The organism is Bradyrhizobium sp. LTSP857, from assembly GCF_000938285.1.
GTDB lineage: Bacteria > Pseudomonadota > Alphaproteobacteria > Rhizobiales > Xanthobacteraceae > Bradyrhizobium.
The window spans coordinates 1-57,671 of record NZ_JYMS01000040.1 but is presented as its reverse complement, the minus strand read 5'-3'; the positions used below and the strand labels follow the sequence as shown (position 1 = coordinate 57,671).

52 protein-coding genes (1 of these 52 running past the window's edge) are annotated in these 57,671 nt (G+C 60.0%); 39 read left to right on the top strand and 13 right to left on the bottom strand.

Features of this window, described 5'->3' with window-relative positions; translation table 11 throughout:
- Positions 1–381, bottom strand: partial view of a GTP 3',8-cyclase MoaA gene (gene moaA, locus UP06_RS26510; RefSeq protein WP_197087388.1) — the 5' end (the start) only. It extends 663 nt beyond the left edge of the window; only the first 381 of its 1,044 coding nucleotides appear in the window; the start codon lies at positions 379–381; its stop codon lies off the left edge, out of view.
- 217 nt (positions 382–598) lie between these two features.
- Here moaA and UP06_RS26505 point away from each other — a divergent pair, with 217 nt between their 5' ends.
- The 4 genes from UP06_RS26505 to UP06_RS26490 all read left to right on the top strand — a co-directional run bounded on the left by UP06_RS26505 (position 599) and on the right by UP06_RS26490 (position 5,387).
- Complete coding sequence (locus UP06_RS26505; protein ID WP_045006635.1) at positions 599–2,800, top strand: molybdopterin-containing oxidoreductase family protein; 2,202 nt, start codon at positions 599–601, stop codon at positions 2,798–2,800.
- 309 nt (positions 2,801–3,109) lie between these two features.
- The gene (locus tag UP06_RS40205) at positions 3,110–3,532 is read left to right on the top strand and encodes a VOC family protein (RefSeq protein WP_082078494.1); all 423 of its coding nucleotides are present in this window, start codon (positions 3,110–3,112) and stop codon (positions 3,530–3,532) included.
- 104 nt (positions 3,533–3,636) lie between these two features.
- The gene (locus UP06_RS26495; RefSeq protein WP_045006615.1) at positions 3,637–4,605 is read left to right on the top strand and encodes a 2-dehydropantoate 2-reductase; all 969 of its coding nucleotides are present in this window, start codon (positions 3,637–3,639) and stop codon (positions 4,603–4,605) included.
- Between the two features lie 326 nt (positions 4,606–4,931).
- Positions 4,932–5,387, top strand: a complete 456-nt coding sequence (locus UP06_RS26490; protein WP_045006614.1) for an SRPBCC family protein — start codon at positions 4,932–4,934, stop codon at positions 5,385–5,387.
- Between the two features lie 65 nt (positions 5,388–5,452).
- Here the strand turns inward: UP06_RS26490 and UP06_RS26485 are convergent, their stop codons facing one another.
- Positions 5,453–6,103 carry a DsbA family oxidoreductase gene (locus UP06_RS26485; protein WP_045006613.1) on the bottom strand — a complete coding sequence of 217 codons (651 nt, stop codon included), beginning with the start codon at positions 6,101–6,103 and terminating at the stop codon, positions 5,453–5,455.
- Between the two features lie 497 nt (positions 6,104–6,600).
- Here UP06_RS26485 and UP06_RS26480 point away from each other — a divergent pair, with 497 nt between their 5' ends.
- Positions 6,601–7,164, top strand: coding sequence for an enolase C-terminal domain-like protein (locus UP06_RS26480; RefSeq protein ID WP_050032063.1), 564 nt, complete (start codon positions 6,601–6,603; stop codon positions 7,162–7,164).
- 19 nt (positions 7,165–7,183) lie between these two features.
- On the opposite strand, the gene UP06_RS26475 is transcribed toward UP06_RS26480, so the two are convergent.
- Positions 7,184–8,509 carry an adenylate/guanylate cyclase domain-containing protein gene (locus UP06_RS26475; protein WP_045006612.1) on the bottom strand — a complete coding sequence of 442 codons (1,326 nt, stop codon included), beginning with the start codon at positions 8,507–8,509 and terminating at the stop codon, positions 7,184–7,186.
- A gap of 451 nt (positions 8,510–8,960) precedes the next feature.
- Between UP06_RS26475 and UP06_RS26470 the strand changes: the two genes are divergently transcribed.
- Positions 8,961–9,638, top strand: a complete 678-nt coding sequence (locus tag UP06_RS26470) for a glutathione S-transferase family protein (RefSeq protein WP_045006611.1) — start codon at positions 8,961–8,963, stop codon at positions 9,636–9,638.
- Positions 9,639–10,065: 427 nt separating this feature from the next.
- Here UP06_RS26470 and yghU read toward each other — a convergent pair whose 3' ends face one another.
- Entirely contained in the window at positions 10,066–10,941 is an 876-nt protein-coding gene (gene yghU, locus UP06_RS26460) for a glutathione-dependent disulfide-bond oxidoreductase (RefSeq protein WP_045006609.1), read from the bottom strand.
- A 307-nt stretch (positions 10,942–11,248) separates the two neighbouring features.
- Here yghU and UP06_RS42730 point away from each other — a divergent pair, with 307 nt between their 5' ends.
- The 13 genes from UP06_RS42730 (at position 11,249) to UP06_RS26400 (ending at position 25,783) form a co-directional block, all read left to right on the top strand.
- Positions 11,249–11,578: a ketopantoate reductase C-terminal domain-containing protein gene (locus UP06_RS42730; protein WP_156163241.1), complete on the top strand. Its 330-nt coding sequence runs from the start codon at positions 11,249–11,251 to the stop codon at positions 11,576–11,578.
- A gap of 8 nt (positions 11,579–11,586) precedes the next feature.
- The gene (locus tag UP06_RS26455) at positions 11,587–12,681 is read left to right on the top strand and encodes a mandelate racemase/muconate lactonizing enzyme family protein (RefSeq protein WP_197087386.1); all 1,095 of its coding nucleotides are present in this window, start codon (positions 11,587–11,589) and stop codon (positions 12,679–12,681) included.
- 29 nt (positions 12,682–12,710) lie between these two features.
- Positions 12,711–13,610, top strand: a complete 900-nt coding sequence (locus tag UP06_RS26450; RefSeq protein ID WP_050032061.1) for an N-acyl homoserine lactonase family protein — start codon at positions 12,711–12,713, stop codon at positions 13,608–13,610.
- A gap of 343 nt (positions 13,611–13,953) precedes the next feature.
- Entirely contained in the window at positions 13,954–15,663 is a 1,710-nt protein-coding gene (locus UP06_RS26445; RefSeq protein WP_082078770.1) for a PQQ-dependent dehydrogenase, methanol/ethanol family, read from the top strand.
- A gap of 75 nt (positions 15,664–15,738) precedes the next feature.
- Positions 15,739–16,950 (top strand): c-type cytochrome, encoded by a 1,212-nt coding sequence (locus UP06_RS26440; RefSeq protein WP_050032068.1) that lies wholly within the window; start codon positions 15,739–15,741, stop codon positions 16,948–16,950.
- A gap of 123 nt (positions 16,951–17,073) precedes the next feature.
- Complete coding sequence (locus UP06_RS26435) at positions 17,074–17,478, top strand: VOC family protein (RefSeq protein WP_245305548.1); 405 nt, start codon at positions 17,074–17,076, stop codon at positions 17,476–17,478.
- A gap of 274 nt (positions 17,479–17,752) precedes the next feature.
- Positions 17,753–18,595: an oxidoreductase gene (locus tag UP06_RS26430; RefSeq protein WP_045006606.1), complete on the top strand. Its 843-nt coding sequence runs from the start codon at positions 17,753–17,755 to the stop codon at positions 18,593–18,595.
- A gap of 422 nt (positions 18,596–19,017) precedes the next feature.
- Entirely contained in the window at positions 19,018–19,503 is a 486-nt protein-coding gene (locus UP06_RS26425) for a (2Fe-2S)-binding protein (RefSeq protein WP_045006605.1), read from the top strand.
- A gap of 86 nt (positions 19,504–19,589) precedes the next feature.
- Positions 19,590–21,938 (top strand): xanthine dehydrogenase family protein molybdopterin-binding subunit, encoded by a 2,349-nt coding sequence (locus tag UP06_RS26420; RefSeq protein WP_045006604.1) that lies wholly within the window; start codon positions 19,590–19,592, stop codon positions 21,936–21,938.
- 11 nt (positions 21,939–21,949) lie between these two features.
- Positions 21,950–22,744, top strand: a complete 795-nt coding sequence (locus tag UP06_RS26415; protein WP_045006603.1) for an FAD binding domain-containing protein — start codon at positions 21,950–21,952, stop codon at positions 22,742–22,744.
- Between the two features lie 151 nt (positions 22,745–22,895).
- Positions 22,896–23,267: a hypothetical protein gene (locus UP06_RS26410; protein ID WP_045006602.1), complete on the top strand. Its 372-nt coding sequence runs from the start codon at positions 22,896–22,898 to the stop codon at positions 23,265–23,267.
- Positions 23,268–23,921: 654 nt separating this feature from the next.
- The gene (locus UP06_RS26405) at positions 23,922–24,845 is read left to right on the top strand and encodes a LysR family transcriptional regulator (protein ID WP_045006601.1); all 924 of its coding nucleotides are present in this window, start codon (positions 23,922–23,924) and stop codon (positions 24,843–24,845) included.
- Complete coding sequence (locus tag UP06_RS26400; RefSeq protein WP_156163240.1) at positions 24,842–25,783, top strand: LysR substrate-binding domain-containing protein; 942 nt, start codon at positions 24,842–24,844, stop codon at positions 25,781–25,783. The genes UP06_RS26405 and UP06_RS26400 overlap by 4 nt, the downstream gene beginning before the upstream one ends.
- 35 nt (positions 25,784–25,818) lie before the next feature.
- On the opposite strand, the gene UP06_RS26395 is transcribed toward UP06_RS26400, so the two are convergent.
- Entirely contained in the window at positions 25,819–26,346 is a 528-nt protein-coding gene (locus UP06_RS26395) for an HXXEE domain-containing protein (protein WP_045006600.1), read from the bottom strand.
- An 88-nt stretch (positions 26,347–26,434) separates the two neighbouring features.
- The gene (locus UP06_RS26390; protein ID WP_050032058.1) at positions 26,435–26,710 is read right to left on the bottom strand and encodes a hypothetical protein; all 276 of its coding nucleotides are present in this window, start codon (positions 26,708–26,710) and stop codon (positions 26,435–26,437) included.
- A gap of 538 nt (positions 26,711–27,248) precedes the next feature.
- On the opposite strand from UP06_RS26390, the gene UP06_RS39300 reads away from it, so the two are divergent.
- The 11 genes from UP06_RS39300 to UP06_RS26340 all read left to right on the top strand — a co-directional run bounded on the left by UP06_RS39300 (position 27,249) and on the right by UP06_RS26340 (position 39,017).
- Positions 27,249–29,330 carry a DUF4387 family protein gene (locus UP06_RS39300; RefSeq protein ID WP_050032056.1) on the top strand — a complete coding sequence of 694 codons (2,082 nt, stop codon included), beginning with the start codon at positions 27,249–27,251 and terminating at the stop codon, positions 29,328–29,330.
- Between the two features lie 152 nt (positions 29,331–29,482).
- Complete coding sequence (locus UP06_RS42725; protein WP_082078772.1) at positions 29,483–29,734, top strand: hypothetical protein; 252 nt, start codon at positions 29,483–29,485, stop codon at positions 29,732–29,734.
- 92 nt (positions 29,735–29,826) lie between these two features.
- Complete coding sequence (locus tag UP06_RS26380; RefSeq protein ID WP_045006599.1) at positions 29,827–30,156, top strand: hypothetical protein; 330 nt, start codon at positions 29,827–29,829, stop codon at positions 30,154–30,156.
- A gap of 101 nt (positions 30,157–30,257) precedes the next feature.
- The gene (locus tag UP06_RS26375) at positions 30,258–30,539 is read left to right on the top strand and encodes a hypothetical protein (RefSeq protein ID WP_045006598.1); all 282 of its coding nucleotides are present in this window, start codon (positions 30,258–30,260) and stop codon (positions 30,537–30,539) included.
- A gap of 91 nt (positions 30,540–30,630) precedes the next feature.
- Positions 30,631–31,863 (top strand): alpha/beta fold hydrolase, encoded by a 1,233-nt coding sequence (locus tag UP06_RS26370; RefSeq protein ID WP_045006627.1) that lies wholly within the window; start codon positions 30,631–30,633, stop codon positions 31,861–31,863.
- Between the two features lie 12 nt (positions 31,864–31,875).
- Positions 31,876–33,669, top strand: coding sequence for an ABC transporter ATP-binding protein (locus UP06_RS26365; protein ID WP_045006597.1), 1,794 nt, complete (start codon positions 31,876–31,878; stop codon positions 33,667–33,669).
- 24 nt (positions 33,670–33,693) lie between these two features.
- Positions 33,694–34,704, top strand: a complete 1,011-nt coding sequence (locus tag UP06_RS26360) for a phospholipase D-like domain-containing protein (RefSeq protein WP_045006596.1) — start codon at positions 33,694–33,696, stop codon at positions 34,702–34,704.
- Positions 34,705–34,881: 177 nt separating this feature from the next.
- On the top strand, positions 34,882–35,187 hold the full coding sequence (locus UP06_RS26355) for a hypothetical protein (RefSeq protein WP_156163239.1): 306 nt from the start codon (positions 34,882–34,884) through the stop codon (positions 35,185–35,187).
- A 41-nt stretch (positions 35,188–35,228) separates the two neighbouring features.
- On the top strand, positions 35,229–36,485 hold the full coding sequence (locus tag UP06_RS26350; protein ID WP_050032054.1) for a DUF3300 domain-containing protein: 1,257 nt from the start codon (positions 35,229–35,231) through the stop codon (positions 36,483–36,485).
- Positions 36,486–36,538: 53 nt separating this feature from the next.
- Positions 36,539–37,966: a DUF4403 family protein gene (locus UP06_RS26345; protein WP_082078774.1), complete on the top strand. Its 1,428-nt coding sequence runs from the start codon at positions 36,539–36,541 to the stop codon at positions 37,964–37,966.
- Between the two features lie 10 nt (positions 37,967–37,976).
- Complete coding sequence (locus UP06_RS26340; RefSeq protein ID WP_050032051.1) at positions 37,977–39,017, top strand: FUSC family protein; 1,041 nt, start codon at positions 37,977–37,979, stop codon at positions 39,015–39,017.
- A 797-nt stretch (positions 39,018–39,814) separates the two neighbouring features.
- On the opposite strand, the gene UP06_RS26335 is transcribed toward UP06_RS26340, so the two are convergent.
- From UP06_RS26335 to UP06_RS26325, 3 genes are all read right to left on the bottom strand, one after another.
- Positions 39,815–40,309: an Lrp/AsnC family transcriptional regulator gene (locus UP06_RS26335; RefSeq protein WP_045006594.1), complete on the bottom strand. Its 495-nt coding sequence runs from the start codon at positions 40,307–40,309 to the stop codon at positions 39,815–39,817.
- Between the two features lie 242 nt (positions 40,310–40,551).
- The gene (gabT, locus tag UP06_RS26330; protein WP_045006593.1) at positions 40,552–41,853 is read right to left on the bottom strand and encodes a 4-aminobutyrate--2-oxoglutarate transaminase; all 1,302 of its coding nucleotides are present in this window, start codon (positions 41,851–41,853) and stop codon (positions 40,552–40,554) included.
- 185 nt (positions 41,854–42,038) lie between these two features.
- Positions 42,039–42,383 (bottom strand): tRNA-binding protein, encoded by a 345-nt coding sequence (locus UP06_RS26325; RefSeq protein ID WP_045006592.1) that lies wholly within the window; start codon positions 42,381–42,383, stop codon positions 42,039–42,041.
- A 179-nt stretch (positions 42,384–42,562) separates the two neighbouring features.
- Here UP06_RS26325 and UP06_RS26320 point away from each other — a divergent pair, with 179 nt between their 5' ends.
- Entirely contained in the window at positions 42,563–44,029 is a 1,467-nt protein-coding gene (locus UP06_RS26320) for an NAD-dependent succinate-semialdehyde dehydrogenase (RefSeq protein ID WP_045006623.1), read from the top strand.
- Between the two features lie 327 nt (positions 44,030–44,356).
- On the opposite strand, the gene UP06_RS26315 is transcribed toward UP06_RS26320, so the two are convergent.
- Positions 44,357–44,929, bottom strand: a complete 573-nt coding sequence (locus UP06_RS26315) for a PAS and helix-turn-helix domain-containing protein (RefSeq protein ID WP_045006591.1) — start codon at positions 44,927–44,929, stop codon at positions 44,357–44,359.
- A gap of 197 nt (positions 44,930–45,126) precedes the next feature.
- Between UP06_RS26315 and UP06_RS26310 the strand changes: the two genes are divergently transcribed.
- The 7 genes from UP06_RS26310 to UP06_RS26280 are packed head-to-tail and all read left to right on the top strand — an operon-like array spanning position 45,127 to position 52,324.
- On the top strand, positions 45,127–45,903 hold the full coding sequence (locus UP06_RS26310) for an ABC transporter ATP-binding protein (protein ID WP_045006590.1): 777 nt from the start codon (positions 45,127–45,129) through the stop codon (positions 45,901–45,903).
- Positions 45,900–46,634 carry an ABC transporter ATP-binding protein gene (locus UP06_RS26305; protein WP_045006589.1) on the top strand — a complete coding sequence of 245 codons (735 nt, stop codon included), beginning with the start codon at positions 45,900–45,902 and terminating at the stop codon, positions 46,632–46,634. The genes UP06_RS26310 and UP06_RS26305 overlap by 4 nt, the downstream gene beginning before the upstream one ends.
- Positions 46,635–46,668: 34 nt before the next feature.
- Positions 46,669–47,880, top strand: a complete 1,212-nt coding sequence (locus UP06_RS26300; protein WP_050032066.1) for an ABC transporter substrate-binding protein — start codon at positions 46,669–46,671, stop codon at positions 47,878–47,880.
- A gap of 23 nt (positions 47,881–47,903) precedes the next feature.
- The gene (locus UP06_RS26295; protein WP_045006587.1) at positions 47,904–48,791 is read left to right on the top strand and encodes a branched-chain amino acid ABC transporter permease; all 888 of its coding nucleotides are present in this window, start codon (positions 47,904–47,906) and stop codon (positions 48,789–48,791) included.
- Positions 48,792–48,802: 11 nt separating this feature from the next.
- Positions 48,803–49,744, top strand: a complete 942-nt coding sequence (locus UP06_RS26290) for a branched-chain amino acid ABC transporter permease (protein ID WP_245305547.1) — start codon at positions 48,803–48,805, stop codon at positions 49,742–49,744.
- Entirely contained in the window at positions 49,731–51,311 is a 1,581-nt protein-coding gene (locus UP06_RS26285; RefSeq protein WP_045006586.1) for an amidohydrolase family protein, read from the top strand. Before UP06_RS26290 ends, UP06_RS26285 begins: the two co-directional genes overlap by 14 nt.
- Positions 51,203–52,324 carry a CobW family GTP-binding protein gene (locus UP06_RS26280; RefSeq protein ID WP_082078776.1) on the top strand — a complete coding sequence of 374 codons (1,122 nt, stop codon included), beginning with the start codon at positions 51,203–51,205 and terminating at the stop codon, positions 52,322–52,324. Before UP06_RS26285 ends, UP06_RS26280 begins: the two co-directional genes overlap by 109 nt.
- 53 nt (positions 52,325–52,377) lie before the next feature.
- Here UP06_RS26280 and UP06_RS26275 read toward each other — a convergent pair whose 3' ends face one another.
- Positions 52,378–53,862, bottom strand: a complete 1,485-nt coding sequence (locus UP06_RS26275) for an FAD-binding oxidoreductase (protein WP_245305546.1) — start codon at positions 53,860–53,862, stop codon at positions 52,378–52,380.
- 297 nt (positions 53,863–54,159) lie between these two features.
- On the opposite strand from UP06_RS26275, the gene UP06_RS26270 reads away from it, so the two are divergent.
- Positions 54,160–54,885: a haloacid dehalogenase type II gene (locus tag UP06_RS26270; RefSeq protein ID WP_045006585.1), complete on the top strand. Its 726-nt coding sequence runs from the start codon at positions 54,160–54,162 to the stop codon at positions 54,883–54,885.
- Positions 54,886–55,551: 666 nt separating this feature from the next.
- On the opposite strand, the gene UP06_RS26265 is transcribed toward UP06_RS26270, so the two are convergent.
- Together UP06_RS26265 and UP06_RS26260 are read right to left on the bottom strand one after the other, a co-directional pair.
- Positions 55,552–56,142 carry a tetratricopeptide repeat protein gene (locus UP06_RS26265; protein ID WP_156163238.1) on the bottom strand — a complete coding sequence of 197 codons (591 nt, stop codon included), beginning with the start codon at positions 56,140–56,142 and terminating at the stop codon, positions 55,552–55,554.
- Positions 56,143–56,402: 260 nt separating this feature from the next.
- Positions 56,403–57,656 carry a hypothetical protein gene (locus UP06_RS26260; protein ID WP_045006583.1) on the bottom strand — a complete coding sequence of 418 codons (1,254 nt, stop codon included), beginning with the start codon at positions 57,654–57,656 and terminating at the stop codon, positions 56,403–56,405.
- Between the last annotated feature and the right edge of the window lie 15 nt (positions 57,657–57,671).

Sequence of the window (57,671 nt, the reverse complement as noted above, 5' to 3'; positions counted from 1 at the left end):
AACCTGCAAGCGGGTCGCATTGGTGCTCAAAGATAGGTCGTCGATGCCCGGTATTGCCGCAAGTCTTGCCGCCAGATTCGGCAGGTCCCGCCGAACGAGCGGCTCTCCACCCGTGAGGCGGATACGCTTCAGTCCACGAGGAGCCATGATCGAGATCAGGCGCTCGATCTCATCGAACCGTAACCAGGACGCTGGTTCCTGAAATCCGCGGAATCCGCTTGGGATGCAGTAGGTGCAGCGCAAGTCGCATCGGTCGGTGACCGAAAGCCGCAAATACTCAATTCGGCGCCCGAATGTGTCTACCAGGAGTGGGGCTTGCGATTTCATATGATGCCGCCGCGATTTCATGTCGACACGCAATGCGCACAACCAGGGATTCACCGATGATCGGTCCCTGGGCCTGGCCTGGTGAAGTACCGGTGCAAATGAAAGGTCTGAGTCCGGAGCGAATGGCAAAGGCGAGCCGGCACCAAGAGATTCGGGGCAACCGGTACTCAATTCGATTGAGTCGTTGGATTTAACTACAAAAGGCCGCTCTTGGTGACCGTAAGTCCCAAGCGCAGATTTCCCTTAACCGGACGGTAGAAGGAATATGCCGATGTCTGCCAGCATCCAAACCAAAGAGGCGAGCACGAAGGAATTCTTTGGCGGTTGCCCCCACGACTGTCCTGACACCTGCGCAATGATTTATACGGTGGAAGGTAACAAACTGGTCAACGTCCGCGGTAATCCCAAGCACCCGATCACGCGCGGCGGCTTGTGCGTCAAGCTCAACGACTACGCGGATCGCCATTACAATGCCGATCGCGTGCTGTATCCCCTGAAGCGCAACGGGCCGAAGGGCAGCCGGGCCTTCGTGCGGATCAGCTGGGAACAAGCGCTCGCGGAAATTAAAGATCGCTGGACGAAGATCATTTCAAGCAATGGTGCAGAGGCCATCCTCCCAGTCAGCTATCTCGGCAATGAGGGCCTCGTGCAGGGGCTGACGGTCGGCGATGCCTTCTTCAACAGACTCGGCGCTACCGTTTGCGAGAAGACCTATTGTGCATCGGGTTCTTCCACCGCTTGGCTCCTCACGGTCGGGCCCACGAATGCGTTGGATCCGGAAAGCTTCGCCTATTCGAAATACATCATTATCTGGGGCTGCAATTCCCTTAGCACCAACCTGCATCATTGGCCCTTCGTCACCGAGGCGCGTCAAAAGGGTGCAAAGGTCGTTGTTATCGATCCGTACCGGTCGCGCACAGCCAAGCAGGCCGATTGGCATATCGCGCCGAAGCCCGGCACCGACGGCGCTCTCGCTATGGCGATGATCCAAACGTTGATCGCCGAAGACCTGGTCGATCACGATTATGTCGACAAGTATGTTCTTGGTTATCCGGAGCTCAAGGGGCACGCGGCAACCTGCACGCCGGAGTGGGCTGAGAAGATCACCGGCATCCGTGCCGATGACATACGCAAACTGACGCGCGAATACGCGAAGTCGCGCAACGCCTCGATCCGCATCGGTGTGGCGCTTGAGCGTACCGCAGGCGGCACCCAGGCCATCCGTGCTGTCATCGCGATTCCCGCCTTGACCGGTGCCTGGAAGGACGTCGCCGGCGGCATCTATCAAGCACCGCTATGGGAATTCCCCGTAAACTTCGGAGCGATTTGTCGCCCCGATTGGATCAAACCCGGCACGCGGGTGGTAAATCTGCTCAAGCTAGGCGAAGCGCTGCTTGGCGAGACCAAGCTTGATCCGCCGATCAATTCGATCATGGTCTACAATACAAATCCCGTGACCCAGGCGATGGACGTCGACAAGATCGTCCGAGGGCTTCAGCGCGACGATCTATTCACTGTCGTCGCCGATCATTTCATAAGCGACACCGCGGCTTACGCAGATATCATCTTGCCGGCGACGATGGCCGCCGAACACGATGACATGATGTTCTCCTGGGGACACTACTACCTCACGCTCAATCAGAAGGCCATTGAGCCGCCCGGTGAGGCCTGCTCGAATGCAGAAATCTTCCGCAGGCTTGCGAAGACGATGGGATTGACCGACCCCGAGTTCCTGAAATCGGATCTCGAGTTGGCCGAAAGCACGATCGACTGGACCGCGCCGCAGGTAGCGGGTGTCGATATGGATCTTCTGCGGAAGCAAGGCTTTGCCAAGTTGAACTTGGGTCCGGCCGATACGCGAACGCCTCACGCAGAGGGAAATTTCAAGACGCCGTCGGGCAAGTGTGAGATCCTGCTGACCGGTGCCACAAATTTCGTGGCACCGCCGTTTCGCCAGCTTTACAACGAAATGCAAAGCGGCGAGCCGATCGAACCGCTTCCCGGCTATACCAGGCCCTATGAGAGTGCGGCTGACGAACCTGAACTTGCCAAGCTTTATCCTCTGAGCATCATAGCCCCGAAAAGCCACGCATTTCTCAATACCAACTACGCCAATGAACCCAAGAAGCGGAGACTGCAGGGAGATCAGTTCGTTCTCCTTAGCCCGCAGGACGCCGCTGAGCGTATGATCGAGCACGGCGACAAGGTGAAGGTGTACAACAAGACGGGCGGCTTCCACGGCGTCGCCCATATCACCGATGACGTTCAGGCCGGACTGGTTGTCGCTACTGTCGGCTATTGGCGGACGCATAACGAAGAAGGTACCGTCAATAGCGTATCCGCAGCTCGGTTCGGTGGGATGGGCAACTGTCCTACGTTCTCGGACAATCTCGTTCAGGTGGAGCGGATCGTGGGCAGGAATGCCGCACGGAGCATGTATGAGCCTGAGCCGGTCGCGTTGGTGAGAGCCTAGCCGTCTGACAACATGCGCTTGTGGGTCCGCAGCTTGATAGTTGCGGGCCTGCTGGCGGGAATAATCAGCATGACGCCGCACCTAACACGGCGTTAGAGGAAATACCGATTGCCCAAGGCTCGCAAAATTGTCCGATCTCCGACCGCTTGGCTTGGGATCGACGAACCAGCCAATGTTCCGTTAGAAGCAACAGTGTCTTTCCAGTAACGGCTCTTCAAGTCAGTGACGACTCGCATTAGCCTGACGGCTTAGATCTGCGTATCGTGGCTGCTCGCGCCGCAGGTTCGTGTGAGCGTCTGGAGAGCTGCAATGCAGGAGAATGTGCCGCTAACGATCGGTGTCGATCACGTAGGCCTTACCGTAAAGGATCTTGCACTGACGCGGAAGTTCTTTTGCGATTGCCTTGGTTGGCGGGTTGTTGGAGAGGATCCAAGCTATCCAGCAGCCTTCGTATCGGACGGAAATGCCATTGTGACACTCTGGCAAGTCGAGGATCCGGAGACCTGCGTGCCGTTCGAGCGCCGCCGTAATCTCGGTCTGCATCACCTTGCGTTGAAGGTTGTGGATCACAAGGCGCTTGACGCATTGCACGCGTGTGTCGCGGCGTGGCCTGGTAATGAGATTGAGTTTGCGCCGGAAAGGTCGGGCAAGGGTCCGAAATTCCATTTTATGATACGAGAGCCAGGCGGCATCCGGATTGAGTTTGCCTGCGTGTCTCCCGCCACCGGTTAGCCGAGCTCCGGTTGGTGAACGCCGCTCCGGCGATCGATCAAGTTCCTCTCTAGTGATGCCCCGTTCCGTCGTGCCAAGCCCGGCGTGTCAAAAGGAAGACCTTCGTGAGAAGTCCTAAGATTCTGGTTCTTGGTGCCGGGGGCATTGGCGGCTACTTTGGCGGCCGTCTGGCCGAAAGTGGTGCCGATGTCACGTTCCTCGTCCGGGAAGGACGGCGCAAAATCCTCTCCGAGCAAGGGTTACGGCTCGAGAGCCCATTCGGGGATGCGCAGTTGGCTGTGAAGACAGTGGTCGCGTCCGAAGTGGCACCGATTTTCGACGGAGTAATTCTGACCTGCAAGGCATACGACCTCGATGCGGCCATAGCGACGATCGCGCCGGCCGTGGCACCGAGCGGCTACGTCTTGCCATTCCTGAATGGTATTGCCCATATCGACCTCCTGAACCAAAGATTCGGTCAGCGCCGCGTGCTCGGTGGTACTGCCAAGATTCAAGCAACCCTCACGCCGAGCGGCGCGATCCGCCAATTCAACGATTGGCGGACGCTCACTTTTGGCGAGCAATCTGGCCAGATGACGGAACGCGTGACAACGCTGGCGGCTCTATTTGCTGCTGCGAAAGGCGTCGAAGCCTTCGCGGTAACCGACATCGTGCAACGGATGTGGGAGAAGATCGTCCACCTCTCGACGGCTGCTGCGATGACCTGCCTGATGCGCGCGAATGTCGGCGAGATTGTTCGCACTCCCTATGGCCGTGAGCTTTTCCTTGAACAGCTTCGGTGCGGTGCCGCGGTGGCAGCCGCCAACGGCCACGCGCCTAGCGATAGCTTTATGAAACTGTGGGAAGAGACGTTCTCGCAGCGGGAGTCGCAATACGCGACGTCGATGCTGCGCGACGTCGAACGCGGTGGGTCGACAGAGGTCGATCACATCCTGGGCTTCATGCTCAACAAGGCGATCGACGCCGACATTGAGCATCGCACATTGATGCTTGCCTATACGCACATCAAGGCCCTCGAGCAGAGACACGCGGCAGCCCGTCTGCCCCGATCGCACGCTATCACGCTACAATAGCGCACGTGAACTGCACTGCGAGTGCCGCAGATGGTACACGTCAGACCCTCGCATTGATTGAATTGATCCGTGAAGCGACAAAAGACCAATCGCTTTCGGCGATAAGAGGATCGTGTTTATTCGTTTGACCTTCGCGAACACGGGTGATGAAGTTTATAAAGAGGGTGTCTGTCACTACCGACATCAGTTGAGCAGCATTTTGAACCTAACGCCGGTTATCACATGCAGATTTACTTGGATAACACGCCGTTGGGTCTGTATTGCGGCTGGCTCGCTCGCATGTTGCCAGAGGTGCCCGACGGCGGCTTCATTGGAGGTTACGTCTTATGCCCATGACGATGGCCGGAGAGGTCCAACTTGCCGCGAACCGGGAAACTGTGTGGGAGAAACTGAATGATCCGGATGTTCTAAAGGTGTGCATTCCGGGCTGCGAAGAGCTCGTGAGGTCGGCGGACAATCAGTTTAGTGCAATTGCAAAGATGAAGGTCGGCCCAGTCTCGGCGAGATTCAAGGGGCGAGTCACTCTGAGCGATCTCGTTCCCCCGAGGAGCTACCGGATTTCGGGCGAAGGTGAGGGTGGGATCGCAGGATTCGCTAAGGGCGTCGCCACGGTCGCGTTAGTCGCGAACGAGGAAGGTACGTTGCTATCCTATGGCGTAGAGGCGCAGATAGGTGGCAAGCTGGCGCAGTTGGGTCAGCGCTTGATCAGCGGGTCGGCGAAGAAGATCGCCGACGAGTTCTTTTCGCGCTTCGCAGATGTAGTCAAAGGTCAAACCCGCTAACTCTTTAGTGTATCTGCGCTCCGTCGTTCCTGGTGGGCCTGCGGCGATCGTAGGGGCCGCGCCGGTCAGACGACCTCGGACACGGCCTTGCGGATGGCTTTCTCGAACGCCTCCGGCGGCTGGGCTCCGGTGATTAGGTAGCGATCGTTGACCACCACGGCGGGAACGCTGCTTATCCCTGCTCGATGCCATTTTTCTTCCGCGTCGCGCACCTCGTCAGTGTAGCGCCCTGAGGTGAGCACATCGCGCGCAGCCGCGCCTTCAAGGCCAACAGATTCAGCAGCGGCGACGAGCACGCTGTGGTCACCGGGATTTTGCATGTTGGTATGGTAGGCGGCGAGCAGCGCGCGCTTCAGCTCTTCCTGCCGCCCTTCGATCCGAGCCCAGTGCAGCAGGCGGTGCGCGTCAAATGTGTTGTAGAAGCGGCTTTCGTCGGTAGTCACCATGTCGAAGCCAACTTGCGCGGCGAGAGCGTGCTGGCGCTCACGGTTCGCGATCGCCTGCTCGCGCCCGACGTTGTATTTGCGTGCCACGTTGTCGAAACGGCTCTCACCCTCCGGCGGGATCCCTGGATTGAGTTCGAAGGGCTGGAAACGGATGTCAGCCGTCAATTGCCCTTCAAATCGCCTCAGGGCAACATCCAGGTTTCCTAGCCCAATTACGCACCAGGGGCATGACACATCAGATATGAAGTCGATCTTGACCGTCTTAGTCATGGAAATGTCGCTCGCTATTCGCTTGGTCACGTTTCGGGGATGCCACGCGCCCCCGAGCTCATTAGCTAGATAGGGTGACTTAACCATCGGATGAACCGTTGCGGACAGAAACACACTCTTCCGTAGATCGTTACACTCATGTGCTTTTCGGCCGGACACATAAGCGGGTTCGGACACCGGCCGGAAGCAACGGCCACCCAAAGCCAGACGTACTAAATTACGCTGAGGGACATAACCATTCATTCTGGGGGCGGCAAACGCGGTTCGATCAAAGAACAAGCAGTTCTCCAGGATCGCTTGTCGATCACGTCGATAATAGGTAGGGCACGGCACTGCTGCTGCGTCCTCCCCGTCCGTAAGCGAGCAGTCGGCAAGGAGATTACGGTTGGTTGACGCCTGGGTATGATGGCCTCTCGTATCGTCGCCTATGATCTTGCCAAAAAGCGAGATAAAGGGGCTCGCTGCAGAACGGAGATCCAGGCGCCGCGTAGATTGACATGGTCTCATTGGCTGACGAGCGAAACACTCGAAGAAGCGGGAAAGGCCCCGATGTCATTCTACTGGTTGATGCCGCGCAACTGATTGCGTCGCCTGAGGCGTCTATCAAATTGGCGCGCCGTATCGAGGAGTTCGAAATCGGTTGGTACGAAGAGCCCGTCATGGGCAGCAATCCGCATTCAGAAGCCAAGGTTGCCGCGGCTATCAATATCCCCGTCGCCACTGGCGAGTACACGTATAACCACCAGGGCATCTTTGAACTGCTGCAGCTCAAGGCTGCAGATATTCTGATGCCTGATCTGCAAAGGATGGGCGGGCCGACGGAGTTCCTAAAAGCCGCGGCCATTTGCGAGGCATTCGATATCCCTGTGTCTTCCCATGTCTTTCCGCAAATGAGCCTCGCGCTCATGGCGTGCGTGCCCAACGCGAGCTATCATGAATATATTAATTGGTTCGACGCGCTCTACCAGGAGCCGCTGGTGAGGGACGAAAGAGGCGCAAGCATCGTGCCTAACAGGCCGGGTTGGGGCTTCGCCATCGACCCGTCCGTATTGGCGGACTGATGCTCCCGGCGCTGATCTTTCACGCGCTGGCTGCAAACAAATCCCATCGACCGGGGAGGCCTTTGAGTTCATATGCTCCCCGCTCGTCAAATTTCAGTGCGGCTCCCGCTACGAGATCCGAGACGACGCGGGATACGAGGACCTCCTCGGGCTCCGAATTTGCCATGACACGGGCCGCCGCGTGAACTGCGATACCACCGATATCGCGGCCCCTGACCTCGATTTCTCCCGTATGCAGACCCGAACGCAGGGGCAAGCCAATCTGCTTGGCTGCGGCCGAGAATGCCAGCGCGCAACGTACAGCACGACCTGGTCCGTCGAAGGTTGCGAGAATGCCGTCACCGGTGCTCTTGATCAGGCTGCCACGGTGTCTTTCAACCATCTGGCGTGCCAGCTGATCGTGACTGTCCAGCAATCTACGCCAATTCTGGTCGCCCATTTCGGCAGCGCGACGAGTTGAATCGACGATGTCGGTGAACAGCACGGTCGCCAGGATGCGCTCCAGATCGGCCGATGCGGTCTCGCGATGCCCGGTGATGAACTCTTCAATATCACCGAGCAACGCCTCTACGTCGCCTGTCCAGAATGCATGATCCCCGCCGGGATATTCGATATATTTGGCGTCGGGAATTCGCGCAGCGAAGTCGTGTCCCAAACGGACGGGGACCAGTGCGTCGGCTGTCCGGTGCAGCACTAATGTCGGGACCCGCACAGCCGGAAGGATATGACCGACGTCGATCTGGAAGTTTAACAATTGGGTGGCCTTCATTGCGCCGGGGCTCGCCGACAGGCGCTCAAACTTGGCAAACTTCGCGACAGCGTCAGGGTCGGACGCCCTGCTGGATATCACACCTTTCATCAGGGCACCGGTCCCCCAATTCTTCATCTGCTCCTGAGCGATCACCTCTGGATCAGCGTCCGTAAAAAGATCCCGGTAGCGGACAAACGCTCCGAACAAAGCGAGGTGCGAAACGCGCTCGGGGTAGGACGCAGCGAACATTGCGCTCATTGCGCAACCCTCGGAAAATCCGAGCAGAGCCGCGCGCTGTGCGCCGACGGAGTCCAGAACAGCTCGCACGTCGTCCATGCGCTCTTCGAGCGTAGGGGCGCCTGAGATCCTGTCCGACAGTCCTTGGCCGCGCTTATCAAAGGTGATGACGCGCGCGAATTTTGAAAGACGTTGCAAGAACGCCGTATACCCGGACATCTCGTGCAAGAACTCGACATGCGAAATGGCACCGGGGATGGCGATGATATTGATGGGGCCATCCCCCATGGTTTGATAAGCGACACTTATGTCGCCGCTCATCGCGTACCGTGTCAACGGTAGTTCTGAATAGCTCATTTGATGGCCATCCCCAGTGGTCGTAGCTCTGTCGGCTGCATGATAACACCGCCCAAATTGCTGCGCGAGGCTTGTTCGGGTCATTCGCGTCGTTGTGAGGACGTCGAGTGTCGGCGCGAAGTAGACATTCGGTGTAACACGGTGCCCGAAAGCGCTATTGGACCAAACCGTTCGCGCGACCTCGAGAATGCCGAGTAATCTGAATGAGAGATATGGCTATCTCGGAAAAGCGTTTGATAGCGATACCGGTCGGTGCCTAGCGTGAATTCGCTCGAGCGCAAACCTACGACGCAGATAAGCTAGTGCAGTGGAACGAGGGCGTACAAAATCGCCGAAGCTGTTCCGTTGTTGGGACCGTCAGAGGGACGGCGTGCGCGTCATCTTAACTGACGAGCTGGCGACATGCCCAAATGCAAAAAGCTGGAGCGATGTCCAAGCAAGAGGGAACAGAATGACTGGAATCGTCCTCTATGGTTTCGACGGCAGTACGTATGTCCGGACAGTCCGGATGCTGCTCGCCGAGAAAGGTGCGCGATACGAACAGGTGCCAGTGAATGTACTCAAGGGTGAACCGCGCCAGTCCGAGCACATGGCGCGCCATCCTTTCGGTAAAGTGCCGGTGCTGGACCACGATGGCTTCCGCATCATCGAAACCGGCGCTATCGCGCCATATCTGGACGAGGTGCTGCCGGGCCCGTCGTTCACGCCGGATAGTTCGAAGGACCGAGCGCGAATGCGCATGGCGATGGGCATCATTGATTCCTATGGTTATGGCGCGCTGATCGCTGCTGCTGGATATCACTTGTTTCCCGACCTGATCGGCGGGCGGAATGAAGAAGCGAGAAAGCAAGCGATTGTTAGCAGCCGTCGGGTACTGCAGGAGCTTATGAAAATTCGTGGCGGTAGTGCCTTTATCGCGGGCGAGCGTCCCTCACTCGGTGATTTCTACGTCGCTCCGATCTGTTGCCTCGTTTCACTGACCCCGGATGCTAACGAAGTCTTCGCGGTAGACGGTTTCGCCCGATGGTGGGAGCAGATACAAACAACGCCGAGCTATCAGGCGACAGCGCCCCGGTTCGGCTGGGATTTGTTGTTTGCTGCCGCAGCGGCGGGTAGGGGTGCGAGCTGAGGCGGGCAAGCCGACCTCAGAGGTTGCGGCGGATTTCACGGACGCCGCAACCGAGCCTCCGGCGCAGCAGCGGGCGCAGAGTCACGCCTTCAGCTTAGCCAACTTCAGCGGCGATCTGGTCGACGCTGGCGTGGCTGGTCTTGAGCAGATGCACGGGGCGTTGATGCGACAAAATCTATGACCATTTCCTATCATTAGTCGCTGCCGGACGATTTCGATATCTCTCTCTGAACACAAAATCCTGGAGCATATCGCAAGGCACGCTCGGCGTGCAGCCCGCCGCGCTGCGAAGATGATTGATCTTCGTTCGCGCTCAAGCGGCGAAAATCGACCTGCGACTGCGCTTGACTTGCTAAAGCGCGGTGCCACTAGTTGTGCCTTCAAGAGTTGCAGAATGGTGCCGCCGGCGCGTGCCCGCTTCAAGCGGCTACCTTCCGGCCGTCAATTTGTCCTGCGTTTTCGTCTCAAAATCGCTGGCGTCATGTCGCTCATGCAGTTGACTTGAGGCGTCGCCAGTGACGCGGTTGACCATTCGCCCGCGTTGGACGGCCGGCCGCTCGGCGATCGCGTCTACCCAGCGCGCAATATTCCTGTACTCCTGTGCTTGAAGGAACTCAGCCGCTCCGTAAAGCCAACCCCTCGTCAGGCCAGCGTACCAGGGCCAGGCGGCGATATCGGCGATTGTGTAGTGGCTGCCAGCGACAAATTCGTTCGTTTCGAGCCGCCGGTCGAGCACGTCGAGTTGGCGTTTCGTTTCCATGGAGAATCGATCTATGGCATATTCGATCTTGGTCGGCGCGTACGCGTAAAAGTGGCCGAAGCCTCCGCCCACGTATGGCGCGCTTCCGGCCTGCCAGAACAGCCATGATATGCATTCGGCTCGTGCACCGGGTTCGGTCGGCAGGAAGGCGTCGAATTTCTCGGCCAAGTATATCAAGATGGCTCCGGAGTCGAAGACCCGGATCGGCGATGGTCCGCTTTGGTCCACCATGGCCGGGATCTTGGAGTTCGGGTTCAGCGCAACGAAGCCGCTTCCGAATTGATCGCCGCGGTCGATTCTGATGAGCCAGGCGTCGTATTCTGCGCCGCTGTTGCCGAGCGCCAACAGCTCCTCAAGCAGGATGGCGACCTTCACGCCGTTTGGCGTTCCCTGGGAATAGAGTTGGATGGGGTGGCGGCCGAGTGGGAGTTCCTTGTCGTGCGTCGGGCCGGCGACCGGTCGGTTGATGTTTGCGAACCGTCCGCCGTTCGGCTTGTCCCAACTCCAAACCTTCGGCGGCGCATATTCGAACGAGGAAGTCATTCTCAAAACTCCAGGTCTTTCCTCACCGCAAGTCTAATCGCCAGTGCGAGACAAATCGCATCGATCACTTTAGCTTATGTCTCCTTCGTACGAACGTGAATGTCCGTTGTCCGGTGCACACTGTTTCGTTGAGCGATCGAGTGAGATCGACGTTGTATGTTTGGAAGCGATGGATCCGTCCTATCGTCGACTTACTTAGTTAGATCAGTCCGTTTCAGCCCGCTGACACGGCGGGATGCGCGTTCGCGGGCAGTTTTGACTTATGGGCACAGCCCGCCGGCCTGTTCACAATCTGCAGCCGAGATAAGTGCAATCTGAATTATTCGTTTTTCGGATCGGCGTTGTGCCCTTACCAAGGAAACACGGCCTCAAAGAGGACTGGATCGTCGCAAGGACGGAAACCACTACCGCTATACGAAGTGCGATCGGTCCGATCCGGGAGAATCGGCAGACACGGGCGTTCCTGCACGACGTCATGCGGGAGGTTGTTGCGGTTGGGAACGCCCATGGTGCGGAGCTTTCGGGCCATTGCCGATGTCCTCGCATTACGCGAGGCCGGCGCGCCTGCCGCATACGAGACGAGGTCAATGGAGAGCTACGGTGCCACTTGACCAGGAAACTGCAGACCGAGATGTGAAGATTGCAATGATCGAGGTCATTGTAGTCAGTATCCCGTTCGCAGGAGGCAGTAAGTCAGCCGAATCGGCCTGGGGAAGAAAGAATGCCGGGAGCGCCGACTCATTGCTGGTCAAGGTAACGACCGAGGGCGGAATTATCGGCTGGGGCGAGGCGTTCGGCTTCACTGCAATTCCCGCCGTCAAAGCTGCGATAGAACAGGTTATCGCTCCCTTGTGTATCGGCCTCAGCGCGCTGAACATCGGATCGTTGATGCTCGACGTTCAGAAGCGCCTTCACATATTCGGGCGAAGCGGCGCCATCATGTTCGGGATTTCCGCGATCGATATTGCGTTATGGGATATCCTGGGAAAGGCAACCGGCCAACCCCTCCACCGGCTTTTGGGTGGCTCAGCAGCATCCGAGCTGACCTGTTACGCAAGTCTTGTTCGCTATACTGACCCGCAGCTTCTCGTCGCGAACGTCGATCGAGCTCTGGCCGATGGCTTCTCCCATTTGAAGCTCCATGAGATCACCGTGGATGCAGTTCGGGAGGCACGAAAAGCTGCTGGCGATAACGTGGAAATCACGCTGGACGTCAACTGCCCATGGACCGTGCGTCAGGCCCTCGATATGAGCGCTAAGCTGCGACCTTTCAATCTGCGCTGGCTGGAAGAACCCATTTGGCCTCCAGAGAACTTTGGCGGTTTGGCTCGATTGCGTCGTGAGGGTGGAATACCCATTGCGGCAGGGGAAAATGTTTCAACGTTGGTGGAGTTCCAACAAATGCTTTCGGCTGGCGCGGTCGACTTCGTTCAGCCCAGCCCGGCCAAGATGGGAGGCATCTCGGAACTTCAGAAAGTGTTCTCGCTTGCGGCGGCAAGCGCGACCGAGGTGATGGTCCACTCGTTCTATGATGGCCCCGGGTTGCTCGCGAGTGTACACGCAAGCGCCGCACTAGGCTCGAAAGACTCGCTGGTGGAGTGGCGGTACTTCGACCTTGAGGCACAGCTATATGGCGATGCAATGCGGCCGAGGAACGGAACGATTGTCGTTCCCCAAGGGCCTGGTCTGGGATTCGACCCTGATGCCGACGTAGTTCGGAGCTTCCGAGTCCGAAGTTGAGTTCTTTTCAGCGATCGACGGATAGAAACATGCTTCTCAGGCGCTATCTTGTTTACGCAGGTGTGTTGTTGCTCCTGGTACTATCTGTCTCCGTGGGTACCAAGAATGTTTCTTCGCGAGAGTTGCCGGACACGAGTAGCGCCGGTTTCGTGGAGAAGCTCTACAGGCTGGATTGCGGGCACTCGCTTGCCAACGATCAATCGGTTTGGACTCCGGGCGAAAACCAAGGGCGCAGCATCGAGTTTTCATCAACCTGCTGGCTGATTAAACGCGGAAACCAATGGTTGCTCTGGGATACTGGAGTGCCGGAGGCGACGGTTAACGATCCGAACGGTTGGTCGACACTGCCTAAGCTGATCGTCTATCGCTTGGACAAGACTCTAACGAGTCAGCTTGCGGAGATCGGTCTCAAGCCATCCGACGTCGCCTATGTCGCCATTTCCCACACCCACGGGGACCACATCGGTAATGTCGGCCTGTTTCCTGATGCGAGGATCCTAATGCAGCGCGCGGAGTATGAGTGGATCCATGGAAGCAATGGGCCAAACGAAAACGTGAATCAGCTGATGGCGCTGGCGCGCCGCCTGCTTGGAAATCCCAGGGGTATGCGACTGCTTGACGGAGATCTCGACGTATTCGATGACGGAAGTGTTACGCTCATATCCACCCCGGGACATACACCCGGTAGCCAGTCGCTGCTCGTCCACCTCAGAAATTCCGGCTTCATCATACTGTCGGGCGATGTCGTCCATCTCGAAGAGAATTTCGCCAAGAGCAGGGTTCCTTCGCTCAATACGGATAAACAGGCATCCGTCGAATCGATGGACAAGATCAGGCAGATCATCAAGACCTACGATGCCACAATGTTCATCGATCACGACAAGAAGCAAACCGACGGCCTTAAGTTGCTGCCGGCATTTTATGACTGACTTGTTGTGAACCGCCAGCTCTTCAAATTCGCCGACAGTTCCGCGATCGTTGATCGAAAGGTCAAAGCGTCGTTCCGCCGTCCAGGTAACGTTGACACGCACAACATGGCCGGCAGCATGCAAACATATCGCGGATGTGTGCGGACCGTTCGTCCAGGTTTTTCGGCTGCGAATGGTCGGCCGGTCCTGCCGTTGTTTCGCTTGAAGGGACAGTGTCTTTCTAGCGGGAGATCTTCGAACCCGCAGCAATCGTCGTACACTAGCGTCCAGAATCGACGGCTGCGCGTCGGTACGCGCGTCGCCACTTGTCGAGCAGGCGATAACAATGTCCAGGAGGAAACGAATGACGGGCAGAAAGTTCATTGCGGCCATTTCGATCGCCATCGGTGCGGCTGCCGCAGCGTCCGTTGCCGGTGCCAACGACTCGGTCGTCAAGGCCGTCGCGAATACCGATCAGTGGGCGATCGCCGGCCACGACTACGGCAATACGCGCTTCAGTCCTCTCAGTCAGATCAATTCTGACAACGCCAGCAAACTGTCCCTGGCCTATTCGTTTTCGCTCGGTTCGCTGCGGTCGAACGAGTCGTCGCCGATCGTGATCGGAAACACGCTGTATGTCTCGACCTCATGGGGTCCGAAATATGTTTACGCGCTCGACGCCGCGACCGGCGCACGCAAGTGGACCTATGAGCCGGAGATTCCGGACGATGTGTTGCAGTACGCCTGCTGCGACGTGGACAACCGCGGCGTCACCTTTGCGGATGGAAAGATTTTCGTTGGCCGGCTCGACGGCAAGTTGACGGCGCTCAACGCAGAAACAGGTGTGGAACTCTGGACGACTGAGGTCGTCGACTACAAGCAAGGGTCAGTCATCACTTCTCCTCCGCTGGTCGTGCGCGACAAGGTGATTACTGGCTTCGGTGGCGGCGAATATGGTGTTCGCGGTGCGCTTCAGGCGTTCGATTTGAATACGGGTAGGCAGGTCTGGAAAACATTTACCGTCCCGGCGCCGGGGGAGCCCGCGAGCGAAACCTGGAAAGGTGACACAGGATTGAGGGGCGGCGGAGTTCCGTGGCTGGTCGGCTCGTACGATGCTAAGACCGATACCGTCTATTGGGGTACCAGCAACGCGGGCCCGTGGAATACTAGCGTCCGTTCTACCGGCGACGGAAATTTCGGAAAACTGACAAACTTGTACACATCCTCGACGCTTGCGCTTGATCCGAATACCGGCAAGATCAAGTGGCATATTCAGAGTACCCCGGCCGACGCGTGGGACTACGACGGCGTTAATGAGAATGTTCTGGCCGACCTGAGCATCGGCGGCAGCACGGTTCCCGCTTTGATGAAAGCTGACCGCAACGGCTTCTTCTTCGTCGCCAATCGCGAAACCGGTAAGCTTCTGTCGGCCGAGAAGTTCGTCTTCGCCAATTGGGCGGAAAAGTGGGACGTCGCGACGTTGCGCGCTGTCGAGAATCCCGACAAACGTCCGGGACCTGGCCATCCAGTCAAGGACATCTGCCCGAACGTGATCGGCGGCAAGAACTGGCAGCCGATGTCATTCAATCCGCAGTCCGGGCTGGTCTATATTCCGTCCAACAATTTCTGCATGGACTTTTCAAACACCGATGTCTCGTATAAGCGCGGCCTGTTCTATCTGGGCGCCGATTTCCCAGCCAAAGAAGGTCCGGGGGGGTTCCTTGGTGAGTTGATTGCGTGGGACCCGGTCAATAACAAGAAGGTGTGGTCAATCAAGCAGGACCTACCGTTCAACGGCGGCACGTTGACCACCGGTGGAAATCTGGTCTTCTACGGCAACCTGCACGGTGACTTCCACGCAATTGATGCCGCCAACGGCAAAATCCTTTGGAAGAAGAACCTTGGTTCCGGCATCGGAGCCGGCCCCGTGACCTACGCTGTCGATGGCAAGCAATATGTCGCCGTCGTCGTTGGTCGTACGGCTTCCATTCCCGCATTCCTGGGAGAGATCGGAAAGAAGATGACGGCAGCTGCACCTGAAGGTGGCTCGCTCTTCGTATTTGCCGTTCAATAGCCGACCAATCGGGCATCGTCCGTCGCACCAGCGCGCTGTGTGACGGACGTCGTGCACAACAGAGGGGAACCGTGGATGTCAGTGAACGTCACGGGCAACTTCAAGGTATCATGCGGAAAAGTCTACGTACTCTTGCGAGCGAGTCCTCTTGCGTTGATAGCTATTCTTGCGCCGGTTGGTGCGAGCTTCAGCGTCGATGCGGACGACGTCAAGCCGCTGCGCTTATGCGCAGATCCGACTAATCTACCGTACTCCAGCGATGATGCTTCCGAGCCAGGATTCTACCTCGAGGTCGGTCAGGCGATCGGAAAGGCGCTGGGCCGTCCTGTGACTTACAATTGGTACAAGACCTATTTTGGCAAGCGCAGCGTGCGCGTCACCTTGCTGGGAAAGAAATGCGACGCAATGATGGGCTTGCCACTCTCCGACGACTTCATGGGGCCTTCGGTTATCTTCTCTCGAAAGATTTCGGAGCAGGCCTACGCCCTCGTCACGGGGAAAGAGCTAGTCGTCGGCAGCATTGACGATCTGAGGGGGAAGCGGGTGGCGGTCCAGTACCAAACGACACCACAAAACCTGCTCGCTCTTCGGGATGATATCGAAAAAGTCACCGTAATGAGCCCGGACGAAGGCATGAAGGCGCTGGATCTCGGTACGGCGGAGGTCGCCTTTGTCTGGGGGCCAACTGCCGGCTGGCTTAACAAGACGCAATACCAAAACCGCTACAAGATCCGCACCGTCGAAGGGAAGGGTTTATCTTGGGACGCCGCGATCGGATTTGCAAAAACCTCGGTAGAACTCCGCGATCAGGTCGATGCGGTCTTGCCGGACCTCGATCAGACAATCGGTGATCTGGCCACAAAATATGGTTTGCCAAGCGACACGTCGACTAGGCTCCTGGTATCCGAAAACTCGCCGAGTCTCCTCGTCCCTCCGACCGCCGCGACAGAGGTTCCTTCTGCTGCGCACTCCCCCTCGGTTACATCGAAGGACTCGAAAGCACATGCAGGTGACTCCGCCAGTACCGAGGCGGGCAGGGAAATCTTCAATTCAACGTGCGCCCATTGCCACGGGACCGACGCAGTGCAGGGCGAGCGTCGGATCGATCTCCGAAGATTGCAGCTTCGTTACGGCGAGAATGCGCGCTCGACGTTCTGGACAACTGTCCACGAGGGGCGTCCTTCGAAAGGCATGCCGGCCTGGAAAGACGTCTTTACCGACGAGGATTTCGACAACATGTATGCCTATCTGACCACCGTGCAGGCCTCGGCCGGTTCCGCGAATTGAAGGGGCCCGCCAGAATCTCGGACCTAATTCGATCGACCGGTGTGTTCGGCTACCGCTTGAATGAGAAATGCTTCACCAACGCGCGCGAGTGCCAGGAGATGAACTATGCAGGATAGTGTCCCGTTGACGGCCGGCGTCGATCACGTCGGACTTGCCGTGAAGGATCTGGCGCTTGCGCGTGGCTTCTTTTGTGATTGCCTTGGCTGGAGAGTCGTTGGCGAAAACCAGAATTATCCTGCGGCGTTCGTGTCCGACGGAAATGGAATCGTAACGCTCTGGCAAGTCGAGGATCCCGAGACATGCGTCCCGTTCGACCGCCGTCGCAACATTGGCTTGCATCATCTTGCTCTGAAGGTTGTGGACCGCAGCGCGCTTGACGCATTGCACGCCCGTGTCGCAGCATGGCCCGGCATCGTGGTTGAGTTTGCGCCGGAACGATCTGGCAAGGGCCCGAAGGTGCACTTTATGGTGCGAGAGCCGGGCGGTACCCGGGTCGAGTTCGCCTGCGTTTCCCCTGCCGTCGGATAGCGAGATCGAATCCTGCAACGCAACGGGCCCATGCGGTTGGCATATCGCTGCAACGACGATCAGGACCGGCGTCTTCTGAAGATGGTGAGCTTGATTGCCATTTTCGTGCTGTCACTGGGCGCTTCTCGGTGTCGCGTAGGAGATCGCGAGGGTTGATGGTCCGGATGGGCGTTGGCGGTCATGGTGAGGATCTCAGCGAGTGCGAGGTTTCTCGCTCGCAACAATACATACCCGCTGCCGGCAATCCGCGCCGCGCGCGACCACGGAGAAGTTTATGACGACGCATGCTAGGCGCAGCATCCTGATTACCGGCGCTGGCTCCGGGTTGGGGAGAGCATTTGCAACTGAGGCGCTTTCATCCGGACACTCGGTCGTAGGGACGGTGCGGAGCGAGGAGGCCAGGTTGGCCTTCGAGGCAATGCATCCGTCGCGAGCCCGGGCCTTGCTACTCGACGTCACCGACTTCGCGGCAATCGGTTCTGCGGTGGCGAAGGTTGAAAGCGAAATTGCTCCGATCGATGTTCTCGTGAATAATGCCGGATATGGGCACGAAGGTATTCTCGAAGAGTCTCCGCTGGAGGAGATTAAGCGTCAATTCGACGTAAACGTGTTCGGCGCAGTTGCGATGATGAAGGCTGTGCTGCCAAGCATGCGCGGGAGGCGCCGTGGACATGTCATCAACATCACTTCGATGGCCGGATACGTGGGTTTGGCGGGCATCGCCTACTACGCGGGGAGTAAGTTCGCTCTCGAGGGTATCTCCGAGGTGCTGGCGAAGGAGGTTCGTCACCTCGGCATCCGGGTAACGGCGATCGCGCCAGGCTCCTTCCGAACCGACTGGGCAGGGCGGTCGATGGTTCGGAGTCCGCGGAGCATAACCGATTACGACTCACTCTTTGATCCTGTCCGGCAAGCCCGCGCGGAAAAGAGTGGAAACCAATCTGGAGATCCCGTCCAGGCCGCGCGAGCGCTGCTGAGGGTCGTGGAAGCCGAGGACCCGCCGGTGCATCTTCTCCTTGGTACCGATGCCCTGAAGCTGGTTCGCCAAAAACTGGAATCGCTTCGACACGAGATCGATGCTTGGGAATCGATGACGCGATCGACTGAATATGCATAGGATGCCGAAGGTGACATGCTCAAGCGGCGGGCCTCGCGACATTTTTGTCGGCCGGGCTTCCAGTCTCACGGTTGGAGAATGCTTCCAACGAGTGGTTGAAGTGGTACATCGCCGTTATTGAGCAGTCTGGTACCACTGATTTCATATCGACCGGAGCTATGGCCGCTTTATGCGTTCAAATAAAACTGACGAACAGCTGCGGCTGTTGCGGTGTGGAGCCGAACCGACGCTCGCAAGGTTTTGGATGATGCGTAGACCCAGACCGTATGTGCGAGGTGTCGTGGTCTATCTCGCACCTCGCGTATTCGCGTTACGATAGTGACGCAGCGATACTGACAGTTTGTATCCGCAAACCAATGTGCGGACTTCCGTGTGCCATCTCGCGAGAGGTGCTCGGAAGTGAAAGGGCGGGAGGTTCAGGCGTGCCGACAGTCGATTTGACGATCAACGGGAAGGCTGTATCTGTAGACGTTGAGGATAGAACCCTCCTTGTTCACGTCTTGCGCGAAAACCTCAATCTGACCGGCACCCATGTCGGCTGTGATACCAGCCAGTGCGGCGCCTGCGTCGTCCATGTCGACGGGCGAGCGGTAAAATCCTGCACCATGCTGGCGGGACAGGCCGCAGGCTGCGACGTCACCACCATTGAAGGCATTGCCAACGGCGACGAGCTGCACCCGATGCAGGCTGCGTTCCGCGACAACCACGGCCTGCAGTGCGGCTACTGCACCCCGGGCATGATCATGTCGTCAATCGACATCGTGAACCGCTATGGCGGCAAACTAGACGAGACGACCGTCCGGCACGAGCTCGAAGGCAACATCTGCCGCTGCACCGGATACCACAATATCGTCAAATCGGTGCTGGACGCGGCCGGCCGCATGAAGGTCTCGCAGGCGGCGGAATAGCTGCCGCAGACCATCGGCTTGAATTGATGACCGCTGCGTTTCGATGGAAACCGCAGAAACAATAACTCCGGTCGGGAGGACAGGACATGGGCGTTGAGGGCATTGGCGCAAGCGTCAAACGTAAGGAAGACCGCCGCTTTATTACCGGCAAGGGCCGCTACGTTGACGACATCAAGTTGGTGGGCCTGATACACGCGCATTTCATCCGTAGTCCACACGCGCATGCCAAGGTCAAGGGCATCGATTCATCCGAAGCGATGAAGATGCCCGGCGTGGTCGCGGTGCTCACCGGCCAGCAAATCGTCGATGACAAGGTCGGCAATTTGATCTGCGGCTGGGCCATCACGTCGAAAGACGGCTCGCCGATGAAGATGGGGGCGTGGCCGGCGATGGCGCCGGAGACTGTGCGCTTCGTGGGGCAGGCGGTCGCTGTCGTAATCGCCGAAACCAAGAATCAGGCTAAGGACGCCGCGGAGGCCGTCGTCGTCGATTATGAAGAGCTTGAGGCCGTGCCCGATATCCGCGCCGCCATCAAGCGGGGCGCGCCGCAGTTGCATCCGGAAGCGCCGGGCAATGTGGTCTACGACTGGCATATCGGCGACGAGGCCGCGGTAAAAGGCGCCTTTGCCAAGGCCGCGAACGTGGTGGAAATGGACCTCACCAACAACCGCCTTGCGCCGAACCCGATGGAACCGCGCTCGGCGATCGCCGACTACGACACGGCCGAAGAGCACTACACGCTCTACACGACTTCGCAGAATCCGCATGTCGCCCGTCTCGTTCTGTCGGCCTTCTACAACATCGCGCCCGAGCACAAGCTGCGGGTTATTGCGCCTGACGTCGGCGGGGGCTTCGGCTCCAAGATCTACATCTATCCGGAAGAGATGGTGGCGCTGTGGGCGTCGAAGAAGGTCGGCCGCCCGGTGAAGTGGACCAGTGATCGGACCGAAGCCTTCCTCACCGATCACCATGGCCGCGACCATATCTCGAAGGCGGAGATGGCGTTCGACAAGGACAACAAGATCCTGGGGCTTCGGGTCAAGACCCACGCCAATTTCGGCGCCTACATGTCGCTGTTCTCGTCAGCGGTACCGACCTATCTCTATGCAACGCTGTTGTCCGGCCAGTACATGATCCCGGCCATCTATGCCGAGGTGATGGGTGTCTACACCAACACCACGCCGGTCGATGCCTACAGAGGTGCGGGGAGGCCCGAGGCGAGCTATCTGCTGGAGCGCATGATGGAAACCGCGGCGCGTCAGTTGAAGGTCGATCCGACTGAACTGCGTCGTAAGAACTTCATTACGACGTTTCCGTATCAGACGCCTGTGATCATGGCCTATGACATCGGCGATTTCGGCGCTTCGCTCGATGCCGCGATGAAAGCGATCGATTACGCTGGCTTCGCGGGCCGCAAGGCCAAAGCCAAGTCGGAAGGCAAGCTGCGCGGCATTGGCGTCTCCTGCTACATCGAGGCCTGCGGCATCGCACCGTCAAAGGCAGTAGGCAGCCTGGGCGCCGGTGTCGGCTTGTGGGAATCGGCGGAAGTCCGCGTCAATCCGGTCGGGACCATCGAGATCCTCACAGGATCGCACAGCCACGGCCAGGGTCATGAGACGACGTTCGCGCAGTTGATTTCCGAGCGCTTGGGCGTCCCGATCAGCCAGGTACAGATCATCCACGGCGACACCGACAAGGTGCAGTTCGGTATGGGCACCTACGGTTCGCGCTCGCTCGCGGTCGGTGGGACGGCCATCATCAAGGCGATGGAGAAGGTCGAGGCCAAGGCCAAGAAGATCGCAGCCCACGCGCTGGAGGCTTCCGAGGGCGACATCGTGATCGAGAACGGTGAGTTCAAGGTTGCCGGCACCGACAAGTCGATCGCGCTACCGATGGTGGCGCTTGCCGCTTATACCGCGCACAACCTGCCTGACGGCATGGAGCCTGGTCTGAAAGAAACCGCCTTCTACGACCCGACCAACTTCACCTTCCCGGCGGGCACCTATATCTGCGAGCTCGAGGTCGATGCCGGCACTGGAAAGACTTCGTTTGTCAATTTTGTTGCGGCCGATGATTTCGGCCGGTTGATCAACCCGATGATCGTCGAGGGCCAGGTCCATGGTGGGCTTGCGCAAGGTATCGGCCAAGCGCTGCTCGAGCACGCCGTCTATGATACCAACGGGCAGCCCGTGACGGCGTCATTTATGGACTACGCTATGCCGCGCGCCGACGACTTGCCGTCGTTCCAGTTGAGCCACACCACCACGCTGTGTCCGGGCAATCCGCTCGGCGTCAAGGGCTGCGGCGAGGCCGGCGCGATCGGCGCATCTGCCGCCGTGATCAACGCGATCACGGATGCCATCGACAACAACAAACTCGAAATGCCGGCGACGCCCAATCGAGTCTGGCACGCCATTCACGGCAAAGCGCGATAGGGAGCATTGCCATGTACGACACAACTTACCACCGCGCCTCCAGCGTTGACGAAGCCGCTACGATGTTCACTAAAGGCTCGGAATCGAAATACCTTGCTGGCGGCCATACGCTGATTCCCGTCATGAAGCAGCGTCTAGCGTCGCCCTCCGACATTATCGATCTCGGAAGGATCAAGGAACTCATCGGCATCGAAGCGTCAGGTGACGCGGTGACGGTCAAGGCAGCGACGACTCACTGCGATGTGGCTACCAGCAAGACTGTGCAAACGGCTATTCCGGCGCTGGCGTACCTCGCTTCGCTGATCGGTGATCCGGCCGTGCGACATCGTGGCACCATCGGCGGCTCGCTCGCCAACAACGATCCCGCCGCAGATTATCCGGCCGCGATTCTGGCGATGGGCGCCACCATCAAGACCAACAAGCGCTCAATTGCGGCAGATGATTTCTTCGAGGGCTTGTTCGCAACCGCGCTGGAGGAGGGCGAGATCATCACCGCCGTGTCTTTCCCGGTCCCGGCGAAGGCCGGCTATGCCAAATTTCCTCATCCGGCCTCGCGTTTTGCATTGGTCGGTGTGTTCGTGGCTAAGACCAAATCGGGCGAGGTTCGTGTTGCCGTGACGGGAGCTTCGCAAAGCGGCGTCCTGCGAGTAACGGCCGTAGAGTCGGCCTTGCAGGCGGACTGGTCGGCGGCCGCACTCGACGATGTCGCGATCTCAGACGACGGCTTGTTCAACGATCTTCATGGCTCCTCGGACTATCGCGCCCACCTGATCAAGGTGATGGCGCAGCGAGCGCTGGCGGGTTGAACCGTTTGGACTAGCATTTCGCACTGATGCGCCGGCACCCGAACAAACGAATGATCCAGAAATGGAAATGCGGGTTGGTTGATTCGCTTCTCGAAGCTCACGGCGCCATCGCGCCATAGCGCAAGATCCGCTGGTCGCTCGCGCCAGCGTATTGTTCGCGGCGGCAACGGGTGACGCCTTCGCCGGACTTGGCATCGACTATGGGGATGACGATCAGCCGATGTTAGTTGCCCGGCGCCTCAACAGAGAGCGAGTGCAGGTCGTTGGGCTCAGCGAAGGAACGCGCGACCAACTATTCTTAGCGCTGCGCCTCGCGTTGCTTGAACGCCGCACATCTGAACCGATTCCATTCATAGGAGACGACCTGTTGACGAGCTTCGACGAAGCCCGGACGTTGGCGGCGCTTCGGCTACTGGCGGCGGCAGGACAGAAGCGGCAGATTATTTTGTTTACGCATCATAGGCATGTCGCCGATCTTGCCAGGTCGCTGCAAGAAAATCGGATCGATTTTATCGACCTGTGAGATCGGCATAGAATTCACTGTTGCGTATGCTTGCCTGGTCTATATTCCATAACAACGGATGGGCGACTACCCGCTGTGGCGCCAAGCGGCGCGTCCTCGTCATTCGCGACTGATAAGGAATGGTCGCAAATGGAGTCAGTCTGCGGACTGATAAGGAAAGCCGACAAACCTTATCAGTTGAGACTGGACTCTGCTCTGCTCGAATGCAGACAGCGGCTGTGAGCATAGGAGGTCAACTAAGGTCTCAAAAGCGGACATCAAGTCACGACCATCAGCAGCGGCAAGATCGAAATGTGAGCGGGAAGCGAAATAATCTGGCGACTGCGAGCAAGCCGAGCGGAGCTATGTTAGCGGGGCGTTGAACCCGCCTAGTGCAGAACGCCGCAGAGTAGCTCATGAATGCGGGGGCGTGTCAGTTGAGGCGCTTGACCACTACCGATTGCCCTCGTGGGCGCTGCGATCGTCCCTTCCTCCGTCGTTCTCTCTAATCATCTGAAAAGACGAGAGTTGTTCCTACAATTCTCCGGTGAGGTCGCGACAACTTTGATGGTGCGAAGTCGCATACCCTGTGCAAAATTACGGTCGGTTGTTCGTCTGAAATGAGCCGAGTGGCTCCAAAACCCGCACAAGAAAGTGGCGGGGAGGAACGTGGTCATGCAGTTTCGCCATCTGCGCTATTTCGTGAAAGTTGTCGAGGCGGGCAGCTTTTCGCGTGCTGCCACAGAAATCCACGTCGCGCAGCCTGCGCTCAGCCAGCAGGTTGGGGAGCTTGAAGAACGGCTCGGCTTCACCCTGCTTGAGCGAAGCTCGCGCGGCGTTCGCCCCACTGCCGCCGGCCAGATCGTATTTCGCGAGGCCTCCGAAATCCTTCATCAGCTCGAACAGCTTCCCGGTCTTGTGCGGTCGACCAGCGGCGAGGTCGAAGGCATCGTCAATTTCGGAATTACGGTAGCTCTTGCAGGCGGTATCGCAGGCTCTGCCGTCGCGGCGTGTAAGGAAGCACTGCCAAAGGTGACGTTGAAATTCTCCGACGCTGACAGTGATGTGCTTCAAGCCCGGATCGAGGCGCAAACACTCGACATGGCCCTGGTGTTCGAAGACGACTTCGTGCCGAATTTCTCGCGGCTTCCCATTTTCAGGCAGCGTCTTTACCTAGTCCGGCGCGAGCCCCTGGCGGGGTGTCAGGGCGTGGTTTCGCTCGAACAGGTCGCGAAGCTGCCCCTCGTGCTGCCACCGCTTCCCAAGCATCGGCGCGTCGTCATCGATCGCGCCTTCGCGGAGGCGGGGTTGACGCCGAACATCGTCGCCGAAGCCGATGCTGCGCTCAGCGAGCTGTCCGCGGTTCGGTCCGGTGTCGGAAGTTCGATCTTCAACGCCGGGACGTTCGAGAATGTCTATCCGGGTGCGTTCGCCCCGCCGTTGCTCATTGAGCCGCCGATCTCCCTCACGTGTTCACTCGTGTCTTCAAGCGATTTCCCACTCACCCATGCCGGCGAGGCCGTGAAAGACGTGCTGATCCGCTTTGTGAAGGATCAAATCACCAAGAATACGCGGCCAGGCGCGGAACTGATCGCATGATGCAGTACCGCCACCTGCATTACTTTATCAGCGTGGTCGAGGCCGGAAGCTTTTCGCGCGCCGCATCTACGATCCACATCGCGCAGCCCGCGCTCAGCCAACAGATCGCGCAACTCGAGGAGCAACTCGGCGTGAGCCTGCTCTTGCGTAGCGTGCGCGGCGTTCGCCCGACCGCCGCAGGTGAGGTGCTGTATCGCGAGGCGTCTTCCATTTTGAAGCGGCTGGAGCAGCTTCCCGGCATCGTGCGGTCCGGCACCGGGGCCGCGGAAGGCCTTGTTCGGCTTGGGATGTCTTCAACCGTTATGCCCACAGCGCCTGTCGCATTCATCGAGCAATGCAGGGCTTCGTTGCCGAATGTCGCCCTCAGGATGGCAATCTCCGACAGCCCGACAGTCAAGCGGCGGGTGATCGCGCACGAACTCGATCTTGGTCTGGTGCTGGAAGATGACCTCGCGCCGACTTTCGCCCGCCAGCCGTTGTTCCGTCAGCGGCTGTTTCTAATACGCCCTGATGCGATATCGAAAGGCAAGCCGATGAAGCTTGCCGATCTCGTGTCGTTGCCGTTGATCCTCCCGCCATCACCGAACATTACGCGCACCGCGCTTGATCGCGCTTTCGCCGCAGCAAAACTTTCACCAAACGTCGTTATGGAAGCCGATATTGTGGCAGACATCATTGCGGCTGTGCGGGCAGGAGTAGGCGCCTCCGTGTTGCCGAAGGGCGATCTGTCCGACATGTCGGGCGATGATCTCGGCGAGCCCGAGCCCATCGAACCACCGATTTACCTTACGTGTTCGATGATTTCGTCGGGCAATTTTCCTCTCGCCAATGCGGGGGAGGCGGTGCGTGAGCTCTTTACCGAGTTTATCGAGACCACTCTGAACAAGACGCGAGCGCCAGGCGTCGAATGGATCGCTACGAGGCGCGCGAAGCCGTGAAAAAGCTCTCTTGTGCGAGTGGTCGGCGCCGATACTCAGGCGGCAGGTCTCCTGGCCTGGACCGGACCATTTAGCGCAGCGGGCGCCTCCGGATCGGCCTGTATGAAATATGGCTTCGACCTCAGCCGTAGCATGACGATGGGATAGGCCATGACCAGGCCGCCGATCAGTAAGCCCGCAATTGCGGTCGAGACGCCGACCTTTCCACTGTCGAGCGCGGTCCAGTAGGTGGCGATTCCGACCGGCAGAAACAACAGCACCGCGGTAACGAGCCCAGGCGAGAAGCGTCCCTTGAACCTGATCACCGGCACGATGTGAAACAGGACGGCGTTGATGAGCATCAGGCCCGCATAGGCGAGAGGGGCGATGGGCAGCGTCTCGGCCAGCATCGCCTGGGCGATGCCGAGTGCGACGACGATGCAGTTGGTGACGTAGAAGTCGTTCCATTCCACGGGGAGCGCGAGCGCGTTGCGCGCCCAGTTACGCCAGTCGAATGTGTATTCTTCCAGAATGTGCACCGCATAAGCGGCCATTCCGAGCCATGCCAGTGTTGTGAGGTTCATTGTTCTTTCCAATGTGGATCTGGTGATGAAGACAACGCAGAGAGCCGCGGGCAGATGTCGCGATGACGGCGACAACTGCCCGAAGGCGCTAGCCGCCGCCGTGTTCATCGGCGAACTCGATGCCGGCTTGCGTTTCGGCGACCGCCTGGCTGACCAGCTCCATGGCCTTCACGCGATGGCCGCCCTTGTTGGAGGTTGCCTGCCGCAGTTCGCCGAGCGCCTGGTAGAGCGAAGCCAGAGCGCGCTCCATGTTGCCCTGATAAGCATCGGCAGAATCCACGCTCGCGCCGACGAGCCCGATGGCGGCAACGCCGGTGGCTGCAGCGGTTGCAAAGCCGCGACGCGTGATCTTTGAATCAAACATGATGTGTCCTTTCGTTGTCAGAACTGAAATGCAGCAGTTCTTGAATCGGTCAGCGATGGATGCAGGCCGTTCTGTGCGCCGCTTCAATCGGCGAAAGGCATGCGTCGCGCAAATACGGTCTCAGTATGCAGATATAGCGAACGCCGATAGCGACGCGGCACGGTCCGACAGGCATCGATCGAAGGCCTATCTTGTTGGGATTCGCGGCTGGACTTCGGGGATTACAGACCGCGACGCCGGCTCGTTGAGCGATAACAGACACGTGAATGACAGGCCTCAAGAGCGCTCAGGCCCGCGCTGCGCAAGGCTGAAGCCGCGTCGTTTGTAGGCTAACAACCCCTTGACCAATCGCGCTATTTCCGACGAGCCCGCGGCAGACGGCTGACTTCCGGATGAGACGAGATCCGGACAGCCATAGCCGAAGCCGATAACTCTATATCGAAGCCATATTTGTTTTCGATGCCCCTCGGGCTCATTGCTCCGCCGCGTTCACGGGCGGCCCACATCGGATTGCCCTTCGCTTTGAGAGTGCTTTTCGATGTCCAACCTCATCTATCGTGTTGTCGCGGCCTGTGGGGCGCTCGGTTATGGCTATCCCAAGGAGTCGCTGCAGGCGGCCCTGAAGGGACGCGTCGACGCCATCATTTGCGATGGCGGTTCGATGGATGCAGGCCCCTATTATCTCGGGACAGGCACCGAATATTTCGAGCGCGAGGCGGTCAAGGCCGACTATCGGCACATGGTGGCGGCGGGCAAGCAAATTGGCTGCCCCGTCATTCTCGGCAGCAGCGGCATGGCAGGCGGCAACCGAAACCTCGATTGGATGATCGCGGTCGCCAAGGAAGTGTTCGCCGAGCTGAAAGTTGAAGGCGCCAAGGTCGCCGTCATCAGGTCCGAGCTCGATCCCGAGATCGTCATCCAGGAATTCCGCAATGGCGCGCTGCGCCCGACCGGCCTTGGGCCCGATCTCGACGAGCAGTCGCTGCGCGAGAGCGTCATCGTCGGACAGATGGGAGTTCATCCGCTCATCACGGCGATCGAAGCCGGCGCGCAGTATATCCTGGCGGGCCGTTCCTGCGACGTTGCCTTGTTTGCATCCGACATGATCCGCCGCGGCATCGACGCCGGATTGGCCTACCACGTCGGGCACGTGCTCGAATGCGGCGCCCTGGCCTGCGATCCCGGTTCGCCGTCCGACTGTCTGGTCGCAGAGATCTACGATGACGGCAGCGCGTTGTTCAGCGCACCGAACCCCACGCGGCGCTGTACTGCCTACTCAATTGCGGCTCACTCGCTCTACGAGGAAAGCCACCCGCAACTTCAGTTCTACCCCGAAGGTGTTTTGGCTCTGGAGAAGACCCAGTTCTTCTCCAAGGATAGCTGGACCGCGGGCATTCGCGGCAGCCGGTTCGTTCGGTCGAGCAAACCCTGGCCGTGGAGCATCAAGCTTGAAGGAGCCCGCCATCTGGGTACGCGCAAGGTGTCGCTGATCTACATCGATCCTGCCGCGCTGCCCAGGATCCCGTCCGAGGTGCTGGTTTATGGCCGCAACGGCGTACAGGCGACGCCGGTAGAAGCCTCCAAGCGTGAACTCGGCATCATCATCGAGACTGCAGCGCCGACGCAGGAGGCTGCCACCTTGCTGGCGAGCCTCCTCACGCATTATCTCATTCACTACGGCTATGCCGGGCGGAAAGCGACCGCCGGAAATATCGCCTATCCACTGTCGCCGAATTTGATCAGTTTCAAGCGCGACGACGGTCAGTTCGGAGCCATTGTCCCGAGCGGCACCCGCGATCCCGTGTTCTTTGCGAACTATCCGCGCATCAAGGAGGCGGTGATTGGGTTAATCGCGCAGGAGTTTCCTGACGCGCTTGCGAACGCCAGGTTCACCATCACCGAGGCCGATGCCGCGAACCCTGCGATCCTGCTGCGTAGCGTCGGCCATGATCCGGTCGAGCTCGCGTCGCGGCACCGGCAAGAGATCGAACGGATCACCAGCGTTGCGACTCCGAAGACGAATTCGCGGCTGAACCTGGACGCACCCGACGCCTATGTCTGGTCGCTCTACCATCTGCTTCAGAACGAGGACGTCATCAAGAACACGATGTTCCCCATCACCTATTACCGTGCCAGCGGCGCGGAATGGGCAGAAGAGAGCACTGCCAGGCCCAATTATTTCGACATCGGCGAGACCGGCTACTGCGGCAATATCGACGATCGCACACTGTCGGTGATCGCAGATCATGCCCCAGCAGGTGCGCCTGTCGGCACGCAACGGCTCATCGACATGGCCGTGGTCATTCGCAGCAAGGACGCGGGAATCAACCGCCTGACGTTCGATGTCATCTTCGCGTCGGCCGAGAGTTACGAGGCCTCGCTTCACTCGAACGTATTCGCAAGGGAGCAGATCGCGAAGATCCTGAATGTCCCACTCGACCGCGTGGTGGGCACGTTCTTCGTCGATACCTGCAACGCTATCAAGATTTCCATCGACCGGCCGAACATCTCGGCGTCGATGGACGAACGGGACGTGTTCGGCGCCCAGCAGCAAGCCGCTATTGAGCATTTGAGCATTCCGATCTACGCGGCCGCCCTGGGCAGGGCGTCTTCGTTCTAAAGCCGCCCAATCGTCCGATCATTCGCAAAGCAGACCATTCGTGATGGGTTGCCGCGTTCTCGCGGCAACGCGCGATCGGCGATTTCTAACGATCCTCACAATTGATGAACAGGAGAAACATTGTGTTCAAAACTTGCTTCAGTGCCGCGGCTATGATCGCCGTCGTCCTCGCGGCAGCACTCGCCGCCACACAGCCCGCGGAAGCGCGGGATGGCTGCGGAGCCAACCGCTACCGCGGGCCGGGTGGTGCTTGCCACATGTTCGGCACTGGTCCTTACCCGGGCGGGTTCTACGGACCGCGCATGGCCGATAACGGCTGCCCTCCCGGCTATTGGCACGGTCCCTGGGGTCACTGCCGCGACACGGCGTATCACGGCCGTCTTCCTGGCGGCGGCTGGAAATAAAGAGCGCACCTTTGGCCGCGCGATCAATCCTCCCGTCGCGCGGCTCGCGTCTTCTCGCATGATCCGTGCACCAGAACCGAGCCGATAATTCGATGTCCAACCGATTAGCTATCCACGCGAGAGGCGACAGTCTGGCGTCGCACATCCTGCCGGTCTCGGGAACGATGATCGGCGTGTGTGCAACCATGATCGGGTTGGTCAAGCTCGCTGAAGCCAAGCACGGCACGTCGCATGTCGATGAATATGCGGCGATCGTGGCTGTGACCTTCCTCGCCAGCGCCCTGACATCCTATCTGTCGATCCGCTGGTTTAACCGCGCCAGGCTTAGCCTTTGGATCGAGCAGATCGCAGACTTGATCTTCCTCTGCGGCCTAGTCGGAATCACGCTGGTAGCCACGCTTTTCGCATACGAAGTGATCTGAGGCGTTCCAAGCCAGCAGGGTCAGCTGCTCAGGAGACATGTGCTCGTTTTGACAACCTAAGAATGTTTGCACCCAAATTCAAACGTCATTGGAGATCGATAATGCTGCCCCGATTGACCAAAGCCTTTGCCATCGCCTTGTCGGTTACCACGATCGGCACGAGCGCCTTCGCCCAAGGCACCATGCAACAGCAGAATGCCTGCAGGCCGGACGTTTTCAGGCTGTGCGGCAGCTACATCCCGAATGTCGGTGCGATCGTCGCGTGCCTTCAGGACAACGCGGCAAGTCTGAGCGAACCGTGTCACGATGTCATGTTCCCTGGCCATGTCGACCAAGGTGGCTACGAACAAGCCGCGCGCGCCCGATCTGGCGAGCTCCGCTGAGCCCTTCCGTCGACGGTGCGCCCCGTGATGCCGCGCGGCGTGCGTTCTCTTCCATCGTTTGATCCATGACGAGGCTATGATGAAGAATCTCATGAAGTCCCGGGCCGTTGCGCCTCGGCTGGCTCGCTGGTTCAGCGCGCTGCTTTGTGCCGTGACGATGTCGCTGCCATCCATGAACGCGCAGGCGCAGACGGCGTTTTACGAAGCGTCGCCCCGGGAACTCGCAGGACCGCCCGGCAGCCTGATCCGCTCCGAGCCGATGATGTTCGCGCCCGCGGGAGCGCAAGCCTATCGCGTGCTGTACCGTTCGGTCGGTATGCACGGCGAGCCAATCGCCGTATCCGGCATCATCGTGGTGCCGCCCGGTCCTATGCCTTCCGGCGGCCGACCGATCGTGGCCTGGGCACATCCGACCACCGGCGTCGTACCGCATTGTGCGCCATCGCTCGCAATCTTCGCATTTCAGCAGATGGCGGGGCTCCGCCAGCTCGTCGAGCAGGGCGCGGTGGTTGCCGCGACCGATTATCCCGGCCTCGGGACGGCCGGCCCGCATCCTTATCTCGTCGGTGACAGCGAAGCGCGTGCGGTGATCGATTCGGTGCGTGCCGCGCGCAGCTTTCCCGGGGTCGGCGAAGGCAACAGCTTTGCCGTGTGGGGGCATTCGCAAGGCGGCCAGGCGTCGCTCTACACCGGGCTGATCGCCGGGACCTATGCTCCGGAGTTGCACCTGGTTGGTGTCGCCGCCGCGGCGCCGGCGACGTCGCTTGTGACCCTGATGGGCGACGACTTCAAGACGTCCGGCGGCAAGAATCTAACGGCGATGACCTTGTGGTCCTGGTCGCGCGTCTATGGGGCGCCGATCGACAAGGTCGTTTTGCCTCAGGCGATGCCGACCGTCGACCGGCTCTCGAACGAGTGCATCGAGTCAATCTTCGACATCATGGAGCGGCGCCAGACTGAAAAGCCGCTCGAGCAGGCGTTCCTGTCGGTCGCGAGCATCGCAACGGTCGAACCGTGGCGCTCGCTGGCCGTTCGCAACACGCCGGTCGCTCTCTCGCCGCAGATTCCGCTGTTCCTCGCGCAGGGCAGCACCGACAACATCGTCCGTCCCGAGACTACGCGCGCGTACATGCAGCGGCAATGCGAGGCCGGCGGCAAGGTCGCCATGATGTCGGTTCCGGGCGTCGGGCATGGCTTCGTCGCACGCGACAGCGCCGAAGCCGCGGTGAGCTGGATGATGGACCGCTTCGCGGGCCGGCCCGCGCCCAGCGACTGCGGCAAGCCGGCGCCCGCGATGGCTCCGGCCGAAGCCTCGGCCCGATAGGAGCGCCCACCAATGTCACGCCTGGTGCTCGACCTGCTCCGGCCCTATCGCGGCTGGCTCGCCATCGTCTTCATCGCCATGCTGATCGAGATCGTGGTCGGTCTCGCAGCCCCTTGGCCGCTGAAACTCGTGATCGACGATGCGCTCGGAAACCATCACCTTCCGCATTGGCTGGAATGGGCGCATGACTACGGTTTCGGCAAGCACACGCTCGGCGTCGCGCTATTCGCGGGCGTAGCGACGCTGGCCATCGCCGTGGTCGGTGCGATCGCGGGCTACATCGATAATTATTATACGACGAGCGTAGGGCAGTGGGTTGCCAACGATCTGCGCCTGCGAATCTACGAGCATCTTCATCGGCTGTCGTTGCGCTATTACGACCATGCCCGGATCGGAACACTGGTCTCGACGATCACCAGCGACGTCGCAACCATCCAGGATTTCGCGTCGTCGTCGACGCTCGACATCGTGATCGATCTGCTGACCATTGTCTTCATGGTCGGACTGATGTTCTGGCTGGACTGGGACTTCACGCTCATCGCGGTCGCCTTCACACCGGTTCTTCTGCTGTTCGTATTCCGCTTCAAGTGGGCGGTGAAGGAGGCGACCCGCGCGGTCCGTGTGCGCCAGAGCGAGGTCCTTTCTATCGTTCAGCGCGGCCTGAGCACGATCAGGGTCACCAAGGCGTTCGGACGGCAGGATCTCGAGCTTGCCAATCTGGAAGCGGCGAGCCGCGCCACTGTCGAGGCCGCGCTCCGCGCCCGAAAGATCAAGTCATTGATGTCGCCTCTCGTGAGCATCGTAGTGGCGATCTGCACTGCCATCGTGCTCTGGAAAGGCACGGCACTGATCGTGGCGGGAACCATGACCGCCGGCGCTCTGACCGTGTACCTTGCCTACCTCAAGAGGTTCTTCAAACCCGTGAAGGACCTCGCCAGCATGACCAGCACGATCGCGCAGACCACCGTCGCGCTGGAACGCATCCAGACCATCCTGTCCGCAGACGAGGTGATCGACGAGCGCGCTGGCGCGGTTGACACCGGCCGGGTACGAGGCGCCATCAGCTTCGATGGGGTCAGCTTCGGCTACGAGACGGGCGAGCAGATCCTGAACGAAGTGTCGTTCGATATTCAGCCCGGCCAGGTCGTCGGTTTCGTCGGTCCGACTGGGTCGGGCAAATCGACGCTGCTGAGCCTGTTGCCCCGCTTTTACGATCCGCGGCTCGGCCGCATCCTGATCGATGGCGTCGATGTCGCAGACTACAAGATCGCGTCCCTGCGTGCACAGATCGGCTTCGTGCTCCAGGATACGGTCCTGTTTCCCGGAACGATCCGCGAGAACATCGCTTATGGCCGTCCTGACGCGAACGAAGCGGAGATTTTGGCTGCCGCCCATGTCGCCAATGCCGATGATTTCATCGCGCGCATGCCGCATGGTTACGATACCCTTGTCGGCGAGCACGGAAGCACCCTGTCGGGCGGTCAACGTCAGCGTATCGCGATCGCGCGCGCTGTCGTACGCAACAGCCCCATTCTCGTGCTGGATGAGCCGACTGCGGCGCTGGATCCGCAGTCCGAACGGCTTGTCATCGATGCGCTTCATCGCCTGATGAAAGGGCGGACGGTGCTTATGATCGCCCACCGCCTGAACACGCTGGTCAATGCCGACAAAATCATTGTGCTCAGGGATGGGGTAGTGGCCGAAGAAGGCGGCTACGACGAACTGATCGCGCGCGGCGGTGACTTTGCCGAGTTGAGCCGGATCCAGCATCAGACTGCGCCGTCTCACGCCGCCGATGCGGCCTGAACCCAGCAAGAAAGAGCAAGCACCATGTCACACAGGCTGATCGTTCTTCCCGATGACGGCGCCGATGCGATCGTCGCACCCATCGATGCCGCCAAACATAGCCTTAACATCAGGATGTTCCTGTTCACCGACCCGGCGTTGCTCGAGGCCGTGGTCGCGGCCCGTCGCCGCGGCGTGAATGTTCGCGTCATGCTCAACCCGGCGCGGCGAGACGGAACGAGCGACAACGACGTCGCCCGCGAAACCCTTCTCACGGCAGGTGTCTCGGTAAAAGACAGCAGCACGGAATTTGCCGTGACGCATCAGAAGTCGATGGTGATCGACGGTCGGGTAGGCTTCATCGAATCCCTCAACTGGGAGACGCGTGACCTCACGGAGACGCGGGACTACGCGGTCGAGACCACCAAGATGTCGGAAGTTGCCGAGATGGTCCGTTGTTTCGATGCCGACTGGGCCGAGCAGAAATTCTCGCCCGACCCGGCGTCTCATTTGATCTGGTGTCCGAACAACGGTCGCCAGCGCATCGCGGATTTCATCGATGGCGCGAAGGAAACGCTCTGGCTCCAGAATGAGCGCTACCAGGACATGGTGATCATCGAGCGGCTTGTGCGGGCGGTGAATCGGGGCGTCAAGGTCCGGATCATGTCCCGCGCGCTTCACAAGCTGAAGCACAAGAAGCTGTTCGAAGGCGTCAGCGGGCTGCGAATCGTGCATGACGTCGGCGCCAAGGTTCGGACGCTGCGGCATCTGAAGCTGCATGGCAAGATCATGGTAGCGGACGGCAGCCGCGCCATCGTCGGCTCGATCAATCTCAGTCCCGGCAGTTTTGACGATCGGCGCGAGTTGGCAATCGAAACTGGATCGGACCATGTGGTGCAGCGTCTGATCGCGACCGTCGAGCGCGACTGGAAGCGGTCGAAAAAGCTCCCGCTATCCGACGCGGCGGTGCTTGCCGATCTGGAGGGCCGTGGCCTCGGTGAGGTCAACCGACTGGCGCTTGGCGGAGTCGCGCCCGACGAAGGATACCAGCGCTAGGCAAGCTTCCGGATGTGGTCAACGGTCCCGTCGCCGGATATATCGCGCGCCGATACCCGCATATTGAAGCGGTATTTGTATTCGAAGGCGTCCAGGCGCATGTGTTCATCGCGTTGAGAGCGGGCCAACCGCCGCCCACGAAGATCTTTTTCTCACACCGACAAAGGACAACAAGACATGACAACGACCTTGGACATAAATTCCCGTAAAGATTGTAAATTAACAACAAAGTTCGTTTTGAGAGCATCTATCTCCACCTGCGCTGCCCTGACCATTGCGGCGCTGGCCGGCCTGTTCAGCGCCACCCAGGCGCAAGCCTTTTCCTGCGGCCGAAGCGCGATCGGCGCCGGTTGCGTCGGCCCGCGCGGAGGCGTCGCCTTCAATCGCAATGGCGCAGTCGCGGTCGGCCGTTACGGCAATGTCTACGCCTATCGGCGTGGATCCACCTGCTACTGGCGCAACAACCAGCGCATCTGCCCATAAACCGAAGGCGCTTTGCGCGAACTGACGACAGGACAACAACCGTGACAAACAAGACTTTCTCGGCGCGCAGGCGCTTCAACATCGCCGGCGCGGCCGTCGTGATCGCACTGAGTTTCGCCGGCGCACCGGCGCAAGCACAGGACGCCACTGCGCCACAGGCTCAAACCCAGAGCCAGGCGCCGTCCAGGCTTTCCGAGGGCCAGCTCGAACAGCTCGTCGCCCCCATCGCGCTCTACCCTGATCCTCTGCTGACGCAGGTGCTGATGGCAACGACCTATCCACTCGAGGTCGTCGAGGCCGCGCGCTGGTCGCACGATAATCCTGGTGTGACCGGCTCCGAGCTGCAGAGCGCGATGCAGAGCCAGCCCTGGGATCCAAGCGTCAAGGCGCTTGCGGCTGTGCCGCAGACCCTTCAGATGATGAGCGACAAGCTCGACTGGACGCAACAACTCGGCGATGCCTTTCTTGCGCAGCAACAGGACGTCATGGCGGCCGTGCAGACGTTGCGCGCGGAGGCGCAGGCGACGGGGAATCTGCAATCGAACGCGCAGCAGCGCGTCACCTCCGAGCCGGCGCCCGCGGACGTCGCGGCGCCATCGCGGCAGCAGGCGATCGTGGTCGAACCGGTCAATCCCGATGTCTATTATGTTCCGGTTTACGATCCGAGCGTGGCCTACGGCCAGTGGGGATATCCGGCCAATCCGCCCTTCTACTGGTCGCCGCCGGGGTTCATCGCCAGCAACATCGTTTCGTTCGCCGCGGGCGTCACCGTCGGCGCTGCGATCTGGGGCGGATGCGATTGGTGGCACAACAACGTGATCATCAACGTCAATCGCTTCAACACATTCAATCGCACAGACATCACGAACAATATCTGGGTCCATAACCCAGCCCATCGCGGTGACGTGCCATACCACAACGCCGCTGTGGCCGAGCGCTTCGGCCGCGGCAACACCGTCGCGGCGCGTGAGGCACTGAACAATCGTATCGGAAACGGACGTCTGGATCTGCCTCGCGAGGCCGACCGTAAGTTCGACGGCGCAGGCGAGGCGGCCAAAGTCATGGACGCGGCTGGAGCAGCCAAGCGCATTCCCGATCTCGTCAAACCTACCGCTCCGAGGATTGCGCCGAGACAGGCGAACCGCGCGATGCCGCGGCGCAATCTGGATCGCCCGATGGCCGAGGCACGCCCCCAGTTCGACCGTCCGCGCGCCGAGATGTTCCGGCGCGAGCCTCGGGCCTTTGGTGATGACGGCGGGTTTGCCGATCATTTCGGTGGCGGCCGTCATCGCCTTTGAGCCCGGCGCGCCAGTTTGTCCTGAATTTCACGACCTAGAGATGGAGACCCATCATGAAAACGAACCATCAAGCCAGTTGCTACGCCATTCGGCGTTCCGCGCGCGCGACGCTCGCTGTTCTCAGTCTCTTCGGATTGACGTCCGTCGCCTCGGCTGCCGACAAGCCGCCTCTGGCTCCCGACACCGTAGCGCCGTTCAGCGCCGATTCTCGCATCTCGGCGAGTATCGAGCTCGGGCTGCCTGCGCTTGCCGCGGATATCGGTAAGGATATTCCACGACGTCTTGCAAGCATCGATGAGCGGGTCAGCTGTGTGCATCGACGCGTGCTGTTCTTCCGCGTCAACGCCAATTGCGATATCTGGGGGTATGTCGAACGCTCCGGTCCGGTCTCTCTCTACGGCCGCGGCGACCGCGTCTACGGCTTGGTTCCGATTCATGGCGTGCTCGAAGGGCAGGGCGCCAACAGGTTCACTGCGCGCATCCACGGCGAAACGGAGGCCAGCGCGACGATCGAGGCCGAGGCGCATCCGCAGCTTGGCCGCGACTGGTCGCTCGATCTGAACTTCAGCGACGGCTTTCACTGGAGCGAGCCGCCGGTGCTGCGTGTGATGGGCCGCGAGATACCATTGGCGAAATATGCCGAACCTCGCATCCACACCCAGCTTGGTATCGTCAGGTCGCATGCACTTGCGGCCGCGCGACGTCTCGATCTTCACGACAAGGCGGTCGCCGCCTGGCGGCACGCTTTTGAGCCGATCCAGCTCTCCGACAATCCCGCCGTGTGGCTGCAGATCACGCCGCAGAATGCCGCTTTCGCGGGTGTCCGTGCCGATACAAAGGTCTTGCGGGGATCGCTCGAGTTGTCCGGGACGGCTACGACCATCGTAGGCCAGGCTCCGCCGGCTGTCACGGCAGCGCCGCTGCCGCCCCTGGGCCACGACGTCGATGCTCCCGGCACGTTCGACGTCATTCTTCCGGTCAAGATCGGCTACGACACGATCAAGGACAGACTGAAGCAGGCGATCGCGGCGATGCCCGCGCTGCCGGGCATCTCGGTTCGTGACGTCGAAATCTACCCGTCATCCGGCAAACTAGTGATCGGCTTGCGCGTCACAAAGGCATCGGAGACGGATGCTAACGCCGGCAACTGGATCTATCTCACCGGCGGAATCCAGGTCGACGCCGACGGTCATGCCGTCAGTCTGTCCAATCTCTCAGTCATCTCGGGTGACGAAGCACTGGCTCCGCTGGTCGAGCCGATTGCGGCAGAGCTCGGATCGAAAGCAAATGTCGACTATGGGATTGCCTACGAGAATCTGCTGAATGCCGCCAATTCTAGGCTCTCCAGGCCGTTGAAGGATGGCTTCCGTATGGAAGGGCATCTGTCCTCGGCGAAGCTCGAAAAGGTCTATTTGCCTGCAGATGGCATCGTCATCGCGCTGCGAGCCAGCGGGGATCTAAAGATTCTCTACGGCATGTAGCAGGCCGATCATGGTCGATTTCAAGCGCGGTGCCTGGCTCGACCGGATTGATCCGGGTGCGCATAGGCGCGTCAAGGGATTACGCTTGGCGACCGCCTTTGGCCTCGCCGCGATGCTGGCAACCATGCCGGGCATCGCGGAGGGGCGGGGGCCGCTGCTTGGCGTATTCGCGGCCGGCTTTGCGCTATGGGCAAGCGTGTCGGAGTCGCAGGCGACCAGATACGAATCGGCCCGCGATCTCCTGATTCTTTGTCTCGCGGCAGGCATTGGTGCCGCAATCTTTGTTGCTGTACGGCCTGTGCTCGGTCCCGTTTGGGACGAATTGACGTTGGTTACAGGAGCTTTCTGCGTCGGGTATCTCAGGCGCTACGGAGTTCTCGGTGCTGGCGTCGGATCACAGATCTTCATTGGACAGCTCCTGGCTTTCACCTCCGGTGCGGCGCTCCAGGACCTCGGGACAATCGCGTTGGCCACCTCCCTTGCCGGGCTTGCCGCAATCGTGCCTCGGCTGCTGAGCGGACCGGCTGAAAAGCCGGCGCTCTCGCCGCGAGTTGACATTCCAGCCGATGGCGACATTGCCTTCACTGAATCGGTCATGGGTCTGCAAGCCGCGTTCGCCTCGCTCATCATCGTAGTTCTCGGACAAGCTCTAGGACTTACGGAGTCCGCCTGGGCAATTGCGGCGTGCACCTACGTTGTGACAGGCTCGCTTGCCGGCACCATCGATCGCATCCGGCGGCGCGTTGCGGGTACGTTGGTCGGCGTGCCACTGGGACTTGCTTGCCTGCCGATTGCAGCTCACGCGCCATTGATAGTGTGGGTAGCGGCCGCCTTTGCCATGATCATCTATTCGATGGCGCTGCCCGAACACTATGAGGTCGCTTGTGGGGCCTATGCGTTCGCACTCGTTGTCACCATGGGCGCGAGCGGAGAATATCCGGCCGCTGTCCTCGTCGCCAGGGGATGGGAGACGATACTTGGGGGCGCGATCGGCATTGCTGTCGTCCTGCTGTTCGCAAAGTTGCCATTTGCGCGACAGCATCAATGTTAAATTTTTCTGGCTTTGAGACTCACGAATTTCAAAGCGATGGGGGCGTTGGAGAGGGCCACCAATTTTGATTGCCGCTAGATATGTGTGCAGAGTCCTTACCATCATTGCATGTATTCCGGGACGCGCTCATCCCGACATCGGGATTGATGCGCCCAGGGCCAGAAGCGGCTGTGCACATGTTGATAGCCAATCCGCTGAATTTATTGCGGTTCGTCGTCGGCATCGAAGACCACTTGTCGGGTCCTTCCGCTTTCTGCCTGAAACTCTGACCGCTATTGCAGGCAGCCTTCATCTGATAAAGCCCTGGTCGCAATGGGGGTCAGTTCTTGGACTGATAAGGTTTCTAACAAAATGGAGTCAGTTCGCGACTGATAAGGTTTTTGCCGAAAGCTTATCAGTCTGGCGGCGACGAGTTCGAGTCGCGCTCCCGCTACCAAGCCAGCGATTTTGCACTCCAAACTACGATTTTGTGCGCTTTCCTGCGGAAGATAGTAGACAACTCACCGCATTCTGGGACAGAGCTGCCGGAGCATTGGCCGCGATGCCGCTTGAGACGAGTGCAATCAGCACTGTGCGCGTCACGTAGGATTAGCTGATCCTCCGCCTCGGCCTTCCGAGAAGGGCTTGCGCTGGCGATTTCGGCTCATCCCTCTTAGCGTTCCGTTTCAATGCCGACTCTCGAACCGCCGCGCTGGCCCCTTCTTGCAAAAGCCGTTGGGCGGAGATCCAAAGACAAAGAGGATCGCCGCTTGCTGCCTGGGCCAATTGGAGCGCCAGCAGCGATGCGGTTGCTTGGCTCATTGCGGGGGATCGAGCAGCGTTTTGAGCGGAAGAACACTTTTCACTATGGGCGATTTCAGCACGATGTAGCTGAAGTATTTCTCGATCCCGATGTTGCGTTCGAGCAGGTGTTCCATTCCCTCCTGGTAGTGGCTGATGTTGCGGCACACGAAACGCAGCAAATAGTCGTAGCCGCCGCTGACAAGGTGACACTCCATCAGCTCGTCTACCTTGCGCATACTGGCCTCGAATTTCACGAAGTCCTCCTTGCGATGGTCGACCAACGTGATTTCGGTGAAGACGCTTATGCTCTCGGTTAGCTTCGCAAGGTTAATTTGCGAGCCGTAGCCAGTGATGTACCCGGCCGATTCCAGCCGCTTGACGCGTTGCAGACACGGGCTCGCCGAAAGGCCAACTGCCTCAGCCAGATTGGCGTTGGTCATCCTCCCGTCGTTCTGCAACTGGACGAGGATGTTCAAGTCAATCCGATCGAGCTTCGGGACGCCGTTCAAAGAATCGTCTCCATGTTGCCGGTGGGATTTCCTCCGCTGCTACGGTTCGCCAGCGCTAGCCAGGCGGCACGACAAGTCCGTAGAGCAGCCGGGCAGGTCCGCGTCGCGCCGCGGCGTTTTGCTCGACTGGCAGGCGGTCCGGGCCGCACCGGATGGCGGCGCTCGGACGGCAATATTATAAGCGCTACAGCGTCCCTCGCGAGATGGCCGGACACTTAAGTGTCCGGCCTAGCGCCCACAGCCTACGCGACCGCCTTTGCGCTTTCGGCCGACAGCGCCGCGTCGATGATAACGAGAGCCTTGTCCAGGTTCTCGTCCGAGACAACCAGGGGCGCCAGAAAGCGGATCACGTTACGGTGGACACCGCACTTGATCACCAGGAGTCCGCACTGACGGGCTTGATCGATGACGCGTTGCGCGCGGTCCGGGTCGGGCGTCTTGGTCTTGCGGTCCTTGACCAACTCGATGGCCTGCATGAAGCCCAGCCCTCGCACGTCGCCGATGATCGCGTGCCTCCGAGCGAGTTCGCGGAGGCCTGCTTCGAGCCTCTGGCCGAGACGCTCCGCACGATCGAGCAGCTTGTCCTGTTCGAAGGCCTCCAGAACCGCGAGTGCGGCGGCACAGCCGATGGCGTTGCCGCCGTAGGTGCCACCGAGACCGCCGGGGAGGGGAGCGTCCATGATCTCGGCTCGCCCGATGACGCCCGACAAGGGAAATCCACCGGCGAGGCTTTTAGCGACGGTCACCAGATCGGGTTGGATCCCGGAGTGCTCGAAGCCGAAAAGTTTTCCGGTCCGTCCGAAGCCGGTCTGGATCTCGTCAGCGATGAGCACGATGCCGTGGCGCTTGGCGATCTCGCGCAGCGCCTTGAGGAATGGAGCCGGGGCGGGCAGGAAGCCTCCATCTCCCTGCACCGGCTCAATAATGATCGCGGCGACACGATCCGGAGCGATCTCGGTTGCGAACACCTCATCGAGCGCTTCGAGCGCGCGCTCGGTCGTCATGTCGCGATAGGAGTCCGGGAAGGCTGTGTGGAAGATCTCGGAAGCGAACGGTCCGAAGTTCTGCTTATAGGGCTGGCTCATGCCGGTGAGGCTTATGCCGAGCATCGTGCGGCCATGAAAGCCGCCCCTGAACGCGATCACGGCGGAGCGGTTGGTGTAGGCGCGAGCGATCTTGACGGCGTTCTCGACCGCTTCGGCACCCGAAGTAAGGAAGATGCTCTTGTAGGCCTCACCCTTGCCGACCAGGCGGTTCAGCTTCTCGGCGAGATCCAGATACGGCCGGTAGGCCGCGACCTGGAAGGCCATATGGGTGACGCTCTTGAGCTGCTTCTCGACCGCGGCCACGACTCGCGGATGGTTGTGTCCGACGTTGAGCACGCCGATGCCTGCGACGAAGTCGAGATACTCTTTACCTTCCACGTCCCAAACCAACGCGCCTTCCGCGCGCGCGATGGTGATCGGATGGGCGGTGAGGACGCCGCGCGCGATATTGGCGTTACGCAGTGCGGCAAGCTCGACGGCGGTTTGAGCGGCTGACATGGCTGGATCCCTTGCTGGTGTATCGGCCTCGCCACCGGGCGCTGGCCTTGCAGAAATCCTACCCGCGCCGCCCCGATCAAATTGCCGAAGACGAGACACAGACAGCAAGCTCTATCGTCGTCGGAGTTCCAAACCGCAGGGCGTGCTGCCGTGCTGCGCCGAGAGTGAAGGGGTAGTGCCTTCAGCTAGAAGATCGGCTCTCCGACCGCGACCTTGCTGCGGGGGCCAAGCACGATCACATTCCGGTCGGCATTCTTCGCGCCCAGAATGAGCAATTCGGAAGTGAAGCCCGCGATATTCTTCGGGCCGAGATTGCAGATGCAGACGACGAGCGAGCCGACCAGCGCCTCCGGTTCGTAGTTGGTGATCTGAGCGCTCGACCACATGGTTCGTTCGGCTCCGACATCGACGCCTACCTTATAGGAAGGATTGCGCGCCCTGGTAAAGGGTTCGACCTCGACGACCCTGCCAATCCGGATGTCGAGAGGGGCGAAGTCGTCGTAGGTAGTTTGGGCCTTCAGTTGCGTCATATCGCGGACCTCGGTCAGGATGGGCGTGCTTTTCGGCGATCATTAGAACATGTGGCAGCAGCAGGACATTCCGTAAGAACCGGCGGGACGGCAATTTTTGCGTCTTCGGCGGCCTTCATCGGCAGGGCCTGCTGACCAAAAATGCGATGGTGCGGGCCTTACCTTCGGAGGCCTCGACGATGCTAAGCGAACGTCTAAGAGATCCGCGTCTGTTCCGCGAGCAGGCTTTTGTCGCCGGCGCATGGGTCGATGCCGATGGCGGCGCGACCGTCGTCGTCACGGACCCGGCGACCGGTGCCGAGATCGGTACCGTGCCGGCCCTTGGTGCCGAAGAAACCAGACGCGCCATCAAGGTGGCCGAAGAAGTCTGGCCGGCCTGGCGCGCGCTTCCCGGCAGCGAGCGAGGCCGCTTGCTCGAGGAATGGTATCGGCTGATGCTTGAAAACATCGACGACCTCGCGCTCATTATGACGATGGAGCAGGGGAAGCCGCTTGCGGAAGCTGCCGGCGAGATCCGGTACGGGGCAGGTTTCATCAAGTGGTTTTCGGAAGAGCCGCGCCGAGTCTACGGCGACACCATTCCGGCCCCCACCGGGGATCGGCGCATCCTGGTTCTGAGGGAACCGGTGGGCGTTTCCGCGGCGATCACTCCGTGGAATTTTCCGAACGCCATGATTACCCGCAAGGCGGGCCCGGCGCTGGCGGCCGGCTGCCCGATCATCGCGAAGCCGTCGGAATTGACGCCATTTTCGGCCCTGGCGTTGGCCGTCCTCGCCGAACGAGCTGGCATTCCGAAGGGGGTCTTCTCGGTGGTGACGGGCATGCCCCAAGCGGTCGGCGCCGAGCTCACGTCGAGTCCATCCGTCCGCAAGCTCTCGTTCACCGGATCCACCCGCGTCGGACAGCTCCTGATGCAACAGTCGGCAAGCACCATCAAGCGCGTCAGCTTCGAGTTGGGAGGCAACGCTCCCTTCATCGTGTTCGATGACGCAGATGTCGATCTCGCTGTGGCGGGATTGATGGCGAGCAAATTCCGCAACGGCGGCCAGACCTGCGTCTGCGCGAACCGGGTGCTGGTGCAGGACGGAATCTATGAAAGGTTCGCCGACCGCCTTCTGGCGGAGACCTCGAAGCTCGTCGTCGGCAGCGGATTGCGCGAGGGCGTCACGATCGGCCCACTGATCAACCGTGCTGCTGTCCATAAGGTCCGTCGTCACATCGACGACGCCCTTTCGAACGGTGCAGTGCTTATGCTCGGCGGCAAGACTGGATCGAAGGATCAGTTTGTGGACCCGACGGTACTCGCTAACGCCACCGTGAACATGCAACTGGCGAACGAGGAGACCTTCGGACCCGTCGCTCCACTGTTCCGGTTCAAGCACGAAGACGAGGCGATCCAGATCGCAAACGCCACCCCCTACGGCCTTGCGTCATACTTCTATACGTCCAATCTCAACCGTTCCTGGCGGGTGGCGGAAAGATTGGAGTTCGGCATGGTCGGTCTGAACACGGGCTCGGTGTCGCTTGAGGTCGCGCCCTTTGGCGGCATCAAACAGTCGGGCATCGGTCGGGAGGGCTCCAAATTCGGCATCGAGGAATACTTGGAAATCAAGGCCTTCCACATCGGTAGCCTAACCGCTCCGTAATTCGGGCCCAGCCATGATGGCAGCATCTCGCTACGGATCTGACGGCAAAATTGGCTCGCGCCTCTCCTGGCCCGGTCCTGTTTCGCTTAGGAGATTTGATGTCTAGACGAACGCTCGGCTGCGGAGCTGTGCTGAACGTTCCGGTCACGGATACCCGGCAAGCCTGGAAAGCATCAACCTCCTTCACGAAGCCCGCTGGTTCAATCGGGAGCACGCGCTGATTGTCCGGCCCTTTGCGGCGCTGTGGGCGCTTGCCTGGTCTGCTGAGATTTCGGAAGCGAAAGCGGGCAGTGCCAGATCGACTTCGGGCGGATTGCGTAGGGATGCCTAGCCAGTCAGCAGCCTTTGAACCAGGTCCGGCGTGTTCGTCACGCTGTACTTGCGCAGCAGGCGCGTCTTGTAGATGTCGACTGTTCTCGGACTGATGCCGAGTGAAAGCGCCGCTTCCTTTCCCGTCTTTCCCTCGATCAGCAAAGCTGCAATGTCTCGCTCTCTTGGCGTCAGCGATCCGCGGATCGTGTCGCTCTTCGCCTGTCGACTGGATAGTTCGGTGAATACCCACAACGTGTTTCGGTGCGGGTCTTTGGGCGTGTAGGTGAATCCGCGGACGTGAACCCAGAACAGTTCGCCATCGAGACGGCGCATGACGCGGTCGTCCGAGAACGCGCGATCCTGCGTGAGCATCGCACCGACCCGCAGACCGGCGCTTTCAAAATGGTTATGTGTCGGATAAAGCCGCTCGAATGTTGTTCCGGTGAATTCGCCGGGTTTGCCGCGGAAGATATCGGCAAACGCCTTGTTGCAGGCTCTTATCATCCGCTTATTCGCGATGGCTTGTCCCACCGGCGCGTCCTGGAACGCGCGACGGTAGTCGATCTCTGCAGCAATTGCATTTCTCATGATCTCTCCCCGACCGCGGCGGCTCGGACACTTAAGTGTTCAACACCTATAGCATTAAGTGCCTACGTGTTATTAACCTATGCCAATAGGTGACGGGTGGAAACAGTTAAATAGAAATGCCCGGAAAGTCCGGCGGGTACGGCGCAAAGGCGGGCCGAACCCTTTATCCGTCCGATGGAACGTCACGAGGTGTCCCGATGACGACGACAGGGTCGTTGCTTGAGGTGAGCGATATCAGGGCGAGTTTCGGCGGTGTCCGCGCTCTCGATGGCGCGTCCTTCTCCGTCGAAGCGGGCACCATCACCGGTCTGATCGGCCCCAACGGAGCCGGCAAGACGACCATCTTCAATTGCATCTCCGGTCTCGTCGACGGCTTCTCGGGCGCCGTGCGCTTCGACGGTGCCGATATCGCCCGTGCGCGTCCCGAAGTCGTTTCCCGATCCGGTCTGGTGCGCTCGTTTCAACTCGCGCGCGGGTGCCCGCTCATGACAGTGTTCGAGCATCTCATGCTGTACGGGCCGCGGCAGGTGGGCGAGGGCGTGTTCCGAGCTCTGGCGAGCCCCGGTGCGGTCCGCCGGCAGGAAGAAGAGTTGCGCGAGCGCTCTTATGCGATCGCCGAGCGTCTCCGGCTAGACCATGTGCTCGACAACCTCGTCACCGCCTTGTCCGGAGGCCAAAAGAAGCTGCTGGAAATCGGGCGGGTACTGCTCGCGGAGCCCAAGATGGTCCTGCTCGACGAGCCGATGGCCGGGGTTAATCCAACTCTCGTCGGCGAGATCGCCGAGCAGCTTGCCGCAATCGGAGAGTCGGGCGTCACCATTCTGCTGATTGAGCATGAGATGGAGCTCATCGAGCGGCTCTGCGACGACGTCATCGTCATGGCTGAAGGAAAGTTCTTGACGAGGGGCGCCTTCGACGAAGTGACGGGCGATCGTCGCGTGCAGGAATGCTATCTCGGAGTGCAGCTGCAATGACGACGCTGAGCGCAAGCGCTATTTGCGGCGGCTACGCGACCGCCGATTTCATCGTGAAGGGCGTGGATATCACGATAGCGCCCAAGGATCTTGCCGTCATCATCGGCCCCAACGGCGCCGGAAAGTCGACGTTCCTGAAGCTGCTCGCCGGCCTTCTGCCGAAGCGGACCGGCGACGTCTCGATCGACGGGACCGCTCTTCCCGCCGGCGACGCGCATGCCGCCTGCGAGCGCGGCGTCAGCTTCGTGCCGCAGGAGCGGAACGTGTTCGGAAGCCTTTCGGTCCAGGAAAACCTCGAGATGGGCGGCTACCTGCTGCGCTCAGGATTGAAGAGCCGAATCGAGGAGCAACTGAACCGCTTTCCGATGCTGCGCGGACGGCTTCGCGAAAAGGCGGGCAATCTTTCGGGCGGTCAACGCCAGGTGCTGGCGGTAGCGGTCGCCCTGATGACCAATCCGAGCGTCCTGTTGCTGGACGAGCCCACGGCGGGCCTCTCGCCCGCGGCGGCGAAGGAGATCTTCGTGCTCATCCGCGATCTCGCGGCGAGCGGTCTGGCGATCCTCATGGTCGAGCAGAACGCGCTTCTGGCGCTGGAGTACGGCACGCGCGGCGTCGTTCTCGTCGCCGGCAAGAAAGTCCGCGACGACGCGGCAGCCTCCATGATCGAGGACGACGAGATCAGGCATCTGTTCCTCGGGCGGGCCGCTCCGGCGGCCCCGCACCGACATTGAAACATGACCACTGACGAAGGGTGAGGAGTTGAACATGTCGAATCTGGCCAGACGTACTTTCCTGCAGGCTGGCCTTGGAGTTGGCGGGCTAATGCTGTCATCGAGCCTTTCACGCTCCTGGGCGCAACAAGGCGATCCGATCAAGATCGGCCTGATCATCCCGCTCACCGGAGCGACCAGCCAGTTTGGGGCGACGATGGCTCAGGCTGCAAAGGTCGCCGAAACCGAGATCAACGCCGCCGGCGGCGTTCGCGGGCGTCCGATCCAGATCGTCGTTGAGGACGATCAGAGCAATCCGGAGGCGGCCGTCCGTGCGGCGCACAAGCTGATCGACGTGGACAAGGTCGTAGCAATCGGAGGTTCTTACGCGTCGGCGGTCACGTCGGCCATCGCGCCGCTGTGCTGGGACGGAAAGACCGTGCTGCTCACCTCGTCGGGAGCGGACAGCATCACCAAGCTGCCGCATGACGGGTACATCTTCAGGACTTCGCCCACCGTCACGCTCCAGGGCACCAGCGTCGGAAAATATGCAGTCGAGCTCGGCGCCAAGAAGATGTTTTTCCTCGGTCCGCAAACCCCCTTTGCGCAGTCGTACATCGACATCATCTCGGGGATATTCAAAGCCGCGGGCGGTACCGGCAGCGGGCTTGTCTACGAAGACAAGAAGTCGAGCTACAGATCGGAAGTAGACCAGGCTCTGAAAGAGTCGCCGGATGTCATCGTACTCGGCGGCTACGTCCCCGACACCTCGGTCGTGCTGAAGGACCTGTACCGTGCAGGCTATTCGGGCAAGAAGATCGGCTTCTCCTTCGGCATCAACGACGCCCTAACGAAAGCCGTTCCTGCCGAGGTTTCCGAAGGCGCCTATTCGCTCGTTCCGTCGGCCGCGGAAAACTCGGAAGCCTACAAGCGGCTCATCAGCAAGATGAAGCGGCCTTCGCTCGATAGCTACTCCTGCCAGGTCTACGATCACGTCGTGCTGACGTCGCTGGCGCTTGCTCGCGCGACGTCCGGGCAGGCGAACGGAACGGCGGTCCGCGACAATCTTCGCGCGATCTCCGAGGGGGAGGGCAAGCGGCTCGACGACGCGGCCGAGGCCCTGAAGGCGGTCGTCGTTGGCGGACAGGTGAATTACGACGGACCGAGCGGCCCGCTCGAATTCGCCGACAACGGCGACGTGAAGGGGGTGTTCTTCCGTTATGAGCAGATCGAGGGCGGCAAGCTCGTGGTCCGCAAGGTCGGCTGAAGCAGAGAACGAAAGCGGACGCCATGTTGACCGACCTGCTGCAGTATCTGGTGAACGGACTGATCGTCGGCGCGCTCATAGCGTTGCCGGCGCTCGGTCTGACGTTGATCTTCAGCGTGCTGGGTTTCGTCAATTTCAGCGTAGCTGCGCAACTCACGGCCGGCGGCTACGCCGGCTGGCTGGCGAATACGACTCTTAAACTATCGCTGGTGCCGGTCCTGATCATCGCATTCCTCGTCGCAGGGGCTCTGGGCGTCGTGACGGACCGCATTGCGCTCGCTCCGATACGACGCAAACCGAGCGCGCGGACGCCGTTGATGGTGGCGGTCGTCTCGATCGCCCTGAACATGGCGCTCGAGAACGCCTATCGCTTCTCCTTCGGTAGCGGCCTGAACAGCTTCGACATGCCGATCGCCCGCGACATGAAAGTCGGCGGCATCCGCATCGGGCTTCAGCAGTTGCACAACCTCGAGATCGCGATCGGGCTTGCCGTTCTTCTCGCGCTGTTCTTCTCGCTCACCAAACTGGGCAAGGCCATGCGCGCCGTGGCCGACAACGTCGATCTCGCGCGGCTCAAGGGTATCGAACCGGTCCGCCTCGCCAATCTCGCCACGTTCATCGGCATGGGACTCGCGGGCGTCGGTGGCGCTCTCCTGGCGATCGACACCAGCGTGGATCCATCGACGGGATCCAGGCTGATACTTTTGATCTTCGCCGGCAGCGTCGTCGGAGGCTTGACGAGCCTGCCGGGAGCTGTCGCCGGTGCCCTTCTGATGGGGGTCATCGGCGAGTTGGGCCTTCTGGTCCTTCCGCCGGCCTACCAGTCCCTGACCGCCTTTGTCGCGATTCTGATCACCTTGCTCGCGAGACCGAGCGGCATCTTCTCCGGCGCCTCGGGGGTAAGAAAATGATTTCCTATCTTGTGTTCGCCGGCACGATCGCCGGGTTCTACGCTCTGCTATCCCTCGGCCTGGTCACGGCATGGGGGCAGGGTGGTCTGGTGAATCTCGGCCTCGTAGGGTTCGTAGGCCTCGGCGCCTATACCTCCGCACTGCTGTCAGGAGCGGGATTTCCTATCTGGATCGACTGGATCGCAGCCGCTGTGGTTTCGGCCGCGGTAGGCGTGGCTCTGTGTTTCGTCGTCCGCAACCTACGCGGCGACTACCTTGCGATCGTGACCCTTGGGTTCGCAGAGATCCTGCGGCTGGCGGAAACCAACGAGAAGTGGTTGACGAAGGGAAGCGACGGGATATCGGGGATCGTGGCGCCGCTCAAGAGCGATCTCGGAGAATCCTTTCCCTTCTTCTATCTCATTATGACCTGGACGCTCGTCGGTATCGTCGCTTTCCTGCTCGGTTGCCTTCTTCGGAGCCCCTTTGGACGAGCGCTGCGCGCAGTACGTGACGACGAGCAGATCGCGGCTGTTGCCGGAAAATCCGTGCTCCGGCTGAAGCTGCAGGCGTTCGGAATCGGTGCGGCACTCTCCGGGCTCGCTGGCGCGCTCTATGCACACTTCACCAGCTACATCGCACCCGACGTCTTCATCGTCCAACTGACGATCTACATCTTTTTGGCGGTCACAGTCGGTGGTCAGACGCGCCTTGCCGGCGCCGTGGTCGGCTCGATAGCTCTGGTTGCGCTGCTGGAGGCGTCACGCTTCATCGCCGCAGCGATCCCGGGGCTCGATGCGGTGCAGATCGCATCGCTCCGCGAGTTCGCGATCGCCCTCACTTTGATCCTCGTCATGCAATTGCGGCCCGAGGGCGCGTTCCGGATGACCAACGAACGTTCTGGTCTGAGCGCCTCGCGCGCCGCTTCGGAATCTTGCTACGGAAAGCGAGCGATAGTCGATGACGCAACCTGACTTGGAGAGCATCGGGGAGGAGTTCGCCAGGATGTTCGCCGCTGCTGGCCTTCCCCGGGTCGAGGCGGCGACGGCGCGGACTCGCGGGCGTGGGCCGTTCAAGCGACTAGTGCTGCGCGGGGCTTCGATCGTCGACGGTACCGGTGCCCCGCCATGGGGCCCCGCCGATCTGGTAGTCGAGGGCGGCCGGATAACGGTGTTGAAGAAGGTCGGCACGCCAAAGCTGCCGATCAACCCTGACCGCCGTCCGCCTGCTGGCGATTTCGAGATCGATTGCACCGGCAAGTTTCTGACGCCCGGGCTGGTGGACTGTCATGCCCACATCGGCGCGCCGTTCCACGCCGAGAACGGGCCCATGCCGAATGCCGACTACGTCTACAAGCTGTGGCTGGCGCACGGCGTCACAACCGTTCGCGAGACAGGGTGCTTCAACGGATTGCAGTGGACGTTGCAACAGAAGCGGGCGGCTGCGGACCACCGCATCGATGCACCCCGCATTCTGGCCTACGCGCCGTTTCCTGGCACGAACGACTATGTGAAGACCATCCATACCCCGGAAGATGCTCGCAGATGGCTTCAGGCGGTCAAGGAGCGCGGCGCCGACGGGATCAAGTTCTTCGGGGCTCCGCCGGCCATGATGAAAGCCGCTCTGGAGCAGTGTCGAAGCCTTGGACTGCGTACATGCTGCCATCATGCCCAACTGGCGGTAGGCCGAATGAACTCGCTACGGACCGCCCAATGGGGGCTGACGAGTACCGAACACTCCTACGGGATTCCGGAGGCGCTGCTAGACGGGCAGACACTTCAGGCGTTTCCGCCGGAGTACGACTACAACGACGAATATCTGCGGTTCTCGACGGCGGGCCAAACATTTCTCCAGGCGGCCAAACCGGAGTCGCAGAAGTGGAACGAGGTGCTCCAGGCGTTCCTCGCGGCCGGACACACCTTCGTCCCCACGTTCAACGTCTACGATGGCAATCGCGATCTGATGCGCACCCGCCGCGCGGATTGGCACGATCGCTTCACCGACCCGACTCTCTGGGCCTACTTTCAGCCGCAGCGGGGAGGGCATGGCGCCTATTGGTACCGCTGGTCCACGACGAATGAGGTGGAATGGCGTGAAACGTTCCGGCTCTGGATGCGGTTCGTCAACGACTACAAGAATCTCGGCGGGCGCGTCTGCGTCGGCTCCGATTCCGGCTTCATGTTCCAGACATACGGGTTCGGCCTCGTCCGCGAACTTGAGCTCCTGCAGGAGGCGGGCTTTACGCCTCTGGAAGTGCTTCGGGCCGCCACAACGTGGGGGGCCGAGCTTCTCGGCATCGAAGAAGACGTCGGAACTTTGGAGGTCGGAAAGCTGGCCGACATCCTTGTCCACGACGAAAATCCGCTCAACGACTTCAAGCTTCTCTACGGTACCGGGGCGATGCGCCTCGACGACCCGACCGCCTCGGTGATTTGGGCTCGCAGCATCTCGACCGTCATCAAGGAAGGCTCGGTGTTCGATCCGGCCGAATTGCTCGACGATGTCGAGGAAATGGTGTCGGCGCGACGGAGGGCGGCTTGACGGGGATCGTCGGAACTCGGGAAGTAGTCCCGGAATTTGTCCTGCTGACCGGCAGCCTCGGTAGCGGCAAGACAACATTACTGTGCGACTATCTTTCGCTGCCCGAGTCGGCCGACACCGGTGTGATCGTAAACGAGGCCGGCGAGATCAATATCGACGGCGCCATCGTGTCGTCCGCGCGCCGCGATCTGCCGATGACACTGTTGGGCAACGGCTGCGTCTGCTGCTCGCTCGGCGACGATCTGCATTCCGCGATCGACGAATTGCTGGCCGTGCGCCGCCAGTCCGGCGCCGGCGGCTTCCGCAGGATCGTCCTGGAAACGAGCGGGCTCGCGATGCCGGGCCCTATCCTGCGTTCGCTGATGCGCTACGACCGGGCCGAATACCGACTACGCATCGTCTCCACATTGGACGCTTTGGCTCCGATGGCTGACGAGGTGACGTTTCCGATCAGATCCGCGCAATTGACGGCCGCCAGATCCATCGTCTTCACGAAACTGGATCGGGCGGGGACCGACCAGGTCACGGCTGCCGGATGCGTCGCGAAGCAGTTCAATCCGGCCGCCTGCCGGATCGTCGTGGCGGACAGAACGGCGCGCGCGCGCGCCGTCTTCGATCCGATGTATACCGAAACCGCGATGCCGATAAGTCAATTCGAGGCGATCGCGGCCACTGATCATTCGCGGCTGGGAGTCTTCTTTGCCGAGTGGCCAACCGACGTTGCGTGGGGCGATCTGACCGATTGGCTCGAGGACCTCGCGGGTCTCTGCGGCGATCGATTGCTCCGCGCCAAAGGTCTCGTCGCGGTCGCCGGCACGCCAAAATGCCTCTTGATCGACGGCGTAGGCGCCACCTTCGCTGAACCTCGTTGGATGGAGTTGGATCACTCCACCAGGCGAGGCATCGTGATCATCGCGCGGGACATCGACTTGGCCGAGCTGACCGCCCTTTCGGCCGACTATCCGGAAGACATCAAGCCCGTCGTAAAGCGCTCGAAGAGGCAAGCCGCCTGAGCAAGACGAAACTCAGCAGGTGATGGAACGTGCCGCTCGAGGTCGCAACGGGATCAATAGGCCGGCTCCGCATTGACCGGGCGAACCACGGCGCCAGCGTTCATGATGTCTGCCGGATCGAAGGCGGTTTTGATACGCCGCATTACTGCGACGCGGCCCGCGTCTCCGTACTTCTCCAGAAGATGCCGCTTGAAGCGACCGACGCCATGCTCCGCGCTGAACGTACCCCCGAGAGCCGCCGCCGCGTCGTACAGACGGAGAGACAGGCTCGCTTCAATAAGCTGCGTGAACGCGATCCGATCCGTCCCCTGAGGAATGAGAACATTGTAGTGCAGATTGCCATCGCCCACATGACCGTAGACGGACAACTCGATATCGGTGTGGAACTTTCGAACCTCCGCGCCGGCAACGTCGAGGAAGCGCTGGATGCAGGACAACGGCACGGATATGTCGTGCTTGACCGAACCGCCCCACCGCTTTTCGCCTTCCGGGATCGTCTCGCGCAGCTCCCACATGGACGCACGTTGAGCCCCGCTCTGGGCGAGGAAGGCGTCCTCGACCCATTCGTACTCTACGGTTTCCGCAAGGATGGTTTCCATGAGGCTATCAAGGTCGAGATGCCGGGAGGAGGAGGCGAATTCGAGGAGGATCGCGCCGCCGGAGCCGGGGCCGACGGAGGGCGGGCTCGCCATCGCGGCGGTCGCGAGCGCAATCGATCGCGCAGTCATGAATTCGAACGTGGTCAGCAGTTCGCCGGATTCGCGACGCACCAGCGCGAGCAGTTCGGCGAGCGGCGCGGCCTTCGCGAGTTTCAGCCAGGCTGTCGCACGTCGCACTGGCAAAGGAGCAAGGCGCAGCACCGCACCGGTGACGATGCCGAGCGTTCCCTCGCTTCCCACGAAGCATTGTTTGACGTCATAGCCGGTGTTGTTCTTCCGAAGCTTGCGCATGTCGGAGACGATGGTCCCGTCCGGCAGAACGGCCTCGATGCCGAGCAGCAGATCGCGTGTCATGCCATACCGGACGACGGACAACCCGCCCGCGTTGGTGCCAATGTTGCCGCCGATCCGGCAACTTCCCTCGGCGCCGAGGCTAAGCGGCAGCAGCAGACCGGCACTCGCGGCGGCTTCCTGTACCCTCTTCAGGATGGCACCTGCGTCGACGGAGATACTCATGGACAGCGGATCGACCTCTCGGATCGCGTCCATGCGTTCCAGACTTACGACAACCTGGCGTCCCGAAGCATCCGGCGTCGCGCCGCCGCAATAGCTCGTGTTGCCTCCTTGGGGGACGAGCCCGATTCCGAGCCGTGCCGCCAGTGTCACGACGTCGGAGACCTGCTTCGTCGTTACCGGCTTCAGGACGGCGAGCGTCGATCCGGTGAAGAGCTGGCGCTGATCCGTGGTGTACGTCGCAAGCCGCTGTGGGTCGTCGACGACGCCGACGGCGCCCAAGAGATCGCGAAAGGCCTGAACGTGGTCCGACGGCGACATGATCCTGCTCCGGGCTGTTGGGGGACCATTGTCGCGCGTCGACACGACATTGCTTGCTGTTCGGCCCGGGCTTCGAAAAAGCCAATGCCGAAATATCGGTACGTTCGGCAGTTTGCACCGTCGTTGCCTTGTATTCATCTTCTCCAACGCGGAGCTGCTGCTGCTCCCGAGGAGATCATTGATGATCCATCAAGCGATCTATCGCGGGCCGATAACCTCTGCAGCAGATTGTGCTGATAGAAGGTGCAAAAGCGATCGTCTCTGCGGAGAGGACAGCGGAATCGCCGGCGACCTTGCCATTCAACGTCCATAGGCTGATCCAGCGAACGAGGAGAAATCGCTATGTTGCTCACGGATTTCGATGCTCTCACATTCGACTGCTACGGCACCCTTATCGATTGGGAAACCGGAATGGTCGAGGCCCTGAAAAGCCTCTCCGATCGGGTCAAACGGCCGCTCACCCGCGACCAGATTCTTGAGGCGCATGCGCGTCACGAATCCAGCCAACAACGCTACACGCCAGCGAAACGATATCGGGATCTGCTTCCGATCGTCTACAAGCGTCTGGCCGAAGAGTGGGGTGTCCTCGTCACTCACGAAGACTGTGTCGAGTACGGTCGTTCCGTCGGAAACTGGCCCGCGTTCGAGGACTCTCCGGGCGCACTCCAGTATCTCAAGAAGTATTTCAAGCTCGTGATCCTTTCCAACGTCGACAACGAGAGCTTCCAGGCGAGCAATCGACGATTGCAGGTGGAGTTCGACGCGATCTACACAGCGGAAGACATCGGGTCGTACAAGCCTTCAGCTCGCAATTTCGACTACATGATCGAGAAGATGGAAGAGATTGGGATCGGCAAGGAGAAGATCCTGCACACCGCCGAAAGCATGTTCCACGACCACAAGCCCGCAAACGGTCGCGGGTTAAAGTCGTGCTGGATCTACCGGCGACACGAGCAACAAGGTTTTGGGGCCACCATGAATCCGGGCCAGATGCCACACGTCGATTTCAAATTCGACAGTATGCTGGACCTCGTAAAGGCACATCAGGAACAACTGCGGGTTAAATGATCCGCCGCTTTGTGTTCCGTCGGCACCTCGCAGCGGGTTCAACTCGGATCCGCGACCCTGTGGTGCAGATCACCCGAACCCAAAATTCCGCAGCACAGCGGCCTTTGAGTGGCACTACGATGCGAGTTGAGCGGCGAAGGAGTTCAATAATTCGTCCAACAGGAAAATTAGCACACACGAATAAGTGGTCGATATTGCTTTCACAAACAGAATGAAAAATTTCGGTCGGAGCGCTTCACCCGCTCCATCGAGCAGCTTATCCGTTCTACTGACTATCTAAGGTGCCCCAGTCGAGCTGTGTCTGCTTGGGCGTACGCGCTTGGGAGCGCTATCGCGCAGCCTCATCACCCAGTGGTTTACCCGTAATGGAGCCAGCTCGCGAACTGATAAGATTTGGTCCCAAATGGAGTCAGTTGGCCGACTGATAAGGTAATTACACAAAGCTTATCAGTCTCGCGTGCGGAATGGCGCCTCCGACCGTTGGCAACCAGGGATTACGAAAAAGGCGGTTGTCGGAGGCGAGTGCGACCCTCGCTGCACACACCTAGATTCGGCGACGGACTTGGGAAGGGCTGACTATCGCCCGGCACGGCAGCTATCTTGGCATAAGCGGGCATTGACGAGTGCAGGTGCTGATGTCTGCTAATGACCCATAGCGGACTTCAACTAGCTGCTTTGACGGAGGGTTCTGCTTTTTAAGCGAAACATCAACGCTTGATAGGCTTCGATTTGCTGATCTTGTCCGAACAACTGTAGGAAGGTCGAAATAGCTTCAAATATGACCTTGGCGGCAAACAACGTTTTGAAAGGTTGATCAGCAATTCTTCTCAGTTGCGCTAGCTTGGCAAGCTTACCGCCGAGATTCCCGCTTTTAGAGGATCGACCGTACCACACAGCCGCTCTCAACTGGCTCAAGCGCCCATGTTGTGATTGATAGTGCGTTCCAAGCCAAAACTGCGCTTTCCAGTTGCCCTTAGCAGCGAGCTTGCGAAGTTCACGTAACCCTTCCGGTACACCGCGAAGCTGAAGGAAGCGGGCTCGATGCAAAACAGCGTTTTCTTGACCGGACGAGGCGGCACGATCAAACCAGTTCCATGCGGTCACGAAATCCGGGTCAACGGCGTCGCCTCGGGCATACTCCCAAGCGAGAGCCAACTGAGCGTCAACGTCGCCGGATGATGCAGCAGCAATCCATTCAGGAATTTTACTGCGGCGTTTGGTGCGATCATCGGCGCGGCTTGGTAGTGCTAGTCGCATCGTTTAACCAATGCCTCTATTATCCGTGCGGAGTGTCACTCATACGAGATTAAGGAAACATCACTCTGCGACTGTCAATTGGAAGCGTCGTTCGTCAGCTTCTGGCCCATCAGCGAAGTGGCAAGCGAGCCTGAGCACGTCCGTTCACAGGGGTAGACCGGAAGTGAACGGCGGCGTGTCAGAGCGACACTTTTGACCCATAGCTGACTTTGGCTGAAGGCGGCATGCGAGTACGACCGCTCAAACTTAGTCGGCTCCCCTCACAATTTTGCGAAGCCACTTGCAAGTTCATACGTTCGCAAAAAGATGATGTACTCGTCGCGCTCAAAGGCGATGTCGTAGTTGGTGCCCCACTTTGCGAGTTGTTCGCTGATCGCTTCGCCGTCAATCCGATTCGCATTGCGATAAAGATATTTGGAAGGCCACTGTGGCGCGCCGTCAATCGAGACGATCGAACTATCGCAAAAGGCAAAGCCGCGTAGTTCCGGCTTAGTCTCAGCCGCGGAATAATCCAATCGTTCTTTTGCGCTCAGTTCGGCAGGAAGTTCACCGGTAGGTTCCAGCTTGTTGATCGAGAGGTCTGTGTGGGCCGGGTAGACATCGCCTTCGACTTGGCGATTAAAGAAGATGACTGCGCCAGGTTCGCGTCGTGCCAATCCATTATTGCCCCGAGAGCCAAAGTAATCTTGGAACCGATTCCCTTCGATGAGCGGGGGTTTGCTGGGTCCATAAGCGATATTCCAAAGCGATTCTCGAGTCGACTTATCAGGAAACCAATAGGCTGGTTTGCTGGGAGGCCAGCCAGACGTCACGACATTGCGCGCCGCGTCGGAGAGCTTCATTCTTGAAATGCCGAAGCACTGGGTGGCCATTACACGAAGCCCCGGCTTCCATTTGGGAAACTTCCACATATTTATCGGGTTGATGCCCAACAGCTCGTAAGTGATGAAATTCCTTTTCGCCTCGGTCTCGCGCCACGCTTCCCATTCTTCGCGCGTTGCTCGAGCAATTGTGGAACCCAGGAATTTCAATTCAGAGCGCGGGCTATCGTACGAGTCCTCCGATGCATAGGCGACGCCAGACCAAGGCTCGTCGGCACGTTGATAGGTGATCACGAGCGGTAGCAGCGTTTTGGGGACCCTGCCGTTCTGCGTAGTCTCGCCATTGCAGGCTTGAGGCAAGTGCACCACCACACCGTGCTCATCTTTTGTCTTGAGCCCGAAGATCGTTGGCACGACGCCGACTTCGACTGTTCTATCGTTATCGTTGTAGGTCGTTATTTTTACGCGGCAACCGACCACGATGTCGAAATTAAGCGGCTCCCCCTTGTAGACGTAGCTGGCCTTAAATCGGTAATAGTAGCCGCGGTCCTGGCCGGGTGCAGTGACCTTGACCGGCTTCGTGAAACTGAAAAGAGCGCCGAAGACGAGCCAAGGTTGCGAAAACAACAGCATCAGCCCCAAGCCGAGTAAAACGACAACGGTTCCGAAGATCAGGCTGGGTAATGTCTTCATATCCACTTATACGGG

Excerpts from the sequence above, each read along its gene's own strand:
- UP06_RS26360 (WP_045006596.1), top strand. The coding sequence starts at position 33,694 with ATGTCACACAGGCTGATCGTTCTTCCCGATGACGGCGCCGATGCGATC.
- UP06_RS39300 (WP_050032056.1), top strand. The coding sequence starts at position 27,249 with ATGTCCAACCTCATCTATCGTGTTGTCGCGGCCTGTGGGGCGCTCGGT.
- UP06_RS26455 (WP_197087386.1), top strand. The coding sequence starts at position 11,587 with ATGATCGAGGTCATTGTAGTCAGTATCCCGTTCGCAGGAGGCAGTAAG.
- UP06_RS26380 (WP_045006599.1), top strand. The coding sequence starts at position 29,827 with ATGTCCAACCGATTAGCTATCCACGCGAGAGGCGACAGTCTGGCGTCG.
- UP06_RS26320 (WP_045006623.1), top strand. The coding sequence starts at position 42,563 with ATGCTAAGCGAACGTCTAAGAGATCCGCGTCTGTTCCGCGAGCAGGCT.
- UP06_RS26485 (WP_045006613.1), bottom strand. The coding sequence starts at position 6,103 with ATGACTAAGACGGTCAAGATCGACTTCATATCTGATGTGTCATGCCCC.
- UP06_RS26390 (WP_050032058.1), bottom strand. The coding sequence starts at position 26,710 with ATGTTTGATTCAAAGATCACGCGTCGCGGCTTTGCAACCGCTGCAGCC.
- UP06_RS26400 (WP_156163240.1), top strand. The coding sequence starts at position 24,842 with ATGATGCAGTACCGCCACCTGCATTACTTTATCAGCGTGGTCGAGGCC.
- UP06_RS26480 (WP_050032063.1), top strand. The coding sequence starts at position 6,601 with ATGGTCTCATTGGCTGACGAGCGAAACACTCGAAGAAGCGGGAAAGGC.
- UP06_RS26440 (WP_050032068.1), top strand. The coding sequence starts at position 15,739 with ATGTCAGTGAACGTCACGGGCAACTTCAAGGTATCATGCGGAAAAGTC.
- UP06_RS26295 (WP_045006587.1), top strand. The coding sequence starts at position 47,904 with ATGTTGACCGACCTGCTGCAGTATCTGGTGAACGGACTGATCGTCGGC.
- UP06_RS26325 (WP_045006592.1), bottom strand. The coding sequence starts at position 42,383 with ATGACGCAACTGAAGGCCCAAACTACCTACGACGACTTCGCCCCTCTC.
- UP06_RS26365 (WP_045006597.1), top strand. The coding sequence starts at position 31,876 with ATGTCACGCCTGGTGCTCGACCTGCTCCGGCCCTATCGCGGCTGGCTC.
- UP06_RS26265 (WP_156163238.1), bottom strand. The coding sequence starts at position 56,142 with ATGCGACTAGCACTACCAAGCCGCGCCGATGATCGCACCAAACGCCGC.
- UP06_RS26305 (WP_045006589.1), top strand. The coding sequence starts at position 45,900 with ATGACGACGCTGAGCGCAAGCGCTATTTGCGGCGGCTACGCGACCGCC.
- UP06_RS26285 (WP_045006586.1), top strand. The coding sequence starts at position 49,731 with ATGACGCAACCTGACTTGGAGAGCATCGGGGAGGAGTTCGCCAGGATG.
- UP06_RS26415 (WP_045006603.1), top strand. The coding sequence starts at position 21,950 with ATGTACGACACAACTTACCACCGCGCCTCCAGCGTTGACGAAGCCGCT.
- UP06_RS26395 (WP_045006600.1), bottom strand. The coding sequence starts at position 26,346 with ATGAACCTCACAACACTGGCATGGCTCGGAATGGCCGCTTATGCGGTG.
- yghU (WP_045006609.1), bottom strand. The coding sequence starts at position 10,941 with ATGACTTCCTCGTTCGAATATGCGCCGCCGAAGGTTTGGAGTTGGGAC.
- UP06_RS26405 (WP_045006601.1), top strand. The coding sequence starts at position 23,922 with ATGCAGTTTCGCCATCTGCGCTATTTCGTGAAAGTTGTCGAGGCGGGC.
- UP06_RS26505 (WP_045006635.1), top strand. The coding sequence starts at position 599 with ATGTCTGCCAGCATCCAAACCAAAGAGGCGAGCACGAAGGAATTCTTT.
- UP06_RS26300 (WP_050032066.1), top strand. The coding sequence starts at position 46,669 with ATGTCGAATCTGGCCAGACGTACTTTCCTGCAGGCTGGCCTTGGAGTT.
- UP06_RS26270 (WP_045006585.1), top strand. The coding sequence starts at position 54,160 with ATGTTGCTCACGGATTTCGATGCTCTCACATTCGACTGCTACGGCACC.
- UP06_RS26490 (WP_045006614.1), top strand. The coding sequence starts at position 4,932 with ATGCCCATGACGATGGCCGGAGAGGTCCAACTTGCCGCGAACCGGGAA.
- UP06_RS26445 (WP_082078770.1), top strand. The coding sequence starts at position 13,954 with ATGACGGGCAGAAAGTTCATTGCGGCCATTTCGATCGCCATCGGTGCG.
- UP06_RS26470 (WP_045006611.1), top strand. The coding sequence starts at position 8,961 with ATGACTGGAATCGTCCTCTATGGTTTCGACGGCAGTACGTATGTCCGG.
- UP06_RS26310 (WP_045006590.1), top strand. The coding sequence starts at position 45,127 with ATGACGACGACAGGGTCGTTGCTTGAGGTGAGCGATATCAGGGCGAGT.
- UP06_RS26340 (WP_050032051.1), top strand. The coding sequence starts at position 37,977 with ATGGTCGATTTCAAGCGCGGTGCCTGGCTCGACCGGATTGATCCGGGT.
- UP06_RS26345 (WP_082078774.1), top strand. The coding sequence starts at position 36,539 with ATGAAAACGAACCATCAAGCCAGTTGCTACGCCATTCGGCGTTCCGCG.
- UP06_RS26450 (WP_050032061.1), top strand. The coding sequence starts at position 12,711 with ATGCTTCTCAGGCGCTATCTTGTTTACGCAGGTGTGTTGTTGCTCCTG.
- UP06_RS26315 (WP_045006591.1), bottom strand. The coding sequence starts at position 44,929 with ATGAGAAATGCAATTGCTGCAGAGATCGACTACCGTCGCGCGTTCCAG.
- UP06_RS26355 (WP_156163239.1), top strand. The coding sequence starts at position 34,882 with ATGACAACGACCTTGGACATAAATTCCCGTAAAGATTGTAAATTAACA.
- UP06_RS42725 (WP_082078772.1), top strand. The coding sequence starts at position 29,483 with ATGATCGCCGTCGTCCTCGCGGCAGCACTCGCCGCCACACAGCCCGCG.
- UP06_RS26420 (WP_045006604.1), top strand. The coding sequence starts at position 19,590 with ATGGGCGTTGAGGGCATTGGCGCAAGCGTCAAACGTAAGGAAGACCGC.
- UP06_RS26260 (WP_045006583.1), bottom strand. The coding sequence starts at position 57,656 with ATGAAGACATTACCCAGCCTGATCTTCGGAACCGTTGTCGTTTTACTC.
- UP06_RS26375 (WP_045006598.1), top strand. The coding sequence starts at position 30,258 with ATGCTGCCCCGATTGACCAAAGCCTTTGCCATCGCCTTGTCGGTTACC.
- UP06_RS40205 (WP_082078494.1), top strand. The coding sequence starts at position 3,110 with ATGCAGGAGAATGTGCCGCTAACGATCGGTGTCGATCACGTAGGCCTT.
- UP06_RS26475 (WP_045006612.1), bottom strand. The coding sequence starts at position 8,509 with ATGAGCTATTCAGAACTACCGTTGACACGGTACGCGATGAGCGGCGAC.
- gabT (WP_045006593.1), bottom strand. The coding sequence starts at position 41,853 with ATGTCAGCCGCTCAAACCGCCGTCGAGCTTGCCGCACTGCGTAACGCC.
- UP06_RS26370 (WP_045006627.1), top strand. The coding sequence starts at position 30,631 with ATGAAGTCCCGGGCCGTTGCGCCTCGGCTGGCTCGCTGGTTCAGCGCG.
- UP06_RS26430 (WP_045006606.1), top strand. The coding sequence starts at position 17,753 with ATGACGACGCATGCTAGGCGCAGCATCCTGATTACCGGCGCTGGCTCC.